The 57,671-nt window shown below is 47.1% G+C and carries 54 protein-coding genes (2 of these 54 only partly in view); 32 read left to right on the top strand and 22 right to left on the bottom strand.

Going from position 1 to position 57,671, the window contains the following annotated elements:
• Together L8G48_RS07970 and L8G48_RS07965 are read left to right on the top strand one after the other, a co-directional pair.
• Window positions 1-58 carry the end of a hypothetical protein gene (locus tag L8G48_RS07970; RefSeq protein ID WP_248264072.1) on the top strand. It extends 1,862 nt beyond the left edge of the window, so only the last 58 of its 1,920 coding nucleotides appear in the window; the start codon falls outside the window, past its left edge; its stop codon occupies window positions 56-58.
• Window positions 59-89: 31 nt separating this feature from the next.
• Window positions 90-665: a gamma-glutamylcyclotransferase gene (locus L8G48_RS07965; RefSeq protein ID WP_248264071.1), complete on the top strand. Its 576-nt coding sequence runs from the start codon at window positions 90-92 to the stop codon at window positions 663-665.
• Here the strand turns inward: L8G48_RS07965 and L8G48_RS07960 are convergent.
• Together L8G48_RS07960 and L8G48_RS07955 are read right to left on the bottom strand one after the other, a co-directional pair.
• The gene (locus L8G48_RS07960) at window positions 655-2,910 is read right to left on the bottom strand and encodes a GGDEF domain-containing phosphodiesterase (RefSeq protein WP_248264070.1); all 2,256 of its coding nucleotides are present in this window, start codon (window positions 2,908-2,910) and stop codon (window positions 655-657) included. The genes L8G48_RS07965 and L8G48_RS07960 overlap by 11 nt on opposite strands.
• Window positions 2,910-4,532, bottom strand: coding sequence for an EAL domain-containing protein (locus tag L8G48_RS07955; protein WP_248264069.1), 1,623 nt, complete (start codon window positions 4,530-4,532; stop codon window positions 2,910-2,912). The genes L8G48_RS07960 and L8G48_RS07955 overlap by 1 nt, the downstream gene beginning before the upstream one ends.
• A gap of 180 nt (window positions 4,533-4,712) precedes the next feature.
• Here L8G48_RS07955 and L8G48_RS07950 point away from each other — a divergent pair, with 180 nt between their 5' ends.
• Complete coding sequence (locus tag L8G48_RS07950; RefSeq protein ID WP_248264068.1) at window positions 4,713-5,747, top strand: AI-2E family transporter; 1,035 nt, start codon at window positions 4,713-4,715, stop codon at window positions 5,745-5,747.
• A 283-nt stretch (window positions 5,748-6,030) separates the two neighbouring features.
• Here the strand turns inward: L8G48_RS07950 and cfa are convergent, their stop codons facing one another.
• From cfa to L8G48_RS07935, 3 genes are all read right to left on the bottom strand, one after another.
• Window positions 6,031-7,146, bottom strand: a complete 1,116-nt coding sequence (cfa, locus tag L8G48_RS07945; RefSeq protein ID WP_248264067.1) for a cyclopropane fatty acyl phospholipid synthase — start codon at window positions 7,144-7,146, stop codon at window positions 6,031-6,033.
• A gap of 76 nt (window positions 7,147-7,222) precedes the next feature.
• Window positions 7,223-8,404 carry an ammonium transporter AmtB gene (gene amtB, locus L8G48_RS07940; RefSeq protein ID WP_248264066.1) on the bottom strand — a complete coding sequence of 394 codons (1,182 nt, stop codon included), beginning with the start codon at window positions 8,402-8,404 and terminating at the stop codon, window positions 7,223-7,225.
• Between the two features lie 10 nt (window positions 8,405-8,414).
• A complete protein-coding gene (locus L8G48_RS07935; RefSeq protein ID WP_248264065.1) occupies window positions 8,415-8,753 on the bottom strand; it encodes a P-II family nitrogen regulator in 339 nt (112 codons plus the stop codon).
• A gap of 221 nt (window positions 8,754-8,974) precedes the next feature.
• Here L8G48_RS07935 and L8G48_RS07930 point away from each other — a divergent pair, with 221 nt between their 5' ends.
• From L8G48_RS07930 to L8G48_RS07915, 4 genes are all read left to right on the top strand, one after another.
• Window positions 8,975-10,027 (top strand): cysteine synthase A, encoded by a 1,053-nt coding sequence (locus L8G48_RS07930; RefSeq protein WP_248264064.1) that lies wholly within the window; start codon window positions 8,975-8,977, stop codon window positions 10,025-10,027.
• Window positions 10,020-11,039 carry a glycerophosphodiester phosphodiesterase gene (gene glpQ / locus L8G48_RS07925; protein ID WP_248264063.1) on the top strand — a complete coding sequence of 340 codons (1,020 nt, stop codon included), beginning with the start codon at window positions 10,020-10,022 and terminating at the stop codon, window positions 11,037-11,039. Before L8G48_RS07930 ends, glpQ begins: the two co-directional genes overlap by 8 nt.
• Window positions 11,040-11,257: 218 nt before the next feature.
• Complete coding sequence (locus L8G48_RS07920) at window positions 11,258-11,764, top strand: DUF2062 domain-containing protein (protein WP_248264062.1); 507 nt, start codon at window positions 11,258-11,260, stop codon at window positions 11,762-11,764.
• A 2-nt stretch (window positions 11,765-11,766) separates the two neighbouring features.
• Window positions 11,767-13,518 carry a TIGR03545 family protein gene (locus L8G48_RS07915; RefSeq protein ID WP_248264061.1) on the top strand — a complete coding sequence of 584 codons (1,752 nt, stop codon included), beginning with the start codon at window positions 11,767-11,769 and terminating at the stop codon, window positions 13,516-13,518.
• 13 nt (window positions 13,519-13,531) lie between these two features.
• On the opposite strand, the gene L8G48_RS07910 is transcribed toward L8G48_RS07915, so the two are convergent.
• Genes L8G48_RS07910 through L8G48_RS07900 form a run of 3 tightly spaced genes read right to left on the bottom strand, consistent with a single transcriptional unit; the run spans window position 13,532 to window position 17,663 of the window.
• The gene (locus L8G48_RS07910) at window positions 13,532-14,722 is read right to left on the bottom strand and encodes an E22 family MetX-like putative esterase (RefSeq protein WP_248264060.1); all 1,191 of its coding nucleotides are present in this window, start codon (window positions 14,720-14,722) and stop codon (window positions 13,532-13,534) included.
• A complete protein-coding gene (locus tag L8G48_RS07905) occupies window positions 14,719-16,347 on the bottom strand; it encodes a long-chain fatty acid--CoA ligase (protein ID WP_248264059.1) in 1,629 nt (542 codons plus the stop codon). The genes L8G48_RS07910 and L8G48_RS07905 overlap by 4 nt, the downstream gene beginning before the upstream one ends.
• 23 nt (window positions 16,348-16,370) lie before the next feature.
• Window positions 16,371-17,663 (bottom strand): GntP family permease, encoded by a 1,293-nt coding sequence (locus L8G48_RS07900; RefSeq protein WP_248264058.1) that lies wholly within the window; start codon window positions 17,661-17,663, stop codon window positions 16,371-16,373.
• A 215-nt stretch (window positions 17,664-17,878) separates the two neighbouring features.
• On the opposite strand from L8G48_RS07900, the gene L8G48_RS07895 reads away from it, so the two are divergent.
• Window positions 17,879-20,089 (top strand): TonB-dependent receptor, encoded by a 2,211-nt coding sequence (locus L8G48_RS07895; protein WP_248264057.1) that lies wholly within the window; start codon window positions 17,879-17,881, stop codon window positions 20,087-20,089.
• 98 nt (window positions 20,090-20,187) lie between these two features.
• Window positions 20,188-20,838 carry a response regulator transcription factor gene (locus L8G48_RS07890; protein WP_248264056.1) on the top strand — a complete coding sequence of 217 codons (651 nt, stop codon included), beginning with the start codon at window positions 20,188-20,190 and terminating at the stop codon, window positions 20,836-20,838.
• Here L8G48_RS07890 and L8G48_RS07885 read toward each other — a convergent pair.
• Window positions 20,812-24,159 (bottom strand): PAS domain-containing hybrid sensor histidine kinase/response regulator, encoded by a 3,348-nt coding sequence (locus L8G48_RS07885; RefSeq protein WP_248264055.1) that lies wholly within the window; start codon window positions 24,157-24,159, stop codon window positions 20,812-20,814. The two genes, L8G48_RS07890 and L8G48_RS07885, sit on opposite strands and share 27 nt — an antisense overlap.
• Window positions 24,160-24,161: 2 nt before the next feature.
• Window positions 24,162-24,779, bottom strand: a complete 618-nt coding sequence (locus tag L8G48_RS07880) for a trimeric intracellular cation channel family protein (protein ID WP_248264054.1) — start codon at window positions 24,777-24,779, stop codon at window positions 24,162-24,164.
• A 144-nt stretch (window positions 24,780-24,923) separates the two neighbouring features.
• Between L8G48_RS07880 and L8G48_RS07875 the strand changes: the two genes are divergently transcribed.
• The 12 genes from L8G48_RS07875 (at window position 24,924) to L8G48_RS07820 (ending at window position 35,177) form a co-directional block, all read left to right on the top strand.
• Window positions 24,924-26,438: a sigma-54-dependent transcriptional regulator gene (locus L8G48_RS07875; RefSeq protein WP_248264053.1), complete on the top strand. Its 1,515-nt coding sequence runs from the start codon at window positions 24,924-24,926 to the stop codon at window positions 26,436-26,438.
• Window positions 26,439-26,576: 138 nt separating this feature from the next.
• Window positions 26,577-26,912 (top strand): preprotein translocase subunit YajC, encoded by a 336-nt coding sequence (gene yajC, locus L8G48_RS07870; protein WP_248264052.1) that lies wholly within the window; start codon window positions 26,577-26,579, stop codon window positions 26,910-26,912.
• Between the two features lie 28 nt (window positions 26,913-26,940).
• The gene (gene secD / locus L8G48_RS07865; RefSeq protein WP_248264051.1) at window positions 26,941-28,785 is read left to right on the top strand and encodes a protein translocase subunit SecD; all 1,845 of its coding nucleotides are present in this window, start codon (window positions 26,941-26,943) and stop codon (window positions 28,783-28,785) included.
• Window positions 28,786-28,793: 8 nt separating this feature from the next.
• Window positions 28,794-29,741: a protein translocase subunit SecF gene (secF, locus tag L8G48_RS07860; RefSeq protein WP_248264050.1), complete on the top strand. Its 948-nt coding sequence runs from the start codon at window positions 28,794-28,796 to the stop codon at window positions 29,739-29,741.
• A 39-nt stretch (window positions 29,742-29,780) separates the two neighbouring features.
• Window positions 29,781-30,557, top strand: coding sequence for a peroxide stress protein YaaA (gene yaaA / locus L8G48_RS07855; RefSeq protein WP_248264049.1), 777 nt, complete (start codon window positions 29,781-29,783; stop codon window positions 30,555-30,557).
• An 11-nt stretch (window positions 30,558-30,568) separates the two neighbouring features.
• On the top strand, window positions 30,569-31,471 hold the full coding sequence (locus tag L8G48_RS07850) for a DUF3014 domain-containing protein (protein ID WP_248264048.1): 903 nt from the start codon (window positions 30,569-30,571) through the stop codon (window positions 31,469-31,471).
• Between the two features lie 4 nt (window positions 31,472-31,475).
• Window positions 31,476-32,078 (top strand): 1-acyl-sn-glycerol-3-phosphate acyltransferase, encoded by a 603-nt coding sequence (locus L8G48_RS07845; RefSeq protein ID WP_248264047.1) that lies wholly within the window; start codon window positions 31,476-31,478, stop codon window positions 32,076-32,078.
• Window positions 32,075-32,722 carry a GNAT family N-acetyltransferase gene (locus L8G48_RS07840; RefSeq protein ID WP_248264046.1) on the top strand — a complete coding sequence of 216 codons (648 nt, stop codon included), beginning with the start codon at window positions 32,075-32,077 and terminating at the stop codon, window positions 32,720-32,722. The genes L8G48_RS07845 and L8G48_RS07840 overlap by 4 nt, the downstream gene beginning before the upstream one ends.
• A gap of 55 nt (window positions 32,723-32,777) precedes the next feature.
• The gene (gene ribH, locus L8G48_RS07835) at window positions 32,778-33,242 is read left to right on the top strand and encodes a 6,7-dimethyl-8-ribityllumazine synthase (RefSeq protein WP_248264045.1); all 465 of its coding nucleotides are present in this window, start codon (window positions 32,778-32,780) and stop codon (window positions 33,240-33,242) included.
• Window positions 33,243-33,252: 10 nt separating this feature from the next.
• Complete coding sequence (gene nusB, locus L8G48_RS07830; protein WP_248264044.1) at window positions 33,253-33,672, top strand: transcription antitermination factor NusB; 420 nt, start codon at window positions 33,253-33,255, stop codon at window positions 33,670-33,672.
• A 3-nt stretch (window positions 33,673-33,675) separates the two neighbouring features.
• On the top strand, window positions 33,676-34,680 hold the full coding sequence (gene thiL / locus L8G48_RS07825) for a thiamine-phosphate kinase (RefSeq protein ID WP_248264043.1): 1,005 nt from the start codon (window positions 33,676-33,678) through the stop codon (window positions 34,678-34,680).
• A gap of 14 nt (window positions 34,681-34,694) precedes the next feature.
• Window positions 34,695-35,177, top strand: a complete 483-nt coding sequence (locus tag L8G48_RS07820) for a phosphatidylglycerophosphatase A family protein (protein WP_248264042.1) — start codon at window positions 34,695-34,697, stop codon at window positions 35,175-35,177.
• Window positions 35,178-35,199: 22 nt separating this feature from the next.
• Here the strand turns inward: L8G48_RS07820 and dxs are convergent, their stop codons facing one another.
• The 3 genes from dxs to L8G48_RS07805 are packed head-to-tail and all read right to left on the bottom strand — an operon-like array spanning window position 35,200 to window position 38,184.
• Window positions 35,200-37,056 (bottom strand): 1-deoxy-D-xylulose-5-phosphate synthase, encoded by a 1,857-nt coding sequence (gene dxs / locus L8G48_RS07815; RefSeq protein WP_248264041.1) that lies wholly within the window; start codon window positions 37,054-37,056, stop codon window positions 35,200-35,202.
• A 4-nt stretch (window positions 37,057-37,060) separates the two neighbouring features.
• Window positions 37,061-37,948 carry a polyprenyl synthetase family protein gene (locus L8G48_RS07810; RefSeq protein ID WP_248264040.1) on the bottom strand — a complete coding sequence of 296 codons (888 nt, stop codon included), beginning with the start codon at window positions 37,946-37,948 and terminating at the stop codon, window positions 37,061-37,063.
• Window positions 37,945-38,184: an exodeoxyribonuclease VII small subunit gene (locus tag L8G48_RS07805; protein ID WP_248264039.1), complete on the bottom strand. Its 240-nt coding sequence runs from the start codon at window positions 38,182-38,184 to the stop codon at window positions 37,945-37,947. The genes L8G48_RS07810 and L8G48_RS07805 overlap by 4 nt, the downstream gene beginning before the upstream one ends.
• Window positions 38,185-38,386: 202 nt before the next feature.
• Here L8G48_RS07805 and pomA point away from each other — a divergent pair, with 202 nt between their 5' ends.
• From pomA to L8G48_RS07785, 4 genes are all read left to right on the top strand, one after another.
• A complete protein-coding gene (gene pomA / locus L8G48_RS07800) occupies window positions 38,387-39,154 on the top strand; it encodes a flagellar motor protein PomA (RefSeq protein ID WP_248264038.1) in 768 nt (255 codons plus the stop codon).
• A gap of 2 nt (window positions 39,155-39,156) precedes the next feature.
• Window positions 39,157-40,095 (top strand): flagellar motor protein MotB, encoded by a 939-nt coding sequence (locus tag L8G48_RS07795; RefSeq protein WP_248264037.1) that lies wholly within the window; start codon window positions 39,157-39,159, stop codon window positions 40,093-40,095.
• Window positions 40,096-40,160: 65 nt separating this feature from the next.
• Entirely contained in the window at window positions 40,161-41,612 is a 1,452-nt protein-coding gene (thiI, locus tag L8G48_RS07790) for a tRNA uracil 4-sulfurtransferase ThiI (RefSeq protein WP_248264036.1), read from the top strand.
• Between the two features lie 18 nt (window positions 41,613-41,630).
• Window positions 41,631-41,960, top strand: a complete 330-nt coding sequence (locus tag L8G48_RS07785) for a VanZ family protein (protein WP_248264035.1) — start codon at window positions 41,631-41,633, stop codon at window positions 41,958-41,960.
• Here L8G48_RS07785 and srmB read toward each other — a convergent pair.
• On the bottom strand, window positions 41,957-43,186 hold the full coding sequence (gene srmB, locus L8G48_RS07780) for an ATP-dependent RNA helicase SrmB (RefSeq protein ID WP_248264034.1): 1,230 nt from the start codon (window positions 43,184-43,186) through the stop codon (window positions 41,957-41,959). The two genes, L8G48_RS07785 and srmB, sit on opposite strands and share 4 nt — an antisense overlap.
• Before the next feature lie 31 nt (window positions 43,187-43,217).
• Entirely contained in the window at window positions 43,218-44,066 is an 849-nt protein-coding gene (locus L8G48_RS07775) for a universal stress protein (protein ID WP_248264033.1), read from the bottom strand.
• A 439-nt stretch (window positions 44,067-44,505) separates the two neighbouring features.
• On the opposite strand from L8G48_RS07775, the gene L8G48_RS07770 reads away from it, so the two are divergent.
• The 6 genes from L8G48_RS07770 (at window position 44,506) to L8G48_RS07745 (ending at window position 50,045) form a co-directional block, all read left to right on the top strand.
• On the top strand, window positions 44,506-44,793 hold the full coding sequence (locus L8G48_RS07770) for a hypothetical protein (RefSeq protein WP_248264032.1): 288 nt from the start codon (window positions 44,506-44,508) through the stop codon (window positions 44,791-44,793).
• A 78-nt stretch (window positions 44,794-44,871) separates the two neighbouring features.
• Window positions 44,872-46,359, top strand: coding sequence for a SulP family inorganic anion transporter (locus L8G48_RS07765; RefSeq protein WP_248264031.1), 1,488 nt, complete (start codon window positions 44,872-44,874; stop codon window positions 46,357-46,359).
• Between the two features lie 17 nt (window positions 46,360-46,376).
• Window positions 46,377-47,228 carry a universal stress protein gene (locus L8G48_RS07760; RefSeq protein ID WP_248264030.1) on the top strand — a complete coding sequence of 284 codons (852 nt, stop codon included), beginning with the start codon at window positions 46,377-46,379 and terminating at the stop codon, window positions 47,226-47,228.
• Between the two features lie 23 nt (window positions 47,229-47,251).
• Entirely contained in the window at window positions 47,252-48,676 is a 1,425-nt protein-coding gene (gene nhaD, locus L8G48_RS07755; protein WP_248264029.1) for a sodium:proton antiporter NhaD, read from the top strand.
• A 12-nt stretch (window positions 48,677-48,688) separates the two neighbouring features.
• On the top strand, window positions 48,689-49,213 hold the full coding sequence (locus L8G48_RS07750) for an NUDIX domain-containing protein (protein WP_248264028.1): 525 nt from the start codon (window positions 48,689-48,691) through the stop codon (window positions 49,211-49,213).
• Complete coding sequence (locus tag L8G48_RS07745; RefSeq protein WP_348983648.1) at window positions 49,206-50,045, top strand: patatin-like phospholipase family protein; 840 nt, start codon at window positions 49,206-49,208, stop codon at window positions 50,043-50,045. Before L8G48_RS07750 ends, L8G48_RS07745 begins: the two co-directional genes overlap by 8 nt.
• A gap of 3 nt (window positions 50,046-50,048) precedes the next feature.
• On the opposite strand, the gene L8G48_RS07740 is transcribed toward L8G48_RS07745, so the two are convergent.
• The 6 genes from L8G48_RS07740 to L8G48_RS07715 all read right to left on the bottom strand — a co-directional run bounded on the left by L8G48_RS07740 (window position 50,049) and on the right by L8G48_RS07715 (window position 56,240).
• Window positions 50,049-50,393 carry a TraR/DksA family transcriptional regulator gene (locus L8G48_RS07740; RefSeq protein WP_248264027.1) on the bottom strand — a complete coding sequence of 115 codons (345 nt, stop codon included), beginning with the start codon at window positions 50,391-50,393 and terminating at the stop codon, window positions 50,049-50,051.
• A gap of 3 nt (window positions 50,394-50,396) precedes the next feature.
• A complete protein-coding gene (locus tag L8G48_RS07735) occupies window positions 50,397-51,071 on the bottom strand; it encodes an NADPH-dependent FMN reductase (RefSeq protein WP_248264026.1) in 675 nt (224 codons plus the stop codon).
• Window positions 51,071-52,285 (bottom strand): organoarsenical effux MFS transporter ArsJ, encoded by a 1,215-nt coding sequence (gene arsJ, locus L8G48_RS07730; protein ID WP_248264025.1) that lies wholly within the window; start codon window positions 52,283-52,285, stop codon window positions 51,071-51,073. Before arsJ ends, L8G48_RS07735 begins: the two co-directional genes overlap by 1 nt.
• Window positions 52,285-53,280, bottom strand: coding sequence for an ArsJ-associated glyceraldehyde-3-phosphate dehydrogenase (locus L8G48_RS07725; RefSeq protein ID WP_248264024.1), 996 nt, complete (start codon window positions 53,278-53,280; stop codon window positions 52,285-52,287). Before L8G48_RS07725 ends, arsJ begins: the two co-directional genes overlap by 1 nt.
• Window positions 53,281-53,435: 155 nt before the next feature.
• Complete coding sequence (locus L8G48_RS07720) at window positions 53,436-54,167, bottom strand: metalloregulator ArsR/SmtB family transcription factor (RefSeq protein WP_248264023.1); 732 nt, start codon at window positions 54,165-54,167, stop codon at window positions 53,436-53,438.
• Between the two features lie 420 nt (window positions 54,168-54,587).
• Window positions 54,588-56,240, bottom strand: coding sequence for a DUF8614 domain-containing protein (locus L8G48_RS07715; protein ID WP_248264022.1), 1,653 nt, complete (start codon window positions 56,238-56,240; stop codon window positions 54,588-54,590).
• A gap of 97 nt (window positions 56,241-56,337) precedes the next feature.
• Between L8G48_RS07715 and L8G48_RS07710 the strand changes: the two genes are divergently transcribed.
• Window positions 56,338-57,186, top strand: coding sequence for an HDOD domain-containing protein (locus L8G48_RS07710; RefSeq protein ID WP_248264021.1), 849 nt, complete (start codon window positions 56,338-56,340; stop codon window positions 57,184-57,186).
• On the opposite strand, the gene rdgC is transcribed toward L8G48_RS07710, so the two are convergent.
• Window positions 57,183-57,671, bottom strand: partial view of a recombination-associated protein RdgC gene (gene rdgC, locus L8G48_RS07705; protein ID WP_248264020.1) — the 3' portion only. 402 nt of this gene lie beyond the right edge of the window; the window shows 489 of its 891 coding nt (coding positions 403-891); the start codon falls outside the window, past its right edge — the gene reads right to left on this strand; the stop codon is at window positions 57,183-57,185. The two genes, L8G48_RS07710 and rdgC, sit on opposite strands and share 4 nt — an antisense overlap.

Raw genomic sequence — 57,671 nt, 5'->3', positions numbered from 1 at the left:
GCGGCAACAGGAAGAACGTGAATCAGGCGATGAAACGGAAGCAGAAAAAGACCGTTGATTTTAATCAAATAAAGTAGCAGGCGAGCTTTATGTCACAGAATACCATGGCGATAAATAAAGAGCGGCAGGATTTAAGTGGGCTGGACGCGGTTTGGTTGTTTGGTTACGGGTCACTTATTTACAAAGTCGACTTTCCTTATCTGGAACGAGCGCCGGCCTCTATAAAAGGCTGGTCGCGGCGTTTCTGGCAGGGCTCTCACGACCACCGGGGTACGCCAGAGACGCCCGGCAGGGTATTGACGTTAATTGAAACACCGGGCGAAGTCTGTACGGGGATGGCGTATAAAGTCTCACCAAAGGTGTTTGAACATTTAGATCACCGGGAAAAAAATGGCTACCTGCGTTTTACAACGGCAATGACCTTTAGTGACGGTTCGCAGCAGGAAGGGTTGGTTTATATAGCAACGGAAGATAACGAAGCTTTTCTGGGAGATGCCCCGGAGCCTGAAATAGCGGCTCACATTGCCAGGGCTTCGGGGCCCAGCGGAGCCAACGCTGAATATTTGGTGAAACTTCAGCTAGCGTTGCAGCAAATGGGCGTGAATGACCCCCATATTACTCAGATTTATGAGGCGTTAGTAGGCGACGAATCACTTAGTCATTGATAAACACCTCATCAGCGGCTTGTGGTAGCTTGTAAAGCTGCCCTTGCCAGTAATGGCAACCGAACTCTTTGAGTTTATCGAATTGAGCCTGATTTTCTACGCCAACCGCCTGCACTTCCAAATCTAACTCTGAGGTCATGCGACTAATCGCCTTGACCAGGTTTCGGGAGCGCTCGTTGGTATCCAGATCCCGGATAAATTCACGTTCAATTTTAATTTTGCTAACCGCCATGGTTTTCAGGTGCAGCATACTGCCGATGCCCTTACCAAACCGATCGATGACCAGAGTAATACCTAACTGTTGCAGTTGTTCAATAATATCCAGTGTGTCCGGCAGTGGTTCACTCAGGCTACTTTCACTTAAATCGAATTCAATGTTAGCCAACAGCTGAGGGTTTTCTATATTTAACCGACTCATGGCCTGGTAGAGGCGTTTTGATATTTGCTCAGTGGCCAAATTAACGGCGACCCTGCCCGGAGTGATACCTTGCTGTTGCCAGCTACCAATTTGGGCAACCACGTTTTCTATGACCCATATGCCCAGAGTATCGAGCATGCCATTTGCGTCAAACTGGGATAAAAATTGCTCCGGGTACAAGGTGCCGAGCTCGGGGTGCTCCCAGCGCAGCAATGCCTCAACCCCTACAACCTGTTTATCCATATTCAGTACGGGCTGATAGACCAGTTGCATTTGGTGATTCTGGAGAACGCTGTGTACGTCTTCTTCCAGCTGAATTTCATGGTAAGAGCGACGCTCAAGTTCCTGTTTAAAATAGGTCTGATTTTCGTTGTTCTGGTCTTTGGCCGAGTTCATTGCCAGGTTGGCCTCAGCTAATAGTTTACCAGCATCGTAGCCGTCTAACGGATAGACGCTGGCGCCAATACTCGCGGTCAATTCAATCTGTTGATCATTACTGGCGAGAACGAAGGGACGCTCGTACGCCTTCTGAATTTGCAGAATAATATTCTGAATATCGATATATTCGACAACATGATTCAGAACAATGGCAAACTCATCGCCACCCAGGTTGTATAGCTTAGTGCCAAAAGGCGTGACTTCTTTGAGTCTCTGGGTCAGACGCTGTAAGATTTTATCACCAATGTGATGACCGTACTTATCGTTGACCTGGTGGAAACGATTGATATTCATAACTAATACCGCAGCGAGTCGATCACTGGGCAGTTCATCCAGCAATTTGGACAAATCTAAAGTTAGCGAGTTACCGTTTGGTAATCTGGTTAAATCGTCAAAAAACGCTAACCTTTGTAACTGCCGCTGTTGTTGTTTCATTCGGGTTACATCGCTTAATGTAGCGATATAAACAGCCCGCTCGGAAAAACCTTGAATGGCTTCCTTAATTGTCAAATTAGCCGAATAACGTCTATTGTCAGCGTTGCGGCCAACAATTAAAATGTTTTGGTTGCAGGGGAAATGACTCTCAAGATCGTCGATGTCGGTTGTTGTCAGCAATTCTTCCAGCTTTGAATTAAGGCTTATGGATTCATTCATTCCTGAAATTTCGGTAAACGACGTATCGACACTAATGATTCTACGATGTTTATCGAGCAAAGCAATGCCGCACAAGACACCGTGCTCCGAGATATCGCCGGTATTCCCATTAGAGCTCTCAATATAATCTGCAGAGATGTTCGTCCAAACCCCCTGAAAACTGAGCGGACGTTTATTCGTGCGGCGCAGTTCATCGCGTATCCATACATAATGTCCCTGCTTGTGACGGAAACGGTATTCGTAAAAAAAATGAGCTTCTTCAATGCCTCTTAAAATTGTCTTTTTTGCCAGTTGTAAATCGTTAGGGTGAATATTCTGCTGCCACCAGCCGGGGGCTTTAATTTCTTCTGTTGTGTAACCTATAATGCGCTCGCAATTTGGGCTGACCCAATCAATGCGAATTTCAGATTCATTTGCACAAAGTTCATAATGAACGGTCGGACTGTTTTCAAGATAGCTGTACAGTAATTGACGCGATCTGTTGAGTCGTAAGACCCAACTACGGATAAAGACAAACGGAAAAATAATGGAGAAAGCAACAAGTCCCCAGAGTCTCAATTGAACGAAAATCTGCTTGACGTTAGGTTCCAGCGTTAAATAGGAAATAACAGCATAAGTTCCTAAACCCCATACACTGGTGGCAAGTATATAGCCAAGCACCAGCATCACTTCCGGGCGATGTAAGAACGGAATGTGCCACTTTTTTGATGTTGCTAAATCTATCTTGTCTTTCATTATCTCATCCGGGCCCAGGGTATATCTGCTTTCTTCAATGACTGACTGAGAATCGATCCTTGTAGTTCTTCACATCCTATTTGCTTTAACAGCAGTAATTTAGCGCGATCATTAATGCCTGTGGCTATGGTTGTTAAACCGCGGGCTCTGGCCATTTTGACCATAGACGCCAGTTCGCGTTTTTTATCGCTGTTTGATGTTGCTTTTTGAACCAACTCTTCAGATAACTTGACGGCATCCACCGGGAGCACGAAAAGTGACTGTATGGTCGAGCGCCCTTCGCCAAAATGAGCGGCAATAACATTACAGCCAACGCTGCGTAACTTTTCCAGGTAAAGCCTGGATTTTTCTGAAAGTGACATTAATGCACGTTCGCTGACTTCTATATAAACGTTGCGGGCTGGACATTTTGTTTCCTGAAGTTCGTGAGCCATTACGTTTAGTACAATAGGATCAACGGTATCATTAATAGTGATATTAATAGAAATTCGTACAGTGGCTTTTTGTTTTTGCCAAATTTTCAGGTCGTTAAATGTGCGTTGGAGCATCCAGGATGTGAATTGCTGGGTTAGAGAAGCTTCTTCTATCATGGGTTTGAACTCATTTAAGTTCATGCCACCCCGTTTCGGGTGCACCCATTTTGCAGAGACTTCCAGTACTGAGAAGTAACCCGTATTGGTGTTGAGGCGCGGTTGGTAATAAAGCTGTATGTCATCGTTTTCCATGGCCTCGCTAAACTGGCGGGAGAAAGTGATTTCTTCAATTTGGTCAATAGCGTCGTCATTTTGTTCTAAAAACGAAAACTGTTGTTTTTTCTGAAGCGCGTTAAATGCATGCGCCTGAGCTTCATCGAAAACTTTTTGATGATTTTCTTTGAGCTGATCCTTTTTAACCCTCAGCACACCTGCCGCACTGTCCATTTGATAAGAAACGCCATCAACCACTATGGGTTTTTCTAAAAAATTCTCGATTTTGCTTTGCAATTCCTCGGTGTTTTGTTCTGCATCAGCGCTGACACCAACCAATTCATTCTTTGAGGTTTGGCCAACCTGTATTTGGTCACCCAGCAGTTTTTTTAACTGAATTGCCATTTGTTTTACGAGTTCATTCGCTTTTTCTGTACCGACTTGCTGCTGAATTTTTTCCATATTTTGTAAACGGAAATTAAAAATATCGACCAAATCATCATCAGAGCCGTCTTTACTGTTTCCAATCGTTTTTAATTGTTCTAATAAGGCATGAATATTCGGCAAGTCTGTGCCCTGGTGTTTAAATTTAGCACGTTGTTCGGCGCCGTTTAGATTTTTAACCACTCGGGCTATGATTCCGGTAAAAGTTGCAACGAAGGTGTAAGCCAATAGACGAAGCACCCAGCCGCCGGCAATTTCGTTGCTGCTTATTACAGTGTCAGAAAAAGAAAAGGGACTGAGTAAGATGCCACACATGAGTCCTGCCAGCGCACCAATACGAGGGCCAAGTAGCAGTCCGGTTAATACTAGCGGAAAGTACAGTAAATGCTCATAGAGGTTTGGGAGTCCTCCAGTCATTTCAATGACCCGGATAAAAGCTGCAATGAAAATAGCCAAAACAAAACCGATAAACACCTGTTTTTCGGCGTCCATCTTTGTAACGCTAATTAAATTTTCTCTGCACCAGCTGTTAAAGCTGTAAGAATCATTGGGTTTAGGCATTTATTCTTATCAGTTGTGATAAATTATGTATTTAACTCTTTTGAGATTGTTAGCTAATATGAAGTCTGTCAAGTTTTTGTGTAAAGAATTATTGATGCCAAGGAAGCAAGTATGCGCGAATCATTAGAAAGACGGTCGTTTTTACTCACCTTGGCTCTGGTCAGTATTGCTTTTGCCTGGGTGCTAATACCCTTTTGGGGAGCCATTTTTTGGGCTTGTGTGGTGGCTGTTATTTTTTCTCCGCTACAGCAACGATTTAAGGAAAAATTCGGTGACAAACCGAATCGTGCGGCACTTGTGACCTTATTGATTGCTCTTGTTATTGTAGTGATACCGGTGCTGGGTATTTCGTATTCCTTTGTGCAAGAGGGAGTGAGCTTTTACCAACGGCTGGATGAAGGAAAAATTAAGCCCGGTAAACTCTTTGATGAGATTCAAACAGCTTTTCCGGTTATTAATGATTTATTGGCTCAGTTTGACATTAAAGCGAGCGATGTGCGAGATAAAATATCCTCGACAGCGGTCAGTGGCAGTAAATTTTTAGCCGAGGAAGCGTTAAGCATCGGTCAGAATACGTTCTCTTTTCTTATAAGTCTGGCCTTGATGGTTTATCTTACCTTTTTCCTGCTGCGAGATGGTCATCGGTTAATTAATTTGATGGTTAAAGCATTACCTTTAGGCGATGAGCGAGAGCATAAACTCTTTACCAAGTTTGCTGAAGTAACGCGAGCAACGGTGAAAGGAAATTTGGTCGTTGCCATAGTCCAGGGCGCGTTAGGCGGTATTATTTTCGCCTTGCTCAGTATTCCGGGAGCCTTGCTATGGGGCGTTGTAATGGCGTTCTTGTCATTAATTCCAGCCGTTGGGGCTAGCTTAGTCTGGTTGCCGGTGTCCATTTATTTATACGCAACAGGAAACTGGATATCCGCGACCATACTAGTAGCTTATGGTGCCGTAGTTATTGGTTTGGCGGACAACGTATTGCGTCCGATTCTGGTGGGGCGTGATACGAAACTACCCGATTACCTGGTGCTGTTTTCGACCCTGGGTGGTTTGTCGTTATTTGGCATAACCGGGTTTGTTTTAGGGCCGCTGGTTGCAGCCCTGTTTTTGGTATTCTGGAATATTTTTATGACGGAATTCTAGGGCGTGTTGATCTTTTCTGATTGCTTTTGCAGCAGATTGGCTGATATTTATACAAGGCAGAGCTTGTGATGTGTAGTTATTCTACATGAACAAGCGATAACGCCGTAGAAATATCAGCCAAGTGCTGCCCGAAGGGTTCGTCTGGCGACGCTTTGCTCTTTGTCACTCGTCGCTTATTTAGAATAACTAAACTTCGTTCCTCGTTTCGCGATCAAAACGTCGCCAGAACGAACAAAATCTAATCAGCAAAGATCAACACGCCCTAGAGTTTGAGTACGGCCTCTTAAAGCTGAGGCCGTTGATACCCGCCAACCTGACCTTTAGGTGACAACACCCATTGCCATAACTGAATGTCGCGGGCACGGAACGCACCGGCACAGGACAACAAATAGTATTTCCACATACGATAAAATTCGTCATCAAACTCAGATTTCAGTTCTGGCCAGGCTTTATCAAAGTTCTCGAACCAGGCCATTAAGGTTTTATCGTAGTCCTGTCCAAAGTTGTGGAAGTCTTCGCAGATAAACTTCTTCTCTATTGAATCGCCAATTTGTGCAACAGAAGGCACCATTCCATTGGGGAAGATATACTTGCTTATCCACGGGTCAGCCGCAGTATCACTGACATTTTTGCCAATGGTGTGCAGCAAAAACAGACCATCCTCTTTGGTACAACGCAGGGCGACATCCATATATTCGTCATAGTTTTTTTGCCCAACGTGCTCAAACATACCGATGCTAATAACACGATCAAACTTTTCGTCGACATCGCGGTAGTCTTGTAAACGGAACTCTACCGGCAGGTGTTTACAACGCTCGTTGCCAAGCTCAACTTGTTCTTTTGATATGGTCAAACCAACACATTCAACGCCATAGTTTTCGGCTGCGTATTGCATGAAGCTGCCCCAGCCACAGCCAATATCAAGAACTCGCATGCCAGGCTCTAAGCCTAATTTTTTACAGCAAAGTTCAAGTTTATCTCGCTGAGCTTCATCAATATCGTTGGCTTTTTCCCAATAAGCACACGTGTAAACCATGCGTTCATCAAGCATCGCTTCATAAAGCGCATTGCTCAGGTCATAATGGTGTTGGCCAACTTCCCAGGCTTTTGATTTGGTTTGCAGATTAAAAATGCGGCTTTTTAAAGAATGGAATATTAAGCTGGCTGGGTTAACTTCATCCTGAATACCGGAGCGCAGTAGTTTAAAGAAAAACTGATCGAGTGATTCAGCATCCCAGAGGCGTGCCATATAGGATTCACCGAGCCCCAGATTGCCCCGGGATAAAGTTTGGTCAAAGACAGATTCATCGTGAATCTGCATATCCCAGGCTCTGTCGCCATTAATCCGAATATCTGCTTTAGCTAAAAGCTCTTCAACATACTCTCGTGATGTCGCCATACTTTTTACGCCCATTCCTGAAAATAATGGTGAGGAATACTATCAAGAATAGGCGAACCTAACAATAAATAGCCGCTTAACCATCCTTTTTAGATGTAAACTCAGGATAAGCTTCAACGCCGCAATCGACTTGATCTAAGCCAATATATTCTTGCTCTTTGGTGACACGAATGCCCGATACGAGCTTCAGTAAAGCCCAGACAATAAGGCTGCTGACAAACACCCAGCAGAAAATGGTACCGACGCCGGCTAACTGTATGAGAAAACTGGCACTTTTATCACTGACAGGAACCACAAGAGTACCGAAAACACCAACCACACCGTGCACTGAAATAGCGCCGACCGGATCATCAATATGAAGTTTATCCAGACCAATAATTGAGAGAATAACAATGAGCCCGGCAATAAAACCGATAACACCAGCAAGCCAGGGGGCTGGAGTAACGGGCTGTGCGGTTATGGCTACTAAGCCAGCTAATGCGCCGTTTAAAATCATGGTTAAATCGGCTTTTTTCCAGAGTAGTTTGGTGAATAACAAAGCAGCGATAGTGCCTGCTGCGGCAGAGGTGTTAGTATTAACAAACGCGCGTGAAATGGCATTGGCATCGTCAACTGAACTTAGCGCTAACTGAGAGCCTCCGTTAAAACCGAACCAGCCAAACCAAAGAATAAACGTACCCAGCGCAGCCAGTGGCATATTGGATCCCGGCAGGGCATTGATACTGCCGTCACGCAGATACTTACCTGAGCGTGGGCCAAGCAACAGAACGGCTGCGAATGCGGCCGAGGCTCCGGTTAAATGCACAATACTGGAACCGGCAAAATCGACAAAACCCCATTCGGAAATCATGCCTCCGCCCCAGGTCCATAAACCTTGTACCGGGTAAATGACAGCGCTAAGCACCACGCAAAATACTAAAAAGCTCATTAGTTTCATACGCTCTGCAACTGCGCCTGAAACGATCGACATAGCGGTAGCAACAAACACCATCTGGAAAAAGAAGTTGGCGTCCGCCGAATATGCCGAAACGGATGGATTCGGGTACATAACTTGGTAACCGATGATCAAATAGCTAATGCAGGCAATGGCATAAAGCGCGATGTTTTTGGTCAGGATTTCGGTGGTATTTTTGCTTCTGACCAAACCCGCTTCGAGCATTGAAAACCCGGCCGCCATCCACATAACCAGCGCCCCGGATATCAGTAAATAGAAAGTATCTACCGCAAAAGTCAGTTGTTGTAAGTCTTGTGATTCCATGATGTGCTCCTTAAAGGGCGTCTTGATCGGTTTCACCGGTACGTATGCGAACACACTGTTCCAGCGGCATAACGAATATTTTGCCATCGCCGATATTGCCGGTATGAGCGGCGGCAGTTATTACCTCAAACGCGCGTTCAACGGTTTCGTCGGAAACGGCCAGTTCAATTTTCATTTTCGGCAGGAAATCGACTTGATATTCGGCGCCCCGGTAAAGTTCGGTATGGCCTTTTTGTCTGCCGACACCACGTACTTCAGTAACCGTCAGGCCTTTGCAGCCAATTTCAAACAGTGCCTGTTTTACATCCTCTAATTTAAAGGGTTTGATTAACGCAATGAGCATTTTCATAGTGCTTTCCTTTATTAAAATGGTGTTAAGCAACCCTCTATTTCATGAAACGTGCCAAAATTTAACTATCTGATATTAAATAATAAATTGTATTTTTGATGATTTCCTGCACAAAGATTGTGCGCCCCCTCTGTGCAATGCACCAAAAGTGCTATTGAACCTAAAGAGTACAGAGGGGATACTATTTACTGACAGTAGCGAATGATTAAGGGTGCAGTAACATGAGAGTTGGCGCACGACAGAGCGATCTTATCGGGCAGACGGACTTACTCCGGATACCTTCGCTGTCTGATTTAACCGGATGCGATATTTTTATTAAGTGCGAGTTCCAGAACCCGGGCGGCTCAATAAAAGACAGAGCTGCCAAGCAGCTGATTGATGATGCTATCGAACGAGGTGAGTTAAAGCCGGGTATGACAGTGGTTGAAGGTACTGCTGGTAATACCGGAATAGGACTTGCGGTCGTCGCAAAGTCATACGGGTTGCGTATGTTAGCGGTCATGCCAAACGACCAGACACCGGAAAAGGAACGAATGATACGCCTGCATGGTGGCGAACTAATGGCGGTTGACCCGGTTCCTTTTAAAAATGAAAACCACTTCTACCACACGGCACGTCGTTTGGCAGAAAAGCGCGATGACTATTGGTGGGCTAACCAGTTTGAAAACACCAGTAACGCGCGGGCCCATTATCTTCATACCGGACCTGAGATATGGGAGCAAACCGATGGCAAAGTTGATGCGTTGGTTTCGGTCGCAGGCACGGGGGGGACTCTTGGTGGTAATTCTTGTTTTTTGAAAGAGCAAAACCCGGACCTTGATGTCTGGATTGTAGACCCTGATGGCTCGGGTATTTATGAGTTTCTTCGCAGCGGAGAGTACGTGTCGAAAGGTGGTTCAATGACCGAAGGTATCGGCATAATGCGGTTAGTGGATAACTTTCGCCAGGCTCGTATTGACCATGCGGTTAATCTGCCGGATCAAGATTTAGTGACCTTGTCGCGTTATGTCCGCGATAAAGACGGTATTGTTCTGGGCAGCAGTTCTGCGCTTAATGTAGCCGGTGCTTTGGCGGCGGCTTTGCGAAAAGGCCCCGGCCAAAGAATTGTGACGTTTTCTTGCGACTTAGGTGAGCGCTCTGTGAGTAAATTGTACAATCCGGAGTATTTGCGTGGGCGTGACCTGAACCCAGAGCCGGAGTCTATTGAAGCATTAATGAAACGTTATGGTGAGCTTGGCGACAAGGTATTAGAGGTTCACTGGAATAATGAGTAAATTTGCCTTTAGGTGTTTGTTATTACTGGTAGCCATAACACCGGTTCAGGCGCAGGAAGTAACACCAGAGGCTCCGTTTCATGAGCTTAAAGTTCCAACGTTTTTGGATATTGCGCATCGTGGTGCCTCCGGCTATTTACCTGAACATACCCAGGCCAGCACCGTTATGGCTCATGGACTGGGGGCGGACTTTATTGAGCAGGATGTGCAGCTGAGCCGCGATGGTGTTCCGGTGGTTTTGCATGATGCGAAACTGGATCAGGTGACCAATGTTTCGGAAGTATTCCCGGACAAACATCGACCCGATGGAAAGTATTATGTGGTTGATTTCTCTCTGGATGAGTTAAAGCAGCTAACAATTGTTGCCCGCCATAGAGATTATGAATTGGTTTACCCCAGGCGCTTTTCTCACCCTGAGGTACGCTTCCCAATACAAACCCTGGATGAACAGATTACGCTGATTCATGAGCTGAACCGTGTTCGTGAATTATCGACCGGTATTTATGTGGAGCTTAAAGCTGCGCGTTGGTATCGACAGCAGGGGTACGATATCACCTCAGCAGTTATGTCAGTGCTGGCGCAAAATGGTTATCACGATACGCGACCCACTCCAATTTATTTACAGTCTTTCGACCCTGAAGTTTTGCGTCGTTTAAAGCGCGAGTTTAACTGGGATTTTCCGCTTATCCAGTTAGTTGGCGATAACAAATGGGGTGAGACAGATATCGATTACAGTGCTATGCGCACTAAAGCCGGGTTGGAGTCGGTGAAAAGTTATGCCGAAGGTGTTGGTTTATGGCTGGGTCATGTATTGACAGGGGTCACAGAAAACGGCGAACCGGAATGGGGCGATGCTTTGCATTCGGCAAAAGCAAAAGGCTTAAAAATTCACGTTTATACGTTGCGCGCCGATAATTTACCCAAGGGCGTGGAATCTCACGCTCAATTACGGGAGTGGTTAAAACAAGCCGGTGTTGAGGGAGTATTTACAGACTTTCCGGATAAAAAGTAAAACCCAGTTTAGAACCGTCGCTGCCGTCATCGCAATAGTTGGGCAGGGTATCAACCGTTTCGAAATCACAATTTTGATACCAGTGACACAAAAGCCATCAAAAAACAGGTGAGTTATTTGCTTATTATTTGCCTAATAAATGCCCCTCACACTATATTAGAAAGACCACAGATAACAAGCAGACTTGCTGCTTTATCTTTATCAAAGGAGTCAGGTGAATGCTGACAATTCTGGCAAAGTTGTTAAAGGCTTTGAATTCTGAAACCAGTGCCTGGGCATTAGCATTAGCTGTGGTGCTCGGAATGTTTATGGGGATAACCCCGTTATGGCGAATTCATAATTTAATTATCTTATTGGCGGCGTTGGTCTTTCGCGTCAACCTCAGTTTGTTCATTGTGTCTTTTGCTATTTTTTCGGGCCTCGCTTATTTGTTAGACCCCTGGTTCCATAGTCTTGGGCTCAGCGTGTTAGAAGCGTCCAGCTGGCAAGGGATTTATGAAGCCGTTTATGCAACCGCACTAGGCCGCCTGTCCATGTTTAACCACACCATTACCATGGGCAGTTTTGTCATCGCTTTGATAGCAGCACCAGTAGTGGCCGCCGTGAGCTATTGGGTGATTGCCAATTACCGGAAACGGATTCAGGCCAGAATAATGAAAATGCGTGTTGTGCAGGTTCTTCGTGGCAGCCGTTTCTGGCAGATCTATACGGACTTGAGGGGGTGAGTATGAAACGCAGTATCATTCGCTGGCCGGGGTTGGCTGTTTTTGCCGGGGTCGTGTTGTTTTTAGTCGCTGTTTCCTGGCTGTTTCTGGATGCCATTATCAAAGTCACATTAGAGCACACGCTGGGACGACTGAACGGTGCTGAAGTTAACATTGAGCGCGTTGAGCACAGCTGGGTCCCGCTCTCACTTACCGTAGCCGGTATTCAGATTACAAATCCTAACGCGCCCAACAATAATCGTGTGCAGGCTGAAGAGGCATCGGCTGACATCAGCCCGGCAGAAATTGTGCTAGGCAGAACCTTAATCGAACAGCTAACCATGACTGGCGTACGTGTTAACCACCCCCGGGAAAGTGAGGGTGAGGTTTATGTACTGCCCGATAAAGAAGACATGCAAGGCTGGGCCAATCAGTCCTGGGATAATTTGAGCACATCGCTACCGTCTGTGGATGAAATTGTCAGTCAGGTTGATCTGCGCACGGAAAAAGTGATTGCTGACGCAAAAGTGGCTTATGAGCAGCAGGAACAAAAAGTGAAATCGGCTCAGGAAGCTTTACCCAACAAAGAAAACTTAAAAGAATACGAAGAGAAGATAAAGCGGATAACGAAAGGTAAAATAGACGGCCTTGGGGATCTCGCGGCCAGGAAAAAAGCCTTAGATGAATTAAAAGCATCGATTCGCGCTGACAAAGAAGCGGTCAGTAACTTTCGCGATGAAGTCAAGCAAGCGAAGGATGTTGTGCAACAGCAAATCAGCGAGCTTAAGAATGCGCCGGGTAACGACATTGAACGGATAAAGTCATTTTTCAGTACAGACGGCAGTGGTTTGCAGAATGTAACCGGTTTGCTTATGGGAGAAAAAGCTCGCGAGTGGAGTAAGTATGTACTTTTGGCGTATGAGCAGCTGGGTCCTATGCTGGCTCGCTCAGATAATGCTGCGACGGTAAAACCGGTTCGCGGAGAAGGCCAGAGAATTTCGTTCGCCGATGACAATGCTCCGCCAGAGTTTTTAATTAAAAAAGCCCGCACTGAATTTATGATAGGCGGCACGGTTATCGATGTTGACTGGCAGAACATTACTCATCAGCATAACTTGCTGGGTCAACCGACAACCTATCAGGCCCGGGCCGATAATAGTGACTTGTGGAATGCGTTTAACCTGAATGGCGAGCTGTCGCTGACCGATTTGGGTATTGATGCAAAACAGCAATGGCAGTTAAAAGGCGCACAATTACAAAACTTAGGTCTAAGCGATAGTAGCGAGCTCAGCGCACGGGTTGTCTCGTCGTTGCTGGATAGTGACGGAACTGTATTGGTGCGTGAAAATAAGCTCGATGGTAAAGCCATGGTGCGGATGCTGGAGCTTGATTTGGCCGCAGAAGGCAGCAGTAAACTGACCTCTACCATTGCCGGTGCTTTGCAACAGTTACAGAGACTGGATATTACAACCCATATCGCGGGCGATATTCAGCAGCCGTCATTGAGCTTTGAGTCAGACCTGGATAATCAACTGGCAGATTTACTGACGCAGAGCGCGATGGGTGAAGCGGACGAAAAACTCGCTGAAATAAAGGCTGAGCTTACGGCTAAAGTTTCAAAGCAGTTGGATGGCCAGCAAGGGTTGCTGGAAAGCTTAACGCAATGGGATAACAAATCAGGTGAAACGAGCAAACAACTGGAACAGCTGTTAAAAACGAAACTGAAAGACAGCTTAAAAGACAAGCTTAAGGGCCGCCTGTTTGGCGACTCTTAAGTCTGACGCTAGGTTATTCAGTTGCTAAGAACTCGCTGAGTAACCCGGTTTTTTGTTGAATAGAAAACAGCCCGTTTAAATGCCCCCATGGACCGTCAATTTCCTCATACTGAACACGTTTGTTCATCTCTTTAAGTTTATTCGCAGTTTGTTCTGCCATGTAAGGCATTAGCAGCAAATCGTTACTGGATGGCAAAAATAATGTTTTTGCGGAAATATTCTTTAGCCCATCTTCCAGGGTTTCCTGATGCCCTGCTACAAACAGTTGATTGGCTCTTACTAAGTAGAGAATATGGTTAGCGTCGGCCAAAGGCGCGCGGGCGCGGCTGGCACCGTATAACCATTCAACAGCCGGCAGTTCGTTAGTCACCGATTCCAAACCTTTTTGGGGCAGGGTTTCCTGTTTAGGCACCGCTTGGTTAATGTATTCCGGGTGCATAGCGCCATGAGTGATCATGGCCTGAGCCATAGTCACACCGTCCAGCGGCGCTTCGCCATTGTAATAGTCACCACCGTTCCAGTTAGGGTCTAACTTAATGGCCTGTGCCCATTGCTCCAGCCCCATAATGGTCCAGGCGTCTAACGAGCCGGCTCCAATGACAGAAACCATGCGTTCCACCCAGTTGGGGTAGGCGGCAGCCCACTCGATAGCTTGTAATGAACCCATTGATGCGCCGACAACGGCATGCAGTTTATTAATGCCTAAATCTTCCAGTAGCGCCTTTTGAACGTTAACAAAGTCGCGAATGGTGACCACCGGAAAGTCGAGACCATAGGGTTTGCCGGTGTCCGGGTTAATACTGGCAGGCCCTGTGGTGATCACATTAGGAAGGTTGGGATACGCATTGACCAGAGAGTCAACGCTAATGACATAATACTTGTCGGTATCTAGGGCTTTGCCGGGGCCAATAATGGCATTCCAGTAACCCGCCTGCGGGTCATCAGCACTGTATTTACCGGCGGCGTGGCTGTTACCGGAGAAGAAGTGTGTGATTAGTACCACATTATCTTTTGCTTCATTCAGTGTGCCATAGGCTTCCCAGCCTACTGTTACGTCTTTAATGGTTACACCGCCGTGGGTGGTGTAAGTGTCCATACTGAAGCTTTGCTTTTCGACCCATTGGTCGGGTTGAGTGTCAGCGCTGAGCGGTAAGCTGATGACCAGCACCACCAGGCTGATAAAAGTTGTCCATAATCGTGTCATGACTGATTCTCCTGTAGGTAATTCTGATATTGCTCGCGCAATTTGTTTTTCAGCAGCTTGCCAGTGCCGGTATGAGGTAATTCATCAACAAATACCACATCATTCGGCATCCACCAGCGGGCAATTTTGCCGGTTAAAAAGTTTTTGATGTCTTCTTTAGATAGCCGGTGGCCTTTATTCAATACCACCAGCAGCAGAGGACGTTCGTCCCATTTAGGGTGGTTCACGCCAATGACGCAAGACTCATTGACGGCCGGGTGCTGACTGACAATATTCTCAATGTCCAGAGAGCTTATCCATTCACCGCCGCTTTTAATGACATCTTTTTTACGGTCGACCACTTTCATAAAGCCTTCGGCGTCAATAACGGCAATGTCGCCGGTGGCTAACCAGCCGTCAGGAAAGCTGCTTAAGTCGTCATTACGAAAATACTGGGAAGCAATCCAGTGGCCCCGAACCTGCAATTCTCCGCGGGTTTCGCCGTTGTTAGGCAGTGGCTCGTCTTCCGCGTCGACAATGCGGTGTTCAATGCCGAATACCGGGCGCCCTGCGGTGGTTTGTAGTTTGTATTGTTCTTCTTTGGGGCGGTTAATAATATCCGCTTGTGGCGGAGCGGAATGAACCAGCGGCCCGGTTTCGGTCATTCCCCATATGGGCTGCCAGTAAACATCGTACTGGGTATCGTAAGTTTTCACTAAACCAATTGGTGAGGCGGCACCACCGACACAGACGCGTTGTAGTGACGGAATATCCAGTTTATTTTCACTCAAGTAGTTGTGCAGGGTGAGCCAAATGGTGGGCACCCCTAAACCAACAGTGACTTTCTCGCTGCGTATCAAGTCAGCCATTGCTTCGCCCGATGTGCCGTCGCCAGTGAAGACTAACTTACAACCGGACAAAGGACCGGCATAAGGTGCGCCCCAGGCAGCTACATGATACATGGTCACCATTGGCATCAGTACAGTGTCGCTGCGCAAGTCCAGCATATCGGCACTGACAGTGGCTTGTGCGTGCAACACAATGGCGCGGTGCGAGGCCAATACACCTTTGGGGTTGCCGGTGGTTCCAGAGGTGTAGCAAAGCAGAGCCGCGCTGTCTTCATCAACATTCGGCCAGTCAAAATCTGTGGCTTCTGGCGATAAAAGTTCTTCGTAGCACAGCACCTTACTGAGCTTGGTTTCCGGCATATGGGCTTTGTCTGTCATCACCACATAGCCTTTTACTTTGGGTAACTCAGCTTCAATCGACTCTAACAGCTCGATGAAGCTCAAATCCACAAACACCCAGCCGCTCTCAGCATGATTCAGGATCCAGGTAATTTGCTCACCGAACAAACGCGGGTTTACCGTATGCATCACAGCCCCACTGCCACTGACCGCATAGTAAAGCTCCATGTGGCGATAGGTGTTCCAGGCCAGGCTGGCAACTCGCTCGCCCGGCTCAACACCCAGCTTTTTCAGTGCGTGCGCCAATTGTCCGCTGCGTTGCCAGCAATCGGCATAACCGTAACGGTGAATATCACCCTCCAGTCGGCGAGTGACTATTTCCTGCTTTGGGTGACGGTTGGCTGCAAATTTCAATAAATCGATAATTTGCAACGGCCGTTTCATCATATTTCCTAACATGGTCAAATTCCCTTACTGCCGGGTTACAGCATGAATAAGCTAATAGCTACGGCCAGCCCCATGAGAGGGACAACCACGGTAACAGCGGCAACGGCCCAATAGGCGGCGCTGTGTTTCTCGTTACAAATGGCGCGAATGGTGGTGACCACATAGCCATTATGCGGCAGCGAATCCAGCGCACCTGAAGAAATCGAAACAATACGGTGCAGTTGGTCCGGATTAACACCAGCCGCCAGGTAGTGCGGGCCAACTTCCGGTAAAGCAATGGCCTGCCCGCCTGATGCTGAACCGGTTAAACCAGCAATGACGCTGACAGCAACGGCCGCACCAACTAACTCATTGCCGGGCAGACTGGTCATGGCGGTCACCGCCGCTTCAAAGGCTGGGGTTATTTTGGCAATACTGCCAAACCCCACTACGGCGGCGGTATTACCAATAGCGACTAATGCGCCGGTTGTGGCCTCGTGAATAGCGGTCTGGGGCTTATGAAAATGCTTAAAGTTGATGATTGCTATAGCAATAACACCACCTAGCAGAGCAACAATGAGTGCGTTTTGTTGCAAGGTATCGTGAAAGGTAAATGAAAGTCCTAGTACCACTAATAATGGAATAAGTCCGCTAATTGGTGACGGTAGCTTGCGTTCCAGCAATACCGGATCACCCTCGCGTGCCTCAAATTGCTCACCGTTTGCAATGGCGCGGTTAATGATCTTTCTTAACCACCAGTAGCCGAAAGTTGCCATTAAAATCGCCACAACCAGACTCACTTCCCAGGCGGCATAGGGCGAGGTACCTAAATATTTAACCGGTATCCAGTTTTGGATTTCCGGTGAACCGGCCGAAGTCATGGTAAAAGTGACGGAGCCAAAGGCTAAAGCTGCCGGAATAAAGCGGCGGGGTAAGTTAGCGTCTTTGAACAGGCTTAGAGCCATTGGGTAAACCGAGAATGCCACCACGAAGACGCTGACACCGCCATAGGTCAAAATAGCACAGGCAAGGACCACTGCCAGAACCGCTTGTTTACGGCCTAGCTTATTGATGATCCAACGCGCGACACTGTCTGCCGCGCCGGTGTCTTCCATGAACTTACCAAACATTGAACCCAGCAAGAACATAAAAAACCAGGCGGCAACAAAGCTGGCAAAGCCATCCATGTAGGCACTGACAAAGTTCACGTCACCCGTGAGTAATGGTACGCCGCTGCATAAAGCTACAACAACGGCGCAAAGAGGGGCACTGATAAACAGGTTCATCCCTCTTAAAGTGAGTACGATTAACAACACAAGGCCGCCAACCAGACCAATCATACTTAACATGAGTTACCTCGCAACGAAAAGAAAACGGACCATGCTCTGAATCGCTGCATGGATGTATTGTGCGTGATAAAGGAATCTGCCCCTATAGTACTATGGTACAGATCACAATCTTAACAATTTGCGCTAGGTTAGTAAGCAACCATGACTCTGAACCGTTAAATTGCTGTAAACGGAAATAACAAATACAAACGAAATAACCTGTCAGGGGAACAACCATGAAACAACCCAACTTTCAGAAATCACTGATTGCAGCAGCGGTAGCCACTTTGCTCGGCAGCCCTGCCGTTTTGGCGCAGCAAAATGAAGACGCAAAAGCTGAGGACGGCAAACTTGAGCGAATTGAAGTGACCGCCCGACGCACCAATGAAAGCTTGCAGGAAGTGCCTGTTTCGGTATCGGCTTTTGGCGAAGGTGAACTGCAGCGAGATGGCATCGAGGATATCACTGAGCTGCAGTACAAAATGCCGAATACCACGTTTCAGGTCAGTCGCGGTACTAACTCAACATTAACCGCCTATATTCGGGGCATTGGTCAGCAAGATCCGTTATGGGGGTTTGAGCCCGGCGTCGGTATTTATATCGATGATGTTTATGTTGCCAGACCTCAGGGGGCGGTTTTAGAAGTCCTGGATGTTCAGCGTGTGGAAGTTCTTCGTGGCCCGCAGGGAACCTTGTACGGTAAAAACACCATCGGCGGTGCGATGAAGTATGTGACTCGTGAATTGACGGGTTATAACGAATTTGAAATTAAAGGCACTGTTGGAACATTCAACCAGCGAGATCTAAAAGTATCCGGTCAGACCGCTTTAGCCGATAACTTTTATGTTGGTGGTGCGTTCGCCACGCTAAATCGCGACGGTTTCGGCGAGTTTGTTAACACTGGCGCTGAAAACTACAACAAAGAATTAATGACCGGTCGTTTTAATGCTAAATGGCTTGTTAATAAAGACATCAACGTTAAATTTGCAGCCGACTGGACACAAGATGACTCAAACGCCCGTGGAGGTCATCGGGAGCAAGAGTCGCTGTTGAGCGATAAGCCTCGTTTAACCGATGTGTACGATTCATATAGCGCAATGCCCACCTGGAACGAAGTTGAAACCGAAGGTTATTCATTGACTGTCGACTGGGCAATCAATAATGACTGGATGTTTAAGTCAATTACCGCCTACCGAGAAGGTTTCACCAACACGAATATCGACTTCGATTCTACAGTAAACCCTGTATTGCTGGTGCCGGCAGTCTATGAAGATGACCAAACGACGCAAGAGTTTCAGTTTATGTATCGTGACGATCGCTTAGATTTTGTTGGTGGCCTGTACTTTTATGAAGGTGAAGCCTGTGGTGAGTTCGGAACGGTGTTAGGTTTGCTCAACCTGTCTATCGATACCGGTGGCTGCGTTGATACCTCAAGTGAAGCTTTATTCGGGCAGGCGACCTATCGTTTAGATGACCAGTGGTCTGTCACTTTAGGCGGCCGTTATACTCGAGATGAGAAGGATGCCGATGTTTTCCGGTATACCTACGCTGGTGTAAAGTTCCTTGATAGAGGCGATTACTCTGCGGATCCCATTGTGGTTAATTCAGACTTTACAACTCAGGCTGACTGGAGTGAGTTTAGCCCACAAGCGAGTGTGAGTTATCAAGTCGACCCTGCGGTTATGCTGTATGCAAGCTACAGTAACGGTTTTAAATCAGGTGGTGTTGATATGCGAGCCGATGTATCGCTAAACCCTGACGCCTCAAAACCTTATGACCCTGAAACGGTTGATACCTTTGAGTTCGGTGTGAAGAGTGAGCTGCTTGACGGACGTTTGCGTTTAAATGCTGCGACCTTCTTCTCTGATTACCAGGATATGCAGGTGACTGTGCAACGAGCGATTGAAGGCGGTGGCATTGATTCTCAGGTTCTGAACGCCGCCGATTCAACCGTACAAGGCCTTGAACTCGAATCAACCTTTGCCGCAACGCCGACTTTAAATTTTACCGGCTCTCTTGGTTATATTGATGCCGAGTTTAACTCGGTTGAATTTTTTAACAGTGACACTCAACAAGTTGAAGATGTGTCTGATTTGTGGTCTTTCCAAAACACACCAGAAGTGACTGCAAACCTGGGTTTTACAAAGGAATTTGCACTTGAAAGCGGTTCAATGGTTTGGTCAACAAGCATCTCCTATCGTGATGATACACAAATTTTTGAATTACCGTCGCCACTGGACGAAGACGGCTACAGCCTGACCAATACGAGTCTAGTGTGGTACTCGAACTCAGGTCAGTGGACGGTCGGTTTGCATGCCAAGAACGTGTTTGACAAAGAGTACCGTTTATCAGGCTACAACTTCGGATCGGATCTCGTCGAAAATATCGTCACAGGCTACTACGGCGACCCACGCACGGTATCTCTGTCTGTCGGTTATCAGTTTTAACTGCTTTGCCGGCGTTGCTGGATTAACCAGTAACGCTGGCTTTTTTCTCTTAAGCCGTTAGCATGGTCACCAAACAATCGTTAAATCCAGCAGGAACTATGGCCAGAGCAATTATTGCTGATGATCACCCGCTTTTTCGGGCGGCAATGAAGCAAGCACTCAGCGACAGCCTGGAAAGCGAAATTATTGAAGCTTCAAGCTTTTCACAGCTCGAACAACAGCTAAAGCAATTTCCTCAAATAGAATTGGTTTTCCTTGATCTCTCCATGCCGGGTAACCGGGGTTTGACCGGGCTGAGCGTTTTGCGCAGCCAGTTCCCGGATATTCTGGTGGTGATTGTCTCTGCTAATGAAGATACCCGGGTGATACGTCAGGCCATGGCTCTGGGGGCCAGTGGTTATATTCCTAAATCGGTACCTTTACCCGAATGGCAAACTGCTGTGACCACGGTATTGTCGGGAGACAACTGGTTACCCGAGTCAATGCTAACCATGAATCTCTCTGAACCTGATGCTGAAATGAGTGACTTTGCGAATAAACTGGAGCAACTGACACCGCAACAGTTCAAAGTACTGCAATGTATAGCCGATGGGCTGCTCAATAAGCAAATTGCCTATGAGCTTGGGGTGCAGGAAACAACGATCAAACAGCATGCTTCAGCTATTTTACGTAAACTAAAATGTGTGAATCGAACGCAAGCCGGCATTCTCTTTCGACAAATGTTAGATACGTCGGATACGTTTGAGTAACCGTTTTAAAGCACCACTTTTTAAGGGCTTTGGAATAAAATGGGCATTTGCCTCCAAAGCCTGTTCCCTTAATAGCTCATCTGGGTCAGCTGAGTTGATAATAGCCGGTGTATTGGCGTTCCACGCTTTTCGCATAGCAATGACCAATTCAATTCCGGTGGCGCCATTGTCCAGATGATAGTCCGCCAGAATCAGCTCACAGGGTTGATGCAGAAGGGCTTGTTGCAGGTCAGTAGCGGTCGTCGTTTCGGCTCCCCAGTCGGCTAATAAACCGGCTGTTGCTTCCAATACCCGGGCATTGTTATCAATGACCAGCACACGAACACCTTGTAGAAACTGTTCATTAACAGCGAGCTGATGAGTGGCTAATGGCGCTGCTGCCTTTTCCCAACCCACAGCCGGTAAGGTCAGACTGAAAGCGGTTCCTTTACCTAAGGTTGATGACAAGCTTAACTCTATTTTTAACAGTCGACACATACGCTCAACAATAGAGAGTCCAAGACCAAGCCCCGGATTATCACCACTGGATTGCAATTGATGAAATTCCCGGAATATATTCTCTTGTTTGTGTTCAGGGATACCTGAACCCGTATCAATAATATGAATGGTTAAATGCTCCCCATGTCGCCTAAAGCCCAGTATAATCCGGCCGTTCTCGGTATAACGCAGCGCGTTAGAAAGCAAATTTTGAACAATGCGTGTCAGCAGTTTTCTGTCCGTGTTCACCAAAGCAGAGCTTTTGTGATAGTTCAGTTGTAACTGCTTTTCTGTAGCCATCATTTGATAACGCTCGACTAAAGGCTGTAGTGCCTGATCAATCGAAAAGTTCTGATAGTCGGGTTGCAGATTACCCGCATCCAGCTTGGTCATATCGAGTAACATTGTGAGCAACTCTTCAGCATGTTCGAGCGAGCGATGAATGTTTGCTGCCAGCGGTAAATATTGCTGGGGGAGTCTGGATTGCAGCATTTCACAAAATAAGCTGGCTGCATTAAATGGTTGCATTAAATCGTGGCTTACTGCTGCGAAAAAACGCGATTTGCTTTCGTGTGCCTGCTCTTCGGCTTGTTTAGCAGACAAAAGCTGACGAGTGCGTTCGTCGACCCGCTGCTCCAGCTCCTGGTTAATTTTTTGCAGTTGGTTTTGCGCTTCAATTCGCTCGGTAATATCGCTGTAGGTTGTGACAAAGCCGCCACCCGGCATTGGGTTGCCCTGCAATTCTATGGTTAAGGCTCCTTGCTGGCGCTGATAACGGTAGGCACTTCCGGTACGCAGGTAGTTAAGGCGTTTCTGAATTTCACCTTCTGCATCGTTGTTTTCCGTGGTGCTGAGAAGACCTCGGCTGGCGTTGTAACGCAGCAGTTCCTCAACCGGCATACCGGAGCGAACCAAACCCTCAGGGTAAGCAAAAATCTCCAGATAACGCCGGTTCCAGGCGACCAGCCGGAGTTTTTGGTCGATAACGCTGATGCCTTGAGGTATGTTTTCGACAGAAGCTTGTAGTAACTCACGGTTAAATTGATACAGTTTTGATGCTTCCGTGGCCCAGTCAACGACCCGGGACACCGGAAACTCCTGTTGTTCAGACACGGTATCGAGCAATAACCGACTGGCTGAGGTGCCGATAACGGCAGACAATTCGCGCTCAATACGGACTAACATCGGGGCGGGCACCATCGATTGACTCTCAGGAGTTAACAGATCCACCCTTAAGCGCTGTTGAATAGCCGCTAACTGCTGGTCGTCATAAAATCGTGACAACAGTGAGCGCAACCGAGCCCAGGTGAGACTGGGTTGTTGCGCGTAACTATTATTGCTGTCAACCGGAGGTGCTTCTGTCTGAACATTGCGGCTAATAAGAGAAAAGAGCCAGAAGCAGGCTATGTTTGTGGCCAGGCTTATCAGAACTCCGTTGGCAATATCGATATCGGTGACTTGCGGCTGTCGTCCAATCGACGGAATGAGTAGTAAAGTAAGCCAGAGTGTTGTACCCACCGCAAGACCGGCGAGCACGCCGGTTTGTGTCGCTTTGCGCCATATAACAGTGGCTAAAATAGCGGGCGCCAGTTGAGCCAGCAAGGCCAGTGACAGCAACCCGGAATTGACCAATGGCATCGATTCAATGGTGGCTTGATAGTATAAGTAGGCCATGAACATGACCGCCACCATGGTCATGCGGCGAATGGTTAAAATACGAGTGGGTGTGAAGCTAAATTGTCGTAACTTTTGTCGGGTCATGCGTAACCAGACCGGCATGACAACATCGTTAGAAACCATAATACTCAGCGCCAACAGTGCAATAATCACCATGCTGGTGGCGGCCGAAAGACCACCGATGAAAGCGATAAGCGTAATACCCGGGCTATCCGTCATGAGTGGAATGGCAAGCAGAAAAGTATCCTGGCTGGCCTGTTCAGGAGCCAGGTGCAGGGCACTTAATGCCAACGGCAGTATGAAAAAGTTGATAGCGAACAGGTAAAGCGGAAAAGCCCAGCGAGCCGTTTTTAATTCGTCAGAGTGAGTATTCTCGACATAACCGACATGGAACTGCCGTGGCAGACAAAACATAGAGAGCCCACCCAGCAGCATATGCACGGCAAAGACGTAACTACCTTGTTCGCGTCCCGACAGAACATTCTGAGTATGGGCGGTTTGAAAGCTTTTTTGAAACAGATCAGTCAAACCATCGAATACGGTGTAGCTGGCAAATAAGCCAACAATAATGAAAGCCGCCAGTTTCACCAGCGATTCGAACGCAATGGCGTCCATTAAGCCCGAATGTTGCTCTGCCAGACTTAAACGGCGTGTACCGAACAGAAAACCAAAGCCGATCATGGTTAAAGCAACCAGAAACGATAAATCAAATAACCAGGAAGGATTGTTATCAAACCCGGTAACCGCTGCAAAACTTGATGTGACGGCACGCAGTTGCAGGGAAATATAAGGCACAACCGCAATAAAGGCTGTAACCGCAACAACACCGGCTAATAAAGGTGATTTGCCATAGCGAGCGCCGATGAGATCGGCAATTGAGGTAATATTCTGATGCTTACAGTAATTGAGTAGTCTCAACTGTAAACCGTGGAGCACAATAAAAACAATAATTGCCCCAACGTAGGTGGGCGCGAAAGCCCATCCATAATAAGCCGATTGAGTTATCGTGCCAAAAAATGCCCATGAAGTGCAGTGTACACCCTGAGCTAATGAGTACCGATAAGGCTTTACCCGATTGGAAGTCGAGCGGTCACCGCGATAGGCAATACTGAACAGAATTGTTAAATAGGCAATGGCTGCAAAAACGGTGACTTCAATGCTTAACATGACTAATGGTGGTCCTGGTGATCACGAAAAACCGTTAGCGACCAATTAAACTTTATGGCTCCAAGACGAATAAGAAGCGTTGATGTCATACCAGCCGCCAGTGCTGCCAAAGGTTGATAGGGAACCAGTAGCACATACACCGTCGCCCCGACTATGCAGGTAGTGGCATAGAGTTCACTTTTTAAAACCATGGGAATATCACGTGCCAGTACGTCCCGCAACATGCCGCCGAAACACGCGGATATGGTGCCCATAATAATGGCGATAAAAGGTGGGAAGCCGGCAGATAAGGTTTTTTCCGCACCCATAGTCGCAAAGAATGCCAGCCCAAAGGCATCGGCAACCATCAACGTATTTATAGGAATATAGGCTTTAAACCTCAACCAAATAATGGTCAGTAAGGCGGCAATAATGATGGTATACAGGTAGTTTGGGTCATGAGTCCAGAAAACGGGTAAACCGAGAATGAGATCACGGGTGGTGCCGCCGCCAATAGCGGTTGCTGACGCTAAAACCAATACCCCAAAACCGTCCATTTTCTTACGAAACGCTAATAACGTACCAGCTATCGCAAAAACCGCGACACCAGCATGGTCAGTCCAGTAAAATATCAAATCCATGAGTAATCAAAAAGTAGCGATGGTATAACTTAGTTTGTCATTAACCTTTATTGATTCCCAGCACAAATTGATTGGCTATTTGCCTCTCATAATTTTATGATTGCACCAACTTCAGAGAGTCTGTTGGGCTAAGGAATAGCGACAATGAGTGCAACTCAGTACACAACCAAACACGCCGTTGATGAACTCGTTAATAATGACCAGCGGGTTCCAATGTTAGTTATTGCAACGCATCCTGACCGAACGCGAATTGGTGAACGTGCCGCATTGCTGGATTTATACAATCAGGATAACGATTATTTAAGCCGGGTGAAGCCAGAATTTTCTAAAAATGGGAATGTCGGCAGAGCTTTGCTGGATGAATTTATTAGCCGATCTCCTATTATTTTTCAGCGTGAACCTGCTGGCCGCATTAGGCTCAAAACTCATAGTACAAAAACAACAGTAACCATTGCCGGGCTGGACGTACAGGACGAGTATTTTCTACAAGAAAAAGAATTGGACAATGGCGTGGTTATTGGCTTAAACCATCGTATTGTTCTGCTGTTAAAATTACTACCGCTGCATGATTCGGCGGTTGATGATAACGACATATTGTTCGGTATCAGCTCGGATATTAAGGCTATCAGGCAACGCGTCGGGCAGCTTGCAGAAATGACGTTGCCGGTCATGATAAGAGGGGCTGCAGGCGTCGGCAAAAAGCAGGCGGCCTATGCGATTCATCAAGCCAGTAAAGGTCAGAATAAGCCTTTTATTAGTGTCAATCTGGCGGCAATTCATGACGCCGTTGCTGAGGCAGAATTATTGGGGAGTGACCGTAATGGAAGCCGGCAACTTGGTTATTTTGAACAGGCTAATGGCGGCACAATTGTGCTGGAAGATATAGAGGATGCATCGGTTAACGTGCACCGCTTACTTTATACTATCCTTCAGCGGCAGTCAGTGGTTCCGGTTGGCGCCGACCAGGCTATTCCGATTAATTGCCGTATTATACTGACCAGTCATCAGGATCCTGCCGGTATTGAAGAAAACTCAATTTTGTCGATGTTGATCGAAAAGCTATCCGCTTATCTGCTATTTATACCTCCGCTGTCAGAGCGTCGGGAAGACATCGGTTTGTTATTTGATTATTTTGTGCGGGAACAATGGCAAAAACTTTATAGTGGCCGTGCTCATGATGTTAAAATTCCAGGCGAGTTGATGAGTCAGTTGCTGGCTTTCCATTGGCCGGGTAATGTGCGTCAGTTACGGAATGTCGCGCGGCAGGTGGCTATCGACAGCAGGGAACAAGCGCAGTTGCATCTTGATCCTCAGTTATTGTCTATGCTGAAGCCTGGCACCGAGAATGGACACGGGGAAGAAGAGCCTGGGGTTCAACGCAAGCCGAACAGTGTCAGTCGAGCAGAGTTGTTAGAAACCCTGCGAGATTGCCGATTTGAATTACAAGCGACAGCGAAAAAGCTGGGCATCTCCCGGGCATCGGTTTACCAGCTGATTCAACGTTTTGAAGGTGTCCGCACAGCACAAGACTTATCCGAGGATGAGATTCAACAAAGTTATGAGCTGAACCGCTCAGATACAGAGAAAATGATGTGGGATTTACAAGTCTCGCAGATTGGCTTAAGACGCCGGCTGAAAAGTTTAGGCTATGATATTTGATAATACTGAGAGCGGTTAAACTTTCTGATAGTATAACCGGCTTATAAAAACTGAATTGTATTTTGAAACAACTGTCCCCATATCGTGAGGTAGCTGTTCTGAAATTAATAATAAATTTAAATTAACTGAGGGAATTTTATGGACTTTTTTATTAGCTCTGCCTATGCGCAAGACGCCGGTGGCTCAAGTGGTGGCGGCATGGAATTGATTTTCATGCTGGTGATGTTTGCCTTAATCTTTTATTTCATGATTTACCGTCCACAGGCAAAGCGTGTTAAGAAGCATAAAGAATTGATGGGTTCATTGAGTAAAGGCGATGAAGTGCTTACTCAAGGTGGTTTGGTTGGTAAAATTACGAAAGTAAGCGAAGAGCAGGATTTTCTGGTTATTGCTTTAACCGACGAACTAGAAGTAACCATCCAGAAAGGTTCTGTGACTTCTGTGCTTCCGAAAGGAACAATGAAGTCTCTCTAATCTCTGACATTAGAAACAGGGGCACGACGTGTTAAATAAATACCCGTTGTGGAAAAACCTGCTGGTTATTTTCGTCGTTTTACTGGCAGCGCTTTATGCGCTGCCAAATATTTACGGTGAAGACCCGGCAGTTCAAGTTTCCGCAAACCGAAATGCGACCATCGATACCAGCACCATGGATCGCGTAAAAAGCAGTCTGGAAAACGTTGGCATACAAGCAAAAAGTATTGCATTAGAAGAAGAGCAATTACTGGTTCGCCTTAATTCCGATGATGAACAGTTAAAAGCCCGGGAGTCAATTCTGGGTAGTTTAGGGGACGATTATATCGTTGCGTTAAACCTCGCTCCGGCGACACCGCAATGGCTTAACAGTGTCGGTGCCCAACCAATGAAACTGGGGCTTGATTTACGTGGTGGTGTGCACTTCTTAATGGAAATCGACATGGACGAAGCTATCCGTAAAATTGTCGATGGTATGAAAGACACGATACGTGCTGAGCTGCGGGAAGAGCGCATTCGTTACAGCGCCGTTCGCGTTAATGACACGACCGTAGAAGTTGAACTTCGTAATGAAGAAGCTTATGCGCAAGCCGCTGATTATCTGGATGGTCAGTATCAGGGATATGATCTGGTAGAAGACGAAGAAAATCAGTTACTTCAGTTGCAGATGACTGATCAGAAACTTGCCGAAACACGTGATTACGCCGTATCTCAGAACATTACCATTATGCGAAACCGGGTGAATGAGCTGGGTGTTGCGGAACCTCTTATTCAACGTCAGGGTTCTAATCGCATTGTTGTAGAATTGCCGGGGGTGCAAGATACCGCCCGTGCAAAAGAAATTTTAGGAGCGACAGCCACGCTGGAGTTCCGCATGGTTGATACCGAAAATGACGTTCGCGATGCGCAAAACGGTCGAGTACCCTTTGGCAGTGAGTTAATGCCAATGCGCGACGGTCCGAGTCAGCTGTTAAAAGAAGACGTTATTTTGACCGGCGATCATATTGTTAACGCGGGTGTTGGTTACGATGAATACAACCGGCCTCAGGTGAATATTACTCTGGATGGTGTTGGCGGTAATAAAATGTCCGCGTCAACCAAAGACAATGTCGGTCAACCTATGGCAACAGTCTTTATTGAATATAAAGCCACCGACGAACGTGATGCCGAAGGGAACCTGCAGTTCACTAAAAATGCAGAAGTTATCAATGTGGCGACGATTCAATCGCGGTTAGGCAGCAATTTCCGAATTACCGGTGTTGGTGCTAACGAAGCACAGAATTTAGCGTTGTTATTGCGCGCTGGTGCCCTTATTGCACCCATACAAATTGTTGAAGAGCGCACGGTCGGGCCAAGTTTAGGTCAGCAGAACATCGATTCAGGCACTCAGGCTATTTTCTGGGGCTTTGTTTTAGTACTGGCCTTTATGGTTGTTTACTACAAGAAGTTTGGCGTTGTGGCAAACTGCGCATTGACAGCTAATCTCATTCTTATTATTGGCGTTATGTCGATGATACCGGGAGCAACTCTGACCTTGCCGGGTATGGCGGGTATTGTTCTGACGGTGGGTATGGCGGTAGATGCTAACGTACTGATTTTTGAGCGTATACGCGAAGAAATTAAGGCGAAGCGCAGCCCCCAGCAAGCCATTCATCATGGTTACGACAGTGCTTTATCAACCATTGCCGATGCGAATGTCACGACCTTGATTGCCGCGTTAATATTGTTCGCTATTGGTAACGGACCCATTAAAGGCTTCGCCATTACTCTTGCTATCGGGATTATCACGTCCATGTTTACGGCGATAGTGGGAACCCGTGCCATTGTTAACTCAGTTTGGGGCGGCAAAAAGCTGTCTAAACTGTCTATTTAGGGGGAGCCATGCGAGACATAATAAATACAGACGAACGACTTCCCTTTATGCGTTTTCGTGGGGTTATGGGCATCATCAGTGCGTTACTGGTGGTGGCCTCCATCGTCTCCTTGTCAGTAAATAAGCTGAACTTTGGGCTTGATTTCACCGGCGGAACGTTACTTGAGGTTGGTTTTGAGAAACCTGCTGACTTAAGCCGTGTTCGCGGCGCTCTGGATAAGAAAGGTTTCGGCGATGCGGTTGTGCAGAATTACGGGACACAGGAAGATATTCTGATTCGACTGGAACCGCGTCAAGGGGTTAAAGCCGAGCAGCTGGGAACGAATATTCTGGAATCTTTGCGCACCGAGTTTGCACAAACCGTTGAAATGCGCCGTATCGAATTCGTGGGTCCGAATGTAGGTGACGAGTTCATCGAGCAAGGTGGGTTAGCTATGCTAACCGCGTTAATTTGTATTTTGCTCTACATTGCGATGCGTTTTGAGTGGCGCCTGGCGGTTGGTGCTGTTGCAGCACTGGGGCACGATGTTATTTTAACTTTAGGTTTGTTCTCAATACTCGGGCTTGAGTTTGACCTGACTGTACTGGCAGCGTTGCTCGCCGTTATAGGTTACTCGATTAACGATACGGTGGTGGTGTGTGACCGAATTCGGGAAACCTTCCGTAAATTTGCAAAGTTAACGCCTGTTCAGACCGCTAACCGGGCATTAACCGATACGTTGCGCCGCACATTAGTCACCTCGTTAACCAGCATACTGGTGCTATTAACCTTGTTCTTTCTGGGCGGACCGTTAATTCATGGTTTTGCAACGGCGCTATTGTTTGGTGTGGTTATTGGTACTTACTCGTCAATTTATATCGCCAGTTCCGTTGCTCTGGCATTTGGTGTTAGCCGTGAAGATTTAATGCCGCCAGAAGTTGAAAAAGAAGGCGCGGATCAAGATCCTCTGCCTTAATATGGGTATCAAGTATTACTGTAATGGAGCGTATTAGACATGTTGGCCGTTGTTTCACCCGCTAAAAATTTGGATTATGAAAGTGACTTACCAAACCTGAATGTTAGCCAGCCGCGCTTGCTGGATAACGCTGAGCAACTGGTTAAAGTGTGTCGCGAGCTCAGTCCACAGCAACTGGGGTCGTTAATGAAAATTAGCGACAAACTGGCAGGATTGAACGCTGCTCGGTTTGAACAATGGCAACGGCCGTTTACTGAAAAAAATGCACGAGCGGCTGTGTTTGCATTTAATGGTGATGTCTATACTGGCCTTGATGCCGCAAGCCTGAGCCCTGATGCCATTGATACAGCGCAAAAGCAGCTGCGTATTCTGTCCGGCCTTTATGGTGTTTTAAGACCACTGGATCTTATGCAACCGTATCGACTGGAAATGGGATCCCGGCTGCAGAACCCAAAGGGTAAAAACTTATATGAATACTGGGGGAATACCATTACCCAAGTGCTAAACGACGATTTAGCGGATTTGGGAAGCTCAATACTAGTGAATTTAGCCTCTAATGAGTATTTTTCAGCGGTTAAGCCTAAAGCACTTAATGCTGATATTGTCACTCCGGTATTTAAAGATGAAAAAAATGGTCAATACAAAGTCATCAGTTTTTACGCCAAGAAAGCCCGGGGGTTGATGGCGCGATTTATCCTGAACCAAAAGCCAAAATCCGTGTCTGATCTGAAAGAGTTTGATGCAAGTGGCTATTGTTATAATGAAGCCATGTCGAGTGACAAAGAGCTAGTTTTTTGTCGTACTGAACAAAAATAAAGGAGCGCACAATGAGTGACGAGCAGGTTGAAACATCACCGGCAACTCAAGAGGCCAGTCGAAAAACGACTTGGGTTGTTGTTATACTGATTGTGCTGGCAGTTATCGCCGCTATTGTATGGTGGTGGTTACCGGCTTCAGACGACAAAAAGCAGCCGACTGAGACCGTAGAAGTTGAGCAGCAACAATCTACGGAAGTTCAGGTTGAAGGCTATGAAGACGAAGCAGTAGAGCCCGAACCTGAGGTTGAACCAGAGCCGGCTTCGGAAGAATTTGAACCAAGGCCGGAGGCGACTGCTCCTGAATCAGAACCTGAACCTGAACCTGAGTCTGAGCCAATTGCCTTACCGGAGCTGGACAACAGCACGCCAACCGTATTGCAGAGTTTGGATTCCATAGAGGTTAATATCCGCCCATTGAAAAGCTCGCAGCTGATTCGGGACGCGGTGGTTTTAATGGATAACATCAGTAACGGCAGTATTGTACGTGAACGCACGATTGTTCAACGCCCCGATGGTCGTTTTAGTGTGTTAGAAGTAGACGGTGAGCTTTATATCGATGAAAGCAGCTACCGCCGCTACGATACGTTGGTGGATTGGTTCATCAGTTTGGAACCGGAAGCACTAGCCGAAAACTATGAGCAGTTTAAGCCTCTCGTGCAGGAAGCTTATGCGGAAATTGGATACCCAGAGTCTGATTTTGATAATACTTTGTTAAAAGCTATCGACGTTGTGCTTGAAACACCGGTACCCGATGGTCTGGTTCAGGTAGATGACGACAGCGTCATGTACACTTATACCGATAACTCGTACGAGTCTTTACCGGCAGCGCAAAAGCAGTTGCTGCGTATGGGACCGGAAAATATTGAGCGCGTAAAAGAAAAGTTACGTGAAATAAAACGAGCGTTACAATAACTCTATGACTGAGAAACAAGTAATTCCGGAATTTGTAAAAGGCGAGTTCCCGGTTAGTAATAACCGTTTTTTGCGTTGGGTTGGCCGGCTTGGTTTGCGGGTTCTGGGCGGCTGGAAAGTTAACGGTGAAATGCCGAATGTAAAAAAAGCGATTCTTCCTGTCGCTCCGCATACTTCTAACTGGGATTTCCCAGTCGGCGCCTGCGTTATGTTAGCCATGGGGTTGAAGCTTAATTATCTGGCCAAGAGCAGCTTGTTTCGCTTTCCGCTAAAAGGGTTGCTGACAAACCTCGGTGGAATTCCTATAGACAGAAGCAGCGCCAATGGTTTGGTTGGCAATATGGTGCGGGAGTTCAGAGAAAAAGACGAACTCATTCTGGTGATAACTCCGGAAGGCACCCGTAAGCGCGTGCAGGAGTGGAAAAAAGGCTTCTTACATATGGCGCAACAAGCAAAAGTACCCGTTGTCCCAATCGTTTTTGACTACGCACGTAAAGCTGTTGATATTGGTCCTGCACTAATGATCGGCGATGAACTTGAAAAAGAATTGGCGAGAGTTAAATCTTACTTTGAGCACGCTCAGGGCAAGAGGGGAGAAGTCTCTTGACAGCCCTTCTTCGATGTTGCCTGCTGTTGCTTGTTTTGTCGCTTTCATACTCATCGGTCGCCGCCGATTTTTGGCAGCAGGAGTGGGTAGTACCTGAATACGCTGAAGGTAATAACTTAATTATTCGTCCTATTGAGTCTTCCGATACTGCTCGTTTTTTTCACAGTTATATGACCTCGCAAAAATGGCTTTATAATCGCCTCGGCTGGGCCTGGCCTTCAGAGAAAAGTAGCCAGGAACAGAATGAAACCATGGTCAATTACCATTTGCAGCAAGCGAGAGAAAAAACGGCTTTTACGTATTTGGTCATCGACAAAAAAGATAAGTCCATTATCGGTGCGGTTTATATGGTTCCGGTAGCTGCCAGCCGCGAAGAAAGAAATGGTATCCCACAAAGCTCATACAACGCAGAAGTCAGTTGGTGGTTACTGGAATCTGCGGTTAACGATAACTTGCATAACGATTTTTTTGCTTTACTGACGAACTGGTTAGAGGCAAGCTGGCCCTGGCGCCAAGTGTTATTCCCCGCATCAGAAAATAACGAAACAGCCTTACAGTTGCTGGAAAGTAGCAGCGCGCGGTCGCTGGGTCGTGACTTAGATGCTAAAGAAAAGTATTTCTCCTACGCAATTTCACGCAAATAGTCCCACATTGTGCTATCATCGCGCGCAATTAACGAACGGTTAATAAGGAAATCTCATGCAGGTAATTGAAGGCGGAATTAACGCAGCTGGTAAGAAATTTGCCATTATTGTCTCTCGTTTTAACCATTTTATGGTAGAGAGTTTGCTCGACGGTGCTGTGCAAACGCTTAAACATTACGGTGAAGTAGCCGATGAGGACATCACTGTTGTGCGGGTTCCCGGTGCTTATGAAATGCCGGTCACGGCTAAGCGTCTGGCAAGCTCTGGTAAATACGACGCAATTATTGCGGTCGGTGCTGTTATTCGTGGTGGAACACCACACTTCGAGTTTGTTGCCGGCGAATGTAACAGTGGTTTGGCACGGGTAGCTACAGAATTTGATTTACCTGTGGCATTTGGTGTTATTACTACCGATACGATAGAACAAGCGATTGAGCGTAGTGGCTCTAAAGCGGGCAATAAAGGCTCGGAAGCAGCACTAAGCGCGCTTGAAATGGTTAATGTACTGAAACAACTCTGAGATGCAGCAAATGAAACCCGCAGCAAGAAGAAAGGCCCGCAAACTGGCCGTGCAAGCAATTTATTCATGGCAGTTATCGCAAAACAACTTTGGCGATATTGAGGCTCAATTTTTAACCGATAACGATACCAGCAAAGTGGATGTTGACTACTTTTTAGAGTTGGTTCGTGGTGTTGGCGGGCATTACCGGACACTGGACGAGGCTCTAGAACCGTTTTTGGACCGACCTGTTAAAGAACTCGACCCCATTGAGCTGGCTGTTCTGAGACTGGCTGCGTACGAGTTACGTGAGCGAGTTGATGTTCCTTATAAAGTGGCTATCAATGAAGCTATAGAGTTGGCCAAATCTTTCGGTGCAGATGACAGTCACCGCTTTGTTAATGGCGTACTTGATAAAGCGGTTGATACGCTTCGTCCAACCAGGCAGTAACTCATGCCCCGCGATGAATTTTCGCTAATCAATGAATACTTCACTCATCGTTCCGCAAAGCGGGGCGATGTTGTTATGGGTATTGGAGACGACGGAGCGGTTGTGCAACCAATGCCTGAGCATGACTTGGTTATTGTTACTGATACTCTGATTGAAGATGTGCATTTTGATAAAACAACACCACCTCGTTCAGTCGGCCATAAAAGCGTAGCCGTTAACTTAAGTGACTTGGCAGCAATGGGGGCTCAACCTTGCTGGGTGAGTCTGGCATTGACCCTGCCAAAAATGGATGAAGACTGGCTGCAGGAGTTTAGTGGTGGACTGGATGAAATCTGTAGTTACTACGATTGCCAGCTTATCGGTGGCGATACCACCAAAGGCCCGCTGACAATTACTGTTACCGCTCATGGTCAACTGCCCGGCGGCACTGCGATACCCCGTTCAGGAGCAAAAGCCGGAGACTGGATTTATGTCAGTGGATCCTTAGGTGATGCCGGCCTTGGTTTACAAGTTACTCAGAACAAAGTCAGTGCCACCGGCCGTCATTTGCAACAAGTTATTGAACGTTTGCATTACCCTTCGCCCAGAGTCGCTCTAGGGCAAAGTTTACGTGGGGTTGCCAGTTCCTGTATCGATGTATCGGACGGCTTGTTAGCGGATTTAGGGCATTTAATGAAAGCTGCCAATGCGGTTGCCCAATTAGAATTAGAAAAACTGCCATTATCACTGGCTTTAACTGAAACGTTAAACGTTGACGATGCTCTGGCTCTGGCTTTGACCGCCGGCGATGATTACGAGCTTTGCTTTACCTTGCCGGAAGAGCACCGGGGGCGACTGGAAACGTTAACGGCGCACCATAAAACTCGCCCGGTTTGTATAGGTCGCGTTACCAATGGCGGTCACAGCGGAATTCAACTTCGTTACCATGGCGATGAATGGTCTCTTGCGGATGGTTATAAAAGTTTTAATCACTTTTCGCAAAATGACATGAACCAGGAAGAAAACTAAGGAGCTCCCCGATTATGCCTAAATCCAAGTTGCCCTGGTTTAATCCTGTTCACTGGTTAGCTCTGGGCTTTGGTTCTGGTTTAGCGCCGAAAGCTCCCGGCACCTTTGGAACACTGGTCGGCATTCCCCTTGTTTTTTTATTAGCATTGCTTAATTGGTGGGAGTACCTGCTGGCGCTGGTTGTGATGACTGTCGCCGGTATCTGGATCTGCCAATACACCGCCAAAGCTATGGGCGAGCACGATCACCCCTCTATTGTCTGGGACGAAATAGTCGGTTATGCCATCGCCATGTTTGCACTGCCTGTGGAACCTCTTTGGCTGCTGGCGGCGTTCATCTTATTCCGCATTTTTGACATCTGGAAACCCGGGCCAATTGGCTGGGCAGACAAAAAGCTGCAGGGCGGCAGTGGCATTATGATGGATGATGTATTAGCCGGGATTTTCTCGGCGGTACTGCTGCATTTAGGCTGGTGGTTATCAGGTTTGTTGGGTTAAAACAAACCTGACCGCAGGCGCTCTAGCCTTTCTTTATAAAATCATTTACCTGACGTTCAATGCCTGCGGCATCAAGTCCCAGCTCGGCTCGAATTTCTCCTTGCGACCCGTGCTTAACAAACTCATCCGGTAATCCGAGGGTGAATACCCGAGAGTTATTGGTCTGCTTAACAAGGTATTCACTGACAGCACTGCCCGCGCCGCCCGCTGTAACGTTTTCCTCAACAGTTACCAACACTGAATGGGTATTGGCCAACTCGTCTATACAGTCGGTGTCCAAAGGTTTTACAAAACGCATATCGACGACAGTGGCGTCAAATGCCGAGGCTGCTTTTTCGACGTCGGGTAACAAAGCACCAAAGTTGAGGAACGCGATATCCTTGCCCTGACGGATGGTTCTTGCTTTGCCGATGTCGATTGCTTTGCCTTTATTCAGCTCCATACCAATGCCCGCTCCGCGAGGGTAACGAACCGCGGCAGGACCTTTGTGCTGGTAGCCGGTGGTCAGCATATCCAGACACTCTTGTTCGTTGCTTGGAGCCATAACCAGCATATTGGGTATACACCGCAGATAGCTTAAGTCAAAGGCGCCCTGATGGGTCGGTCCGTCTGCGCCGACAATACCGGCGCGATCAATAGCAAACAGCACGTCAAGGTTTTGCAAGGCGACATCATGAATGAGTTGATCGTAACCACGCTGTAAAAAGGTGGAATAAATGGCAACTATGGGTTTCATCCCTGCAATCGCCAGGCCTGCCGCATAAGTCACGCTATGCTGCTCGGCAATAGCAACATCAAAATATTGCTGTGGGAAGCGTTGTGAGAATTCAACCATACCAGAGCCTTCACGCATTGCTGGTGTAACCGCCATTAGCAATACATCGTCAATGGCTGTATCGCATAGCCACTGGCCGAAAATTTCAGAGTAGCTGGGAATGCCGGGGGCCTTTTTCGGCAAACAGCATTCCGCCGGGTCAAATTTAGGCACCCCGTGATAACCAATGGGATCTTTCTCGGCGGGTTTATAACCTTTGCCTTTTTGCGTGACAATGTGCAGTAACTGCGGTCCGCTCAAGTCGCGCATATTCGATAAGGTTTTAACCAGAGTTTCGACATCGTGACCGTCGATAGGACCAATATAATTGAACCCCAGTTCTTCAAAAATAGTACCCGGAGCCATCATGCCTTTCATGTGTTCTTCAGCACGGCTGGCAAAATGGCGAATAGGCGGAAGCGGGCCAAGTAGCTTTTTACTGCCTTCGCGCAATGAGGTATAAAAACGCCCTGATAAAAGACGGGCAAAGTGATGATTCAGCGCACCAACATTCTCTGAAATAGACATATCGTTGTCGTTCAACACAACCAGCATATCCGGTTTTATGTCACCGGCATGGTTCATAGCTTCAAAGGCCATGCCGGCGGTCATGGCTCCGTCGCCGATAATGGACACGACTTTTTGCCCCAGATTTCGCCGCTCAGCGGCTACAGCCAGGCCTAAAGCGGCGGATATAGAAGTGCTTGAGTGTCCCACTGAAAGGACATCGTATTCGCTTTCTTGCGGCCACGGAAAAGGGTGCAATCCATCTTTTTGACGAATGGTGTGCAGTTGCTGCTTACGGCCGGTCAGTATTTTATGCGGGTAAGCCTGATGACCAACATCCCACACAAGTTTATCTTCAGGGGTGTGGTAGATATAGTGCAGAGCGACAGTTAACTCCACGGTGCCTAAACCAGACGCAAGGTGTCCGCTACTTTGACTGACCGAAGTGAGTAAGAATTGGCGAATTTCGGCACACAAGTCCGGTAACTGCGTGCGTGATAAACGACGCAAGTCAGGGGGGAAGTTAATTTTATCGAGTAACGGGTATTGTTGAGTCATTCAGTTAGTGATCCCGTTTTAACAGTAAGTCGGAAAATTGTTTGAGTATGTCGGTATTGTAAGGGATATCGTTTAATGACTGTAGTGCTTTATCGTGTAAGTTTTGTAAGCGCTGTTGAGCCCCTTCAATACCTAACAAACGCACGTAAGTGGATTTTTCAGATGCGGTATCCGAGCCCTGCGGTTTGCCCAGCGCTTCGGTGTTACCGGTAACATCGAGAATATCATCCTGAACTTGAAATGCCAGCCCCAGATATTGCGAAAATTGCTCGAATTTCTGCAGCCATTGCTGCGCGTCGCTGTTGCCACATAAGACCCCCAAACTGGCCGCTGCAGTTATCAGCGCACCGGTTTTACTTAAGTGCATTTGTTGCAGGGCACTCTCTGTTACAACTTTGCCGGTTGCCTGTAAGTCGATTGCCTGACCGGCGCACATGCCGCGAGCGCCACTTGCTTTGGCTAATACACTGACTAATTGTAATTGACGCTCAGCGGGTAGCTGCTGCATGCCGGTTTCGGTCAGTATTTCAAAGGCCAGGGTCTGCAGCGCATCACCCGCGAGAATTGCTGTGGCTTCGTCGTAGGCAATGTGGCAAGTGGGTTGACCGCGACGCAAGTCGTCATTGTCCATAGCCGGTAAGTCATCATGAATTAATGAGTAAGCGTGTATTAACTCAATAGCCGCTGCCGCACGTATGGCGTCAACCTCGCTGGCACCGCAAATATCCGCAATGGTCATGACCAGGTAGGGACGAATGCGCTTGCCTCCCAGCAACACACCGTGCTGCATTGCCTGGCGCAGAGGCTCATTTAAGGTTAGCGATTCGAGCTTTTGTTGTAAAAAACTGTCGACTTGTTTCCGTGTTGCTGCTGTTAACGAATGAATCGTCACATCAGTTCTCCATCGCTTTCATCATTGCCAGATTGTTGTTGCTCTGCCAACAAGGTGGTGACTTTTTGTTCAGCCTGTTGCAGTTGCTGCTGGCTGGAGCGGGACAGCTGAACGGCTTGCTCGAACTTTTTCAATGATTGTTCTAATGGCAAATCGCCTTGTTCCAGTTCATTAACCAGTTGCTCTAACTGTTCCAGAGCCTGTTCAAAGGATTGTTGCTTCTGTTCTTCTGCCATAGCTGAGTCTGCCTTAAAATCTGTTATGAGCCGCGTTGCTACTAGAATGAAAGTTAATTATCCGATAAAGAATCCCGAATGTCAGCCGATGATCTCATTATTCCTGTGTAAGATGATCAGATGTCGCTTGTCAGAACGCTGCGATTGTTTAAGAATAAGCACAGTAGCATAAGCGAAAACGTAAATCGGGGAGGAAAGCTGAGTGGATATAGCAACGCTCGTAGGAATTATCGGCGCCATCGGCTTTGTCATTATGGCAATGATTCTCGGCGGTGACGTTACGCTCTATTTAGATACTCGTTCAATATTCATTGTATTTGGGGGATCATTATTTGTCACCTTGTCTAACTTTACATTAAGTCAGTTTTTAGGGACCGGTAAGGTGGTGATAAAAGCGTTCTCTTTTAAGATTGAGCACCCACAGGAACTTATTGATAACGCGGTTGAAATGGCTGACTCTGCACGTAAAGGTGGTTTTTTAGCACTTGAAGAAGCCGAAATCTCTAATAAGTTTTTTCGTAAAGGCGTGGACATGTTAGTTGACGGCCACGATGCCGAAGTTGTCCGCCAGACGTTGTCTAAAGATATAAAAATGAGCTTTTCGCGTCACGAAGAAGGTGCCCGGGTATTTAAAATACTGAGTGACGTTTCCCCTGCTATGGGTATGATTGGTACTTTAATAGGCTTAGTTGCGATGTTAGCTAACATGGATGATCCTAAGGCTATTGGTCCGGCGATGGCTGTTGCTTTGTTAACAACGCTCTATGGTGCTTTTCTGGCCAACGTTATTGCGATTCCTCTTGCCAACAAACTGTTATTAAGGGCAGAACAGGAAAAGCTGAACCAACAACTCATACTGGACGCTATTTTAGGGATTCAGGATGGTCAAAACCCCCGTGTAATAGAGGGAATTTTGCGTAATTATCTGGCCGAGTCAAAACGAATCGGTAATGAGGATGAGGACGCGTAGTTATGGCCTCAGAAAAAGCCAAAGAAGAAGAAGAAGAAGATTGTAATTGTCCGCCGGTTGGGTTACCCATGTGGATGGCAACCTTTGCTGATCTTATGACATTATTAATGTCCTTTTTTGTTCTGTTATTGGCTTTCTCAGAAATGGACGTAATGAAGTTTAAACAAATTGCCGGCTCAATGAAGTATGCTCTGGGCGTACAAAATAAAATTGAAGTTAAAGATATACCTAAAGGCACCAGTGTTATTGCTAAGGAGTTCCGGCCCGGGCGTCCTGAACCGACCCCAATAGAAACCATTCAGCAACAAACCGTTGAAATGACTCAGCAAATGCTGGAGTTTCAGGAAGGTGAATCGGATTTTGCCGGTGGTCAGCAAACCGAGCGTGGTGGTCAGGAATCGGACAGTGCGGAAGATCAAAAAGAGGCCGAATCAGAAAATACTGAAGCGATGGCTCAAGTGTCTGAAGAGCTTATGCGTCGTATTGAGAAGCAGCTTGAAAATGAGATTAAAGCCGGAACCATTGAGCTTGAGCAGCATGGTCAGCAAGTCATCATTCGTATACGTGAGCAGGGCTCATTTCCTGAAGGCTCTGCATTTTTACAACCGCAATTCCGGCCGGTTATTCAGCAAGTTGCTGGTGCGTTGCAAGATATACCGGGTGAAGTGACGGTTTCAGGACACAGTGACAACGAACGGCTGGTCTCGGAAATTTACTCATCGCGTTGGGATCTCTCCAGCAAACGTGCGGTTGCGGTTGCGGAAGAAATGCTCAAAGTCGAGGACTTTAGCGAGGATCGCATGGTGGTCATGGGCTATTCAGATACCAAGCCATTGGTTCCGAATAACTCAGAAGAGAACCGCAAACGAAATCGTCGTGTTGAAATATCCATAATGCAGGGTAAGGCGGCAGAATCCGATCCAATTGACGTTATCGACTGAGTGCTGGTTTCTGTCCGGCAGGACACGTATAATTGCTCTCTTTCCCGGAGACTTGACGATTTTCTATGAAGTTTGTTGTTCGCCTGCACGCTGAAATTACGATTAAAAGCCGCTCTGTGCGTAAGCGTCACGGTAAAATATTAACCAATAATTTGCGTAAAATTCTGGCATCGGTCGATGACTCGGTGTCGGTCAAATGGTTATGGGATAGTATTGAAGTTACCGCTGATAGTGACGATGCAAAGGTGCGCAGTGATATCAAAGATGTTCTGCTAAGCACACCGGGTATCTCTTGGTTCGCCGAGGTCATTGAACAGCCCTTAACTGATTTTGACGCCATTACAGAATTGGTTGGTGAGCATTGGTTAGCACGTCTGCCCGGTAAAAGCTTCGCAATGCGGGTGAAGCGCAAAGGCCATCATGAGTTCAGCTCTCAGCAGTTAGAACGCTACGTTGGCGGTTATTTACTGCAACGCGTTCCTGATGCATCGGTAAACCTCGCAAAACCGGACGAGGAAATCACCCTTCAGATTACCAATCAGGTTGTGCATTTAGTCGGTGAGCGTATGGAGGGTTTAGGCGGCTTCCCCATTCCTACTCAGGAAACGGTGCTGTCACTGTTAAGTGGTGGCTTTGATTCAGGCGTGGCGACTTATGAGTTTATTCGTCGTGGTGCGCGCACTCATTTCTGTTTTTTTAACTTAGGCGGCGATGCCCACGAAGTTGCTGTTCGGCAAATCGCTTACTACTTATGGAAACGTTATAGCTCGTCACATCCTATTCAGTTTATCAGTGTCGATTTCGCGCCTGTTGTGGATGATATTTTAACGAATGTGGATAAAGGCCAGATGGGGGTGGTACTAAAACGCCAGATGCTCCGGGTTGCCGCTAAAGTAGCGAACTATGTCAAAGCGCAGGCGCTGGTCACCGGCGAAGCTATGGGTCAGGTATCCAGCCAGACGCTGTCAAACTTACGGATCATTGACCAGGCAACTTCGGGGTTAGTGTTGCGGCCGCTGATTACCAAAGACAAACAAGAAATTGTGGACACAGCGAAACGTATTGGTACTGAGCCTCTGGCTAAGTCGATTCCTGAATACTGTGGGGTTATTTCGAATAAACCGACGGTAAAAGCCATTCCGGCCGTTATTGAAGCCGAAGAAGCGAAGCTCGATCAGGACTTGCTGGATAAAGTCGTGCAGGCAGCTGACGTACTCAGTATGCAAGATATTGCTACTCAAACTGATGAAGAACTGGCATTGCCGGAAACCACCAAGGAACTCGAAAGTCATACAACCATCGTCGATATTCGAAATGATGAAGAAATTGAAGCGGCGCCTTTGTCGGTAGACGTAGAGGTTATTGAAATTCCCTTTTTTAAACTCGCCACTCAATTTGCTGAACTCGATCAACGTCGTGAGTATTTGTTGTATTGTGAACAGGGTATTATGAGCCGTATGCAGGCTTTGCTATTGCACGAAAATGGCTACAACAACGTATCGGTTTATACGCCTTAATTTAAAGAGAAGTCAATTATGCTGGCAAGAGTCATATTTTTTGTGTTGCTTTCAATAGCGACTTTCTTGTTTTTGTGGCAGTTTCCAGGTTCCGGAGCCCCGGGCATTCCTTATCTGGATAAACTGGTTCATTTTGTGATTTTCTTTGTGCTGGCTTTGACCTTCCACCGGGCTTTCGCTTTATCGGCTAAGTTATCACTTTTGTTTCTGGCCTGCTATGGGTTATTAATTGAAGTGGCTCAGGCCTATGCGCCGGGTCGCGGCGCCGATGTTTATGATTGGCTCGCTGATGCCAGTGGTGTTATTGCTTACTTTATCTGGCATCACCTGAGAAAAAAAATGCATTAACGCGACTTTTTCTTTTTGTCTTTTTTCTTCTTATCTTTTTTCTTAGCCCTGGACTTTTCTGTCGACGGAAACTTATACTGAGGTTTCAAACCGTCAATGGCTCTTCGGTCAAGTTTGGCGTCTAAATAACGTTCAATACGCCCCAGTAGTAAAGCATCGTGAGCTTCGACTAAGGAAATAGCGATACCTTTTTGCCCACCGCGGGCCGTACGGCCAATTCGATGCAAATAAACATCGGCCTGCTTGGGTAAGTCATAGTTAACCACCACAGTGATGTCATCAACATCCAGCCCTCGCGCGGCAATATCCGTCGCAACTAAGGTAATATCTGTTGTTTGCTTCAGTTCGTTCATAATGCGCTGTCTGTCACTTTGTGGCATATCGCCCCGCAGCGTGACAATTTTACGAGAGGTGCGAAACTGGCTGCGCAAGAAATTGGCAATGAGCTCCACACGCTCGCGGGTTCGTACAAATACAAACTGTCGCCCGGAATGCGCCTGAAGCGTACTCAGAAGAAGTTTTCGTTTATGCTCATCGGTATCCGCTAAATGTACCCATTGAATAATTTTACCGCGCTCACGCTTTGGCGGTTGTACATCAATGTATTCGGGCTCAGTTAATAGCTCGCGGGAAAACTTAATAACGCCGGAGCTATTCAGTGTTGCCGACAGCAACAACGATTGTTGGCGATGCCTTGCTTGTAAAGCCATTTCTTTTACGGTTCCGGCAAAGCCCATATCCAGCATACGGTCGGCTTCATCGATAATCAGCCATTCTATGCCTTCCAGATTGTATTGCTCGGCTTCCAGTAAATCCATTAGACGACCGGGGGTGGCCACCAGAATGTCGTGGTTTTTTTCTAATAACGACAGTTGTGAGCCATAGTTTATGCCTCCGGTAACCACTACCGACGATAGCTCGGTTTTGCCTTCAAACTGTTTTGCCTGCTGATGAATTTGTTCAGCCAGCTCGCGAGTCGGAGCCAGAATGAGAATACGTGCAGGACCCGGTTGTTGGCGTGGGAAATCCAGTAAATGCTGCAGTGCCGGTAACAGGAAGGCTAAGGTTTTCCCCGTTCCTGTCGGCGCACTGATGAGTAAGTCCCGACCATCAAGAGCGGTGGGAATACTCTGTTGCTGTACTTTTGCTGGTTTATTTAGCTCGGCCTCCCGAAGAACCGCAATTAGGCGGTCATCGAGGTCAAACTCTTCCCAGTCTGGCGTCATATTATGTTCCTTTAAGTCTTCTTATCTGCAATTAATGCAGCAGCAATAAAGCCGAGTTGGTCGTTTGTAATAAATTGGTGGTGGTACTGCCCACAAAAAACTGGCGAATACGTGAATGACCATAAGCGCCCATCACCATAAGGTCGATATTATGCTCTTTTTGATAAGCATGAAGTGCCGGTTCAACGTCACCTGAGCGTATCTCAAAGCGTACGTTATGTCCTCGTTCAGTCAGGTGATTTGCTGCGGCTTCTATAGAGGCGTGACTGTCGCTTGTGTCAGCACCTATCATGACCAGATGCAGTGGCAAGCCTCTGAAAATTGGGCTCTCGGCTAACAAGCGGATGCCCTTGCGGGAAGCGTCACTGCCATCGAATGCCAACATGACACTTTTAGGCTCTGTAAATTCTTCCGGTGCGACTAAAATAGGCTGGTGTATGGTTCGTACAACGGTTTCAAGCTGGCTACCCACGCGGTTAGTGCGGCTTGTGTTTTCACCATGAAGGCCGATTACAAGCAGTCGCATAGAAGTTTCAATTTCTTGCAAAGACTCCGTTAAGTCGCCGTGTCGCTGGCGTAAGTTAACGTCTTTAACACGCTTTTGTATAGCCCGTTGCTTTGCGCTTTCCAGCATATGATGACCTTGCTCAAGCGCGAGTTTGCTGCGTTGCTGATCGAGTTTTGTTAATTGTTCACGCAAAGCCTCCTGGCTACCCAAACCAATGTTTCCGGTCATATCGGGGGCGGCGGGGTATCGAGTTTCATCCAGAACATGAAACAGCGTTAATGGCGTTTCTAAGCGCAATGCCGCCCAACTGGCGTAATCACATACGGATAATGTTGACGCAGAGCCATCGATACAGGCAGCAACATGTTTCATCTTTAAATCCTCTTCCATTAGTGACCACTTAAAAAGCTTATCGGGAACTGTCGTGTTATAAAACACACAGAGCAATATTTTAGCATAAAGTGAGTAAATAGCGCTTCCTAATGCGCATTGATTTGGAACAAAGTTTTACTTTTCTCGTGTCTTTCTGTATTATCCGCGCCGAACCCTCATTAATATAAGTTTTACTTTATTTAAATGGCAAATTTAACGGCTTTTTCTTTTAATTTGACGCCACCCTAGAATACGGCTTTCGCTGTGTTTAGCGCATTTCTGCGCGAAATTCTTTCATTGTTATATTTTTATTAAAACTCTGCTTTAATGTTTAATTTTTTAACATTTACAGCTTAATTTAACATCATTTGAAGCGAGAAAAGTGATGCACCGATTAGATATTAGTCTATACAGTGCAATGCAAACTGTGATGTTGCGATTGGCTTTGAATAATGCACATAAACAGTTTCGCCATGCGAATGAATTTTCTGCGTGGGCTGTCGCGGAAATGAAACGGTTAAAAAAACTCGAGTCAGTTGAGCAAGAAGAACTCGCGAAATTAGAAGGCAGTGAAAATAACCCAGTTTACATCACTGTATTCATACCAAAGCAACAACCTCAGGTAGAGGCTATGCTTATTCGAAGCCTGCAAAAATACGGCTTCAGTCTGGTAATTGAAAAAGCCAAAAACGGAGCAGTTACCAACAGAAACGTTTTGTCATGTTGAGCTGGTTGACTTTAAAGACGAAGTCAGTGGCTAACGTGTTGAGTTTTTACATACATTAACCTGGATATTAATACCGTTATGATTAAGCACCTTAAAGAGCATTGGCTCTCCAATATTAAAGGCGATTTATTATCAGGCATCGTGGTCGCTTTAGCGTTGATTCCTGAAGCTATCGCATTTTCTATTATTGCCGGGGTTGACCCTAAAGTTGGCCTGTATGCGTCATTCTGTATTGCAGTTATTATCTCCTTGGTCGGTGGTCGCTCAGGGATGATTAGTGGCGCGACAGGGGCAATGGCACTGCTTATGGTGACCCTGGTCAAAGACCATGGGCTAGAGTACCTGCTAGTTGCTACTTTATTGACCGGTGTCCTGCAAATTGTTGCAGGTTACCTTAAACTGGGTGAGTTGATGCGCTTTGTATCACGCTCGGTGGTGACCGGCTTTGTCAACGCCCTAGGTATTCTTATTTTTATGGCGCAGCTACCCGAGTTAACCGACGTTACCTGGCATGTCTACGCAATGACTATAGGCGGTCTGGCTATTATTTATGGTTTTCCTTACCTGCCATTCATTGGCAAACTGTTGCCATCACCGCTTATTTGTATTGTTGTGTTAACCGCCATTGCAATGACTGTGAATATGGATATTCGTACCGTTGCTGATATGGGGCAGTTACCGGATACCTTGCCTGTTTTCTTGTGGCCTGATGTTCCGCTTAACTTAGAGACATTATGGATTGTCCTGCCTTATTCTATCGGCCTTACGGTTGTTGGCTTGCTTGAATCGATGATGACGGCCACCATTGTCGATGACCTAACCGATACACCAAGTGACCGAAATAAAGAGTGTCGTGGTCAGGGCGTTGCCAACATTGGTGCCGGACTGTTCGGCGGTATGGCCGGTTGTGCGATGATCGGTCAGTCCATTATCAACATTAAATCGGGTGGCCGCGGACGCTTATCCTCGCTAGCCGCCGGTGTGTTTCTGCTGGTTATGATTCTGGTGCTGGACGAATGGCTCAAACAAATACCGATGGCGGCACTGGTTGCGGTGATGATTATGGTGTCTATTGGTACCTTTAGCTGGGGTTCCATACGAGATCTGAAGAAACATCCACTATCGACCAACATTGTTATGGTCACCACGGTTGTAGTGGTGGTTGCAACTCATAACCTGGCTATTGGTGTGGGTGTCGGTGTGTTGCTCGCCGCCTTGTTCTTTGCGAACAAAGTGGGACATTACATGCACATTCGCTCCGAAGTTAACGCTGAAGGAACTAGCCGTCGTTATAACGTAACCGGGCAGGTGTTCTTTAGTTCTTCAGAGAAGTTCATTGCTTCTTTTGACTTTAAAGAAGCCCTGGATGATGTGGTGATTGATCTGACTAACGCTCATTTCTGGGATATTACTGCGGTAAATGCGTTAGACCGCGTTGTAGTCAAGTTCCGTCGCGAAGGCGCTGATGTTGAAGTTATTGGACTTAACGAAGCCAGCGCAACCATTGTTGACCGTTTCGGCGTGCACGATAAACCGGGCGCCGACGATATTCTTGGTGGTCACTAACAATAAGGATAAAGACGATGACAAACGTAATTGCCTGTATTGATGGTTCCAGCGCCTCTAAAGGCGTAATTGATTCTGCAGCCTGGGCTTCGGCAAAGCTGTCCGCGCCGCTGACCCTTCTTCATGTGATTGAAGAAGGGAACGCAAACTCTCCGCAAGATATGAGTGGCAATATTGGTTTGGGCAGCAGAGAAAAACTGATGGAAGAACTCGCTGAACTGGATGCCAAAAAAGCGAAGCTCTTGTTAGAGGAAGGTCATTATCTGCTTGAACAAGCGAAAAAGCAGGCTTTGACTAATGACAAAGTTCACGATATTTCCATGCGTCAGCGCCACGGTGAATTCACCGAAAGCGTGTTGGCACTGGAGCCGGAAACTCGGTTATTAGTGCTGGGTTTGCACGGCGAAGATCACGCCAAAGGTGACCATATTGGCAGTCAGCTGGAAACCCTTTTACGTCGTGTACACAAGCCCATTTTGTTAAGCCCGGATATCTTCGTCAAGCCAGAAAGCGCAATGCTGGCTTACGACGGCAGCGGTACTTCTAAACGGGGAATCGAACTGCTGTCGAAAAGCCCGCTGTTTTCGGGTATGCCGATTCATGTCGTGATGGTTGGTGCAGATTCCGATACGAATAAAGAAGAACTGACTTGGGCAGAAAAAACACTGCGTGACGGTGGTCATAAGGTTAAAACAGCCATTGTTGCAGGTGATGTAGAATCTGCTTTGCACGAGTATCAGGACAAACACAATATTGGCTTAATGATAATGGGCGCTTACGGGCACTCAAAAATCCGGCAGTTTTTAGTGGGTAGCACCACCACTTCTATGCTGGAACAAAGTAAAACGCCGTTATTAATTCTTCGTTAATCAATTAAGAGAGTCGTAAAGCGATGTACCGGAAGTTAGGTGTCTTTTTAGCGTTATTGTTGGCGAGTGTATCAGCTCATGCCGCAGTAGGACCTATTGATTTAACCGGCAGTGCCGTGGGTATTGTTGCCCTGGTGATTTTTGCCGTGGCTTATTTCATGGTCATGCTTGAAGAGAAGATCCACTTAAGAAAATCAAAGCCTGTATTGGTTGCGGCTGGCCTCATCTGGATACTCATTGCCTGGTATTATCAGTCTGCTGGTGTACCTGGCGTTACCGAAGAGTCGTTCCGACATACCTTGTTGGAATTTGCTGAACTGATGCTGTTCCTGCTGGTCGCTATGACCTACATTAATGCACTGGAAGAGCGCCGGCTTTTTGATGGGCTCAGAGCCTGGATGGTGGAAAAAGGCTTCTCTTATAAACAGTTGTTCTGGCTTTCCGGTGTTATCGCGTTTTTCGTATCGCCTATTGCGGATAACTTAACCACGGCTTTATTGTTGTGTGCGGTTATTATGAAAGTGGCTCAGGACGATAAAAAATTCATTGCCATAAGCTGCGTTAATATTGTGGTTGCCGCTAATGCCGGTGGTGCCTTCAGTCCGTTTGGTGATATTACCACGCTAATGGTCTGGCAGGCGGGCGTGGTTGAATTCACGGAATTCTTCGCACTCTTTATTCCTGCAGCGATCAGTTATGTGATACCGGCATTTTTCATGTCATTAGCCATTCCTGATCGCAAGCCGGCAAGCTTAGTTGAGCACGTTGAATTAAAGCGTGGGGCGCTGCGAATACTGACGTTATTCTTATTCACTATCGCAACGGCTGTGGTGTTAAAAACCTTCCTGCACCTACCGCCGGTTGTCGGCATGATGATGGGCTTAGGTTACCTGCAGTTCTTTGGCTATTTCCTGCGTATGACCTTGCCCGGGTCACTGGCCCGGAAAAGAGCGATGGCTGAGCGACAGGGGGATCAGAAAAAGCTGGAGCGATTAGGTGGTGTCGTCCCTTTTGATGTATTCAGTCGGGTATCACGTGCCGAATGGGACACCTTATTGTTCTTCTACGGTGTTGTCATGTGCGTTGGTGGCTTAGGTTTTATGGGCTACCTCTCTATTATGTCTAACTTTCTGTATCTGGAATGGAATGCAACGGCAGCCAACATTGCGCTAGGTGTTATTTCTGCGGTTATTGATAACATCCCGGTAATGTTTGCGGTATTGACCATGTCGCCGGAAATGTCTCATGGCCAGTGGTTATTGATAACTCTGACTGCCGGCATTGGTGGTAGTTTGTTATCAATTGGTTCAGCAGCCGGCGTGGCGTTAATGGGGCAGGCAAGAGGTGCTTATACGTTTGCCAGTCACTTAAAATGGGCGCCGGTTATTGCGCTTGGCTATGGTGCGGGTGTTATAGCGCATTTATACATCAATAACTCATTATTTTAGGTAAGAGGCAGTATGCGTTTACTCGCAGATATGAAACATCCTTCACTGGATAAAATAGAAGGTAACATCCTGCAGCGTAAAGCGGTGCGGGGAATTATTATGAAACAGCAAAAAATTCTGATGTTATATACCGAGCGCTACGACGATTTTAGCTTTCCGGGCGGCGGCATTGATGATCAGGAAGACGAAATTATCGCTTTGCATCGCGAGTTAAAAGAGGAAGCGGGTGTTCTGATTAAGGGACAACCGAAACACTTTGGTTTTGTTACAGAACACACTCCTTACTGGAAGCCGCAATGGCCTATTCGCTATCAAAAGTCGCATTGGTACGAGTGTGATATTCATGATGAGCAAACGGCGACAGCCATGGAAGATTATGAAATTGCTAACGGTATGAAGCCGCTGTGGGTCACTCTGGATGACGCCATTAAACATAACCAGGCAGTAATTCAGGCTAAGCCCGATTCCATGGGGCTTTCCGTTCACCGCGAAACCTTAGTACTTGAGCGTGTTGTCGAGGAGTTGGGCGGTGTATAACAAGGCGTTGATCGTTGAAGGCGGCGCTATGCGTGGCATTTTTGCTGCGGGTGTTTTAGACGGTTTCATTGAACAGAGCTTTTTTGATTTTGATTTTGCGATAGGCGTTTCTGCCGGCTCCACTAATTTAGTGGGTTATCTTTGCGGGCAAAAAGGACGCAGTCACAAAATCATTACGGAGTTTGCAACCAATAAACGCTTTATTGATATGATGCGCTGGCTTCGCGGTGGCCATTTCTGTGACGTTGAATGGCTATGGCGACAGTCTTACGACGAGGTCTGGCTAGACTTTGAGTATTATCAAACTCACCAGATACCGCTTTATGTCGTAACAACCAGTATTCTGACGGGGAAAGCGCATTATCCGATACTGAATGCTGAGAATATGCATCAAATATTCCCGGCATCCTGCGCGATTCCTCTGGCGTATCGCGATTACCCCAAAGTCGATGGTGAGCCAATGACTGACGGCGGTATCGCTGATGCTATTCCGGTCAGAAAGGCTTATGAACTTGGAGCGCGCGAGCTGACAGTGGTGCTTTCACGGCCTTTGGGTTATCGAAAAAAAGCAGACCGGATGACACCATTAATAAAACGTTTGTTTAAAAATTACCCGGCCTTACAAGAGGTTATGTTAAAGCGTTCGCAAAACTATAATGACGCACTGGAATTTCTCGAAAAACCGCCCGTTGACTGTAAAGTGACTATTATAGCACCACCTGATGATTTTAAGGTCGGACGCTTTACCCGGGATAAAAAACTGTTACAGCAGGGGTACGAAGCGGGTCTAAATTCAGGCCGTGATTTTGCAACGAAAAGGTTGGGGGCCTGAGCGCTAATCCGCGCTCTCCATGCATTCAATACAGCGTGTTTGAGTAGGGTCAAACTGTAAACGCTTCAGGCTGATATCGTCACCACAAACAAAACACTCACCAAACTCTTCCGACTCAATGCGGCGTAAGGCACCGTCAACTTTTTGCAGCTGAACCTTTCTGCGGCGTGCCTGCTCCTGATACATTTGCTGTTGTTGCATGGCATCCATACGAGATAAGCGACCAATACTTTGTTGGTCTAACTCAACCGGTTTGGTGTCATCTTTACTGGCCTCTTCGCTTTGCAGTAATTGCTGCTTCAGTTCTTCCAGTTGTTTTTTAAACGTCTGAATCTGGTTTGCGTCCATAGTTTATTCGTTACCGTCCGGTGCATTACGTTGCGACGGGTCACGTTTAAAATCAGCCGCTAACGTTCGGGGGTCAAGTTCATCGCGCTGCTTTTTGGCAGCTTCAGCCCACCAGAATAACTGATTTAACGTGCGGCCGAAATACCCAACCCAGCGATCCGTATCTTCAACCGCTTGCGTGAATTTTCCGTTGTCTTCAAACACCGTTTGCGCTTTAGGCACGTGGATCATGGCTGATACGGGCAAACACCCCAACTCGGCAAGAAAGGTACGCATATTAACTGCAGCCCGGGCGCCGCCCCACTGACCCGCCGAATAGGTTACAATAGCACTGGGTTTGTAAGAATATAAAGACGCACCAAAATGGTTCAGTAAGTTTGCCAATGCCGGACTCATGGAGTGATTGTATTCCGGGCTGACCATTACGTAGGCATCCGCTGCCTCAATCTTTTTCGCCAGCGCATTAAGCTGCTCGGGGACTTTATTTTCGTGATAGGCGAAATGAGGCTTAAAAACACCATCGAGCGAGAAATCTAATGGGTCAATGAGTTCAACTTCGGCATTATCGAAGGTTTGCTCCAGATATTGGACACAAGCCCTCGCAACTCTCTCACCTAACCGGGCCGGCTTGGGTGGGGTGCTGTCACGGACGGTACCTAAAAAGACCAAATATTTCATTATGTATCCTCAATAACTTCGCGTGGTGGTAAAAAACTGATTGCCGCAGTAGAGAGTAGTAATAACAGTGTTGATATCATTAGACAAGCCATTAACCCCCACTGTTGATAAACCCAACCCGACAAAACGGTACCCAGCAGACGTCCGGCGGCGTTAGCCATATAATAAAAGCCAACATCCAGCGAAACACCGTCGGCTCGTGAGTAAGCGACAATTAAATAGCTGTGCAACGATGAGTTAATGGCGAACAAAATGCCGAATAAGCCCAGACCAATGACAATACTGAGGGTAACAGGCAGGCTTTGCCATAACGCCAAAGTGAGTGCTAACGGACTGAGCGTAAGTAAGGCGTTCCAGACAATGGCCTGGGTTTTGGGGACGTCATTGCGGCTTTGGGTAAACTTAGGCGCAATGCTTTGCACAAAACCGTAACCGATAACCCAGAGCGCGAGAAAACTGCCAACCTGCCAATGGTTCCAGTCGAGCTGACTGGCAAGAAATACCGGCAGCGCAACCACAAACCAGACATCGCGCGCACCAAACAGCAGAAACCTGGCTAGAGATAAAATATTTATTGGCCGGCTTTTGGATAAAATGTCTTTAAATTTGGGTTTGAACTGGGCTTTTCCGGACTCTTTTTTCAGAAATATAAGGCTGCTTATCCAGACCAGACTAAGCATTACTGTCATAGCCAGTACCGCGCCCTGAAAACCAATTAAGGTTAGGAGTAATCCGCCCAGGAAAAAGCCAACACCTTTAAGTGTATTCTTAGAACCCGTGAGTATAGCGACCCACTTATACAGCTGGCCTTGTTTATCATCGGGCACCAGCAGCTTGATGGTGCTTTTAGCACTCATTTTATTCAAGTCTTTGGCGATACCCGAGAGTGCCTGAGCGGCCATAACCCAAATAACTGTCAGCATGGTGGGCGGCACCAGCAGCATCGCAAGTGCGACAATCTGAATGCCGAGCCCAATGTTCATAGTGCGGTTGAGGCCCCAACGGGCACCCAGCCAGCCTCCGAACAAGTTGGTGACGACGCCGAAAAACTCGTAGAACAGAAACAGCATGGCCACTTCCAGCGCGCTGTAACCTAACTGGTAGAAGTGCAGTACTACCAGCATGCGCAGCGCACCGTCAGTTAGCGTAAACGCCCAGTAATTACCGGTAACGATTAAGTACTGGCGAATGGCAGGGGAGAACTGACTGAGCATTAGCCGACCTTAGCTACCAGCTCGACCGCACGGTTCGCGTAGCCCCACTCGTTGTCGTACCAGGCATAAATTTTAACGTGCGTGTCGTTAATCACCTTGGTTGAGAGTGCATCGACAATACTGGAACGCGGGTCGGTTTTGTAATCAATAGAAACCAGCGGACGCTCTTCGTAACCCAGAATATCTTTTAATTCGCCGTCAGCGGCCTCTTTCATCCAGCCGTTAATTTGTTCTACCGAAGTGGGCTTCTCGACTTCAAATACGCAGTCGGTTAATGATGCGTTTGCTAAAGGAACCCGCACCGCATGGCCGTCAATTTTGTCCTTCAGCTCCGGGAAAATTTCGACAATGGCGGTGGCTGAGCCGGTGGATGTTGGAATTAAGCTCATGCCACAAGCCCGTGCGCGACGTAAGTCTTTGTGCGGCGCGTCCAAAATGCTCTGAGTATTGGTTAAATCATGAATAGTGGTAATTGACGCGTGCTTAATGCCAATTTTGTCCTGCAGAACTTTTACCACCGGCGCCAGGCAATTGGTGGTGCAGGAAGCTGCTGTCACTATCTGATGTTTATTAGGGTCATAAAGGTGGTCGTTAACGCCAACAACAATATTGAGCGCTTCGGGCTCTTTCACCGGAGCAGAAACGACTACGCGTTTCACGCCCTGCTCAAGATACTCATTCAACACATTAACGGTTTTCATTTTGCCGGACGCTTCCAGTACGACATCGCTGCCGCTCCAGTTGTTGTCGGCAATGGTTTTATGTTGTGAAAAGGCAATGTGCTTACCGTCGACAACTAAGTTGTCACCGTCGGCACTGGCCTCATGAACCCAGCGCCCATGTACGGAGTCAAAGTTCAGCAAATGAGCAAAGGTTGCAGCATCAGCTCCGGGGTCATTTACCTGAATAACTTCCAGCTCAGGATTATCCCACGCCACGCGCAACGCAAGGCGACCGATACGGCCTAAACCGTTAATTCCTACTTTAATCGTCATAAAAGACTCCTGTTGTATTCTTGATGTAACCTGACGCTATTGCGTCAGGTGAAATGCCGAACCAAGAGCGCTGAGGTTACATGAACTACAGTGGAGGACGCCAGTGAATACGTCCTTGTAGGGCTTGTGCAGCGCCACCCAAACCGATAAAACCTTCAAACACACCCATTGTCGATATTTTTAATCAGTTGTGGGTTGTAGTCGGCGGTAGTGATAATGACTTTACGCATCCAGTCGGGCAGAGCTTTGTTGAGCTGATAGTAAACCCAGCGCTGATCTTTGCGGTCAGTCAGTAGCCCATACTCGCGCAGTTGAGCGAGGTGACGCGAGACTTTAGGTTGTGACATTCCGGTAGCATCCACAAACTCGCACACGCACAGTTCTTTGTGTTTTGCCAACAGACTGATCATAGTTAAGCGTAGTGGATCGGCCATGACTTTGAAAAAGTCTTCCGGTGCATTAAACAAATGCGATTTACTGTTGTTTTTGCGCAGAATCAGCAAAAACATTTTAATGCGCTCACTCAGTTCATGAGCGGTTTTTTTAAAGGCATTTGGTTGATTGCTGTTAACGGGATCAGGGAAATCCCAGGCAATAAAATGATTATTTTTATAGTCAAGCTGGCATTCAGCACGGGCCCGGTCACATAAACTAATTACGTAATCGAATTCAGAAATGCTTAAGTCTGAGACCGCTTTTGAACGTAACCCTTCGGTACTGACTCCCAGCGTTTGCAAAGCTTCTATTGCTTCTGGCCGGGGCTGAGCTGGCTCCGTACCGGCACTGTAAACTTCTAACTCATCGTTACCAAACTGGCGCAAAATGGCTTCGGCCATTAACGAACGAGCCGAGTTGGCGGTACAAAGAAATAAAACGTTTGTGGTCATGGGTATCACTATATATCCGAAATTCCATATATATGGTAGATCGAATATATGAACAACGCAACAAGAAAGTCGGGAGGTCGGGGCCGGATGCTCATTTGTAAGCGTTATGAGTGTTGAGACTCCTGTGGCGGAGTGTCGAAGGCCATGGATGGCCTTCGTCAAGCGTTCATGGATGAACTCGTAGCGTCTCCGCCACAGGAGTCTCAATGCTTAAGCGAAACAAATGAGCATCCGGCCCTGTCTACCATTGGAAGTCTGTGGAGGACTGAACCATGAGTGCGCCCAACGGTTACAGGAGCTAATGAGGAGGTGTGCAGCGCCACGGATGGCGCTGCCCAAGCCCTACAGGGATGTATTCACGGGCGTCCTCCACATTAGCTCCTGTAACCTCAGCGCTCGTGGTTCAATCCTCCACCAATGCTACAGCCCGAGCACCTCTTTGCCTTGTTCAAAAGTGACATCGACGGGAATGCCGGCATCAGTAAGCTTGTCTAAATCGGCTTTTAACTGCGGGCTGACAACACCTAACGTTGCAACCAGCTCAGCGACACCTTTGTAGTCGCCGTCACCTTGCAAGGTAAGAATTTTTTCCGACAGGCTATTCATTGCCTCGCGCATTTTTTTCATATTAATGGCGTATTGGCCTTGTTCATTGCGCTGGAAAGCACCGGCGTCGGCAAAGTAGTTAAAGCGAATCATGTTCGCTTTGCCGTGCGCGCTTGAGGCGCCAAAACGGACTGAACGGAAAATACTGGCCATAAAGGTGGTGTAGTAATCTTCCAGTTCGCCTTCGGCTAAAACGCCTTGTTCAAATAACTGAGTGACCATGTAAAGCCCCAGAATATCGGCTTTGCCTTCTTCTAACGCCGACGCGTGCTCTTTTAACGCCGAGCGCACTGTGCCTTTATCGTTTAGGGTGTTTTTAATGCCTAAGCCGTGCGCCACTTCGTGAAACATGGTGTTGGCAAAAAACGCATTAAAGGTAATGTTTTCACGTTGTTCCGGCACCATTAATTGTTCCGAAATGGGCAGCAGAATTTTGTCGAACTTTGCCTGCATTGCGTTTTTTAGCTGTAAACGGCGGGTACCTTTCTCTAGCTGAACTTGCTCGTCGTTGGGCAGATTAATGGCAATGGTTTTACTGCCCGCATTGGAATGGCCAGCGTAATACACCGCGTCGTAGGCATTAAGCTGTGCGTTAGCTCCGGGAACTTCGGCTTTGTAGGCGGACTCAACAGGTAACCCTTGCTGCAATTGCGGCAGGTACTCTGCGTATTTAGCCAGGCGCTGGCTCCAGGCTTTGTCTTTAATTAAAACATAAGATTCAAAGGCGGTTTTGTAACCAAACAGGTGATCTTCATAGTTTTCAATAGGGCCAATAACCACATCAACATCGTTGTCGGTCATTTCCATCCAGGCCATATCGGATGGCTGATAGTCATTACTTAAAAAAGCGTCTGCGCGCAGACGCAAGTATTTGGCAAAGTCCTGGCTTTCTGCTAAATCTGCCGCCTGACGTAATAGATCAGCGGCTTGAGTCAAAGAGTCTTCGAACGCTTCAGAATAAGGTTCGGTTATTAACTCACCTTGCTCGTCACGGCGTAACAAGGTGTATAAACTATTTTTGTCAGCAAGGTCTGCACTTTCAAACTCAGCTTTGCTCATATCAGCCGGATAAAAATTAGCACCCTCGGGCTTGTCGCCAAAGCCCGTTAAAAAGGGCGTATTATTATTAAGACGGTCCCAGGGCCCGTAATTAATGGCGGTAAATTGACGAGCTTTTTCTTCTGTCTTGCGTAAAAGCTCTTCCTTATGACCCGAAAAAGCCTGCTGCCAAAACAGGTTATCCATAATTTGGGACGCATCTATCAGTAAACCGACCATTTCTTGCTGGTTACTGGATAAGTGCGAAAGGTCAGTCTGTAACTGATAAGGTGTGTAAATGTCGAGTCTTTGCTCAGCTTGAGCAACTAATTCATAACTCTGTGCTGCTTCGTTATTAGTGGGTTGAGAATCGCTACAGGCCATTAAAATCAGCGCCAGAGGGGCTAAACTAAAGAGTGTTTTTTTCATAATATGACTTTTGTCTAAATTGTGTTGTTGAAAACTTCTGTTAATCTACTGCCAAGTTTTTCCAGAATCAAGAAAACCATAATAATAAGGATTCGAGATGTCATCGCAAAATGCGTTATATCTGCTAATTGACGAGCGACTACAGCGCGATGAGCTTAAGCTTCCCAGTTTACCTGAAACTGCAGAACAAGTGCGAAACGCAACCATGGATCCCGAGTGTAACCTCCATGATCTCAGTCATATTATCCAACAGGATACGGTATTGAGTGCGCGGCTGATCCGTCTGGCAAACAGTGCTTATTTGGGCGGAAGAAGTAAAGCCGAGAGCTTGATGCAGGCATTGACGCGTATTGGTATGCGCCGTATTCGTACTCTCGCATTGGCGATGGCGATGGAGCAGGTGTTTAAGTCGGACAACGACATTGTAAAGATGTTTTCTGAGCAGTTTATTACTGAAAGTCGGGAAATTGCAGCAGCATCGGTTGTTATAACCCAGGACTTACAGAGAAGAGGCATTGGTCATCGTTTGCATCAGGATGTGTCGCTGTTAGCCGGTATGGTTTCATGTATTGGTATAGCCCCAATTCTGCGTATGGCCGATGAGTTTGAAAGCAGTTTTGCCAATCCGTCATTTATTAATGAATGCATCACCCAATTTAGTTCACCCTTAGGTAGCAATATTCTGCGTTATTGGCAGTTCACACCTAACTTGGTGCAAGTGCCGCTGCATTTTCATAAAGGTCGTATTGAGTTAGATGATGCAATAACGGTGAATTATTGCGATATCGTGCATTTGGCCAGCCTGCTGACCGGAAATGCAAAACCGAACAAAAACAGCGTGACTGTTGTTGAGTATCAAATGCGCGGGATTATTAAGACCGATGATTTTTGGCAGCAGGAATCGGTTCAGGAATCCTACCGCCAAATGCTGAAATTATTGTCTTAACCAAAAGCCTGTTTTAAATCGTCGAATAAAAGTCCGGCTTCTGCACTGACCAGGGCAAAGTCGGCATCAATTTTCTCTTCCGGACTGGGATCAACCAGATCATCTTTAGCGTCAAGCAGGCGATCGGTGGGCTTGACCCGTTTTAAAGCCATGTCAGCTTCAATAATAAATTCTACGTTTTCCTGCCACACGAGCCCCAGGCGTGTCACTTGTTTGCCGCCGGCTAAATGTGCCTGAATATCGTCGCGGGTTAAATCTTCCTGCTTACAACGAATGATACCGCCATCGGCTTGCGGGGAGCGCAGCTCGGCCTCATCACCAAACTCAAATGGGTTGGGTAAATCGTTGCTTTGTAACCACTGAGTCAGGTAGGTTTCAACGGCATCGCCCGGGCTGACAGGACGCACTGGCAGAGATCCTACGGAAGATCGCAGTAGTCCCAAAAAGTCTTCAGCTTTATTAGCCGCTGATTCATCAATTGCAAT

The sequence above is a fragment of the Idiomarina aminovorans genome (genome assembly GCF_023155095.1).
GTDB lineage: Bacteria > Pseudomonadota > Gammaproteobacteria > Enterobacterales > Alteromonadaceae > Idiomarina > Idiomarina aminovorans.
The sequence above is the reverse complement of the archived record's forward strand: the minus strand, read 5'-3'. Positions and strand labels throughout refer to the sequence as shown.

What these genes read in the sequence shown, in the direction of transcription:
- L8G48_RS07965 (WP_248264071.1), top strand. Translation starts at nt 90, where the DNA reads ATGTCACAGAATACCATGGCGATAAATAAAGAGCGGCAGGATTTAAGT.
- L8G48_RS07960 (WP_248264070.1), bottom strand. Translation starts at nt 2,910, where the DNA reads ATGAAAGACAAGATAGATTTAGCAACATCAAAAAAGTGGCACATTCCG.
- L8G48_RS07955 (WP_248264069.1), bottom strand. Translation starts at nt 4,532, where the DNA reads ATGGACGCCGAAAAACAGGTGTTTATCGGTTTTGTTTTGGCTATTTTC.
- L8G48_RS07950 (WP_248264068.1), top strand. Translation starts at nt 4,713, where the DNA reads ATGCGCGAATCATTAGAAAGACGGTCGTTTTTACTCACCTTGGCTCTG.
- cfa (WP_248264067.1), bottom strand. Translation starts at nt 7,146, where the DNA reads ATGGCGACATCACGAGAGTATGTTGAAGAGCTTTTAGCTAAAGCAGAT.
- amtB (WP_248264066.1), bottom strand. Translation starts at nt 8,404, where the DNA reads ATGGAATCACAAGACTTACAACAACTGACTTTTGCGGTAGATACTTTC.
- L8G48_RS07935 (WP_248264065.1), bottom strand. Translation starts at nt 8,753, where the DNA reads ATGAAAATGCTCATTGCGTTAATCAAACCCTTTAAATTAGAGGATGTA.
- L8G48_RS07930 (WP_248264064.1), top strand. Translation starts at nt 8,975, where the DNA reads ATGAGAGTTGGCGCACGACAGAGCGATCTTATCGGGCAGACGGACTTA.
- glpQ (WP_248264063.1), top strand. Translation starts at nt 10,020, where the DNA reads ATGAGTAAATTTGCCTTTAGGTGTTTGTTATTACTGGTAGCCATAACA.
- L8G48_RS07920 (WP_248264062.1), top strand. Translation starts at nt 11,258, where the DNA reads ATGCTGACAATTCTGGCAAAGTTGTTAAAGGCTTTGAATTCTGAAACC.
- L8G48_RS07915 (WP_248264061.1), top strand. Translation starts at nt 11,767, where the DNA reads ATGAAACGCAGTATCATTCGCTGGCCGGGGTTGGCTGTTTTTGCCGGG.
- L8G48_RS07910 (WP_248264060.1), bottom strand. Translation starts at nt 14,722, where the DNA reads ATGACACGATTATGGACAACTTTTATCAGCCTGGTGGTGCTGGTCATC.
- L8G48_RS07905 (WP_248264059.1), bottom strand. Translation starts at nt 16,347, where the DNA reads ATGTTAGGAAATATGATGAAACGGCCGTTGCAAATTATCGATTTATTG.
- L8G48_RS07900 (WP_248264058.1), bottom strand. Translation starts at nt 17,663, where the DNA reads ATGTTAAGTATGATTGGTCTGGTTGGCGGCCTTGTGTTGTTAATCGTA.
- L8G48_RS07895 (WP_248264057.1), top strand. Translation starts at nt 17,879, where the DNA reads ATGAAACAACCCAACTTTCAGAAATCACTGATTGCAGCAGCGGTAGCC.
- L8G48_RS07890 (WP_248264056.1), top strand. Translation starts at nt 20,188, where the DNA reads ATGGCCAGAGCAATTATTGCTGATGATCACCCGCTTTTTCGGGCGGCA.
- L8G48_RS07885 (WP_248264055.1), bottom strand. Translation starts at nt 24,159, where the DNA reads ATGTTAAGCATTGAAGTCACCGTTTTTGCAGCCATTGCCTATTTAACA.
- L8G48_RS07880 (WP_248264054.1), bottom strand. Translation starts at nt 24,779, where the DNA reads ATGGATTTGATATTTTACTGGACTGACCATGCTGGTGTCGCGGTTTTT.
- L8G48_RS07875 (WP_248264053.1), top strand. Translation starts at nt 24,924, where the DNA reads ATGAGTGCAACTCAGTACACAACCAAACACGCCGTTGATGAACTCGTT.
- yajC (WP_248264052.1), top strand. Translation starts at nt 26,577, where the DNA reads ATGGACTTTTTTATTAGCTCTGCCTATGCGCAAGACGCCGGTGGCTCA.
- secF (WP_248264050.1), top strand. Translation starts at nt 28,794, where the DNA reads ATGCGAGACATAATAAATACAGACGAACGACTTCCCTTTATGCGTTTT.
- yaaA (WP_248264049.1), top strand. Translation starts at nt 29,781, where the DNA reads ATGTTGGCCGTTGTTTCACCCGCTAAAAATTTGGATTATGAAAGTGAC.
- L8G48_RS07850 (WP_248264048.1), top strand. Translation starts at nt 30,569, where the DNA reads ATGAGTGACGAGCAGGTTGAAACATCACCGGCAACTCAAGAGGCCAGT.
- L8G48_RS07845 (WP_248264047.1), top strand. Translation starts at nt 31,476, where the DNA reads ATGACTGAGAAACAAGTAATTCCGGAATTTGTAAAAGGCGAGTTCCCG.
- ribH (WP_248264045.1), top strand. Translation starts at nt 32,778, where the DNA reads ATGCAGGTAATTGAAGGCGGAATTAACGCAGCTGGTAAGAAATTTGCC.
- nusB (WP_248264044.1), top strand. Translation starts at nt 33,253, where the DNA reads ATGAAACCCGCAGCAAGAAGAAAGGCCCGCAAACTGGCCGTGCAAGCA.
- thiL (WP_248264043.1), top strand. Translation starts at nt 33,676, where the DNA reads ATGCCCCGCGATGAATTTTCGCTAATCAATGAATACTTCACTCATCGT.
- L8G48_RS07820 (WP_248264042.1), top strand. Translation starts at nt 34,695, where the DNA reads ATGCCTAAATCCAAGTTGCCCTGGTTTAATCCTGTTCACTGGTTAGCT.
- dxs (WP_248264041.1), bottom strand. Translation starts at nt 37,056, where the DNA reads ATGACTCAACAATACCCGTTACTCGATAAAATTAACTTCCCCCCTGAC.
- L8G48_RS07805 (WP_248264039.1), bottom strand. Translation starts at nt 38,184, where the DNA reads ATGGCAGAAGAACAGAAGCAACAATCCTTTGAACAGGCTCTGGAACAG.
- L8G48_RS07795 (WP_248264037.1), top strand. Translation starts at nt 39,157, where the DNA reads ATGGCCTCAGAAAAAGCCAAAGAAGAAGAAGAAGAAGATTGTAATTGT.
- thiI (WP_248264036.1), top strand. Translation starts at nt 40,161, where the DNA reads ATGAAGTTTGTTGTTCGCCTGCACGCTGAAATTACGATTAAAAGCCGC.
- L8G48_RS07785 (WP_248264035.1), top strand. Translation starts at nt 41,631, where the DNA reads ATGCTGGCAAGAGTCATATTTTTTGTGTTGCTTTCAATAGCGACTTTC.
- srmB (WP_248264034.1), bottom strand. Translation starts at nt 43,186, where the DNA reads ATGACGCCAGACTGGGAAGAGTTTGACCTCGATGACCGCCTAATTGCG.
- L8G48_RS07775 (WP_248264033.1), bottom strand. Translation starts at nt 44,066, where the DNA reads ATGAAACATGTTGCTGCCTGTATCGATGGCTCTGCGTCAACATTATCC.
- L8G48_RS07765 (WP_248264031.1), top strand. Translation starts at nt 44,872, where the DNA reads ATGATTAAGCACCTTAAAGAGCATTGGCTCTCCAATATTAAAGGCGAT.
- L8G48_RS07760 (WP_248264030.1), top strand. Translation starts at nt 46,377, where the DNA reads ATGACAAACGTAATTGCCTGTATTGATGGTTCCAGCGCCTCTAAAGGC.
- nhaD (WP_248264029.1), top strand. Translation starts at nt 47,252, where the DNA reads ATGTACCGGAAGTTAGGTGTCTTTTTAGCGTTATTGTTGGCGAGTGTA.
- L8G48_RS07750 (WP_248264028.1), top strand. Translation starts at nt 48,689, where the DNA reads ATGCGTTTACTCGCAGATATGAAACATCCTTCACTGGATAAAATAGAA.
- L8G48_RS07740 (WP_248264027.1), bottom strand. Translation starts at nt 50,393, where the DNA reads ATGGACGCAAACCAGATTCAGACGTTTAAAAAACAACTGGAAGAACTG.
- L8G48_RS07735 (WP_248264026.1), bottom strand. Translation starts at nt 51,071, where the DNA reads ATGAAATATTTGGTCTTTTTAGGTACCGTCCGTGACAGCACCCCACCC.
- arsJ (WP_248264025.1), bottom strand. Translation starts at nt 52,285, where the DNA reads ATGCTCAGTCAGTTCTCCCCTGCCATTCGCCAGTACTTAATCGTTACC.
- L8G48_RS07725 (WP_248264024.1), bottom strand. Translation starts at nt 53,280, where the DNA reads ATGACGATTAAAGTAGGAATTAACGGTTTAGGCCGTATCGGTCGCCTT.
- L8G48_RS07720 (WP_248264023.1), bottom strand. Translation starts at nt 54,167, where the DNA reads ATGACCACAAACGTTTTATTTCTTTGTACCGCCAACTCGGCTCGTTCG.
- L8G48_RS07715 (WP_248264022.1), bottom strand. Translation starts at nt 56,240, where the DNA reads ATGAAAAAAACACTCTTTAGTTTAGCCCCTCTGGCGCTGATTTTAATG.
- L8G48_RS07710 (WP_248264021.1), top strand. Translation starts at nt 56,338, where the DNA reads ATGTCATCGCAAAATGCGTTATATCTGCTAATTGACGAGCGACTACAG.